53 protein-coding genes and 1 tRNA gene (2 of these 54 only partly in view) are annotated in these 56,186 nt (G+C 59.6%); 25 read left to right on the top strand and 29 right to left on the bottom strand.

Annotation, left to right across the window (positions count from 1 at the left end; genetic code table 11):
- Positions 1-515, top strand: partial view of a TIGR02302 family protein gene (locus ISN39_RS17375; protein ID WP_194728330.1) — the end only. The gene continues 2,149 nt to the left of window position 1, outside the view; 515 of the gene's 2,664 nt are visible here — the last part of the coding sequence; the start codon falls outside the window, past its left edge; its stop codon occupies positions 513-515.
- Between the two features lie 150 nt (positions 516-665).
- Here the strand turns inward: ISN39_RS17375 and ISN39_RS17380 are convergent, their stop codons facing one another.
- The 3 genes from ISN39_RS17380 to ISN39_RS17390 all read right to left on the bottom strand — a co-directional run bounded on the left by ISN39_RS17380 (position 666) and on the right by ISN39_RS17390 (position 2,407).
- Positions 666-1,025, bottom strand: coding sequence for a response regulator (locus ISN39_RS17380; protein ID WP_028740102.1), 360 nt, complete (start codon positions 1,023-1,025; stop codon positions 666-668).
- Between the two features lie 120 nt (positions 1,026-1,145).
- Complete coding sequence (gene hpt / locus ISN39_RS17385; RefSeq protein ID WP_022718085.1) at positions 1,146-1,688, bottom strand: hypoxanthine phosphoribosyltransferase; 543 nt, start codon at positions 1,686-1,688, stop codon at positions 1,146-1,148.
- Between the two features lie 59 nt (positions 1,689-1,747).
- Positions 1,748-2,407, bottom strand: coding sequence for a hypothetical protein (locus tag ISN39_RS17390; RefSeq protein ID WP_194728331.1), 660 nt, complete (start codon positions 2,405-2,407; stop codon positions 1,748-1,750).
- Positions 2,408-2,613: 206 nt separating this feature from the next.
- On the opposite strand from ISN39_RS17390, the gene ftsE reads away from it, so the two are divergent.
- The 4 genes from ftsE to ISN39_RS17410 all read left to right on the top strand — a co-directional run bounded on the left by ftsE (position 2,614) and on the right by ISN39_RS17410 (position 5,947).
- Complete coding sequence (gene ftsE / locus ISN39_RS17395; RefSeq protein ID WP_022718083.1) at positions 2,614-3,273, top strand: cell division ATP-binding protein FtsE; 660 nt, start codon at positions 2,614-2,616, stop codon at positions 3,271-3,273.
- Positions 3,266-4,279 carry an ABC transporter permease gene (locus tag ISN39_RS17400; protein WP_022718082.1) on the top strand — a complete coding sequence of 338 codons (1,014 nt, stop codon included), beginning with the start codon at positions 3,266-3,268 and terminating at the stop codon, positions 4,277-4,279. The genes ftsE and ISN39_RS17400 overlap by 8 nt, the downstream gene beginning before the upstream one ends.
- 66 nt (positions 4,280-4,345) lie before the next feature.
- Positions 4,346-5,062: a YdcF family protein gene (locus ISN39_RS17405; protein WP_194728332.1), complete on the top strand. Its 717-nt coding sequence runs from the start codon at positions 4,346-4,348 to the stop codon at positions 5,060-5,062.
- A gap of 87 nt (positions 5,063-5,149) precedes the next feature.
- On the top strand, positions 5,150-5,947 hold the full coding sequence (locus tag ISN39_RS17410; protein WP_194728333.1) for a 1-acyl-sn-glycerol-3-phosphate acyltransferase: 798 nt from the start codon (positions 5,150-5,152) through the stop codon (positions 5,945-5,947).
- Here ISN39_RS17410 and ISN39_RS17415 read toward each other — a convergent pair.
- Positions 5,944-6,474: a gamma-glutamylcyclotransferase gene (locus tag ISN39_RS17415; RefSeq protein ID WP_194728334.1), complete on the bottom strand. Its 531-nt coding sequence runs from the start codon at positions 6,472-6,474 to the stop codon at positions 5,944-5,946. The genes ISN39_RS17410 and ISN39_RS17415 overlap by 4 nt on opposite strands.
- Before the next feature lie 52 nt (positions 6,475-6,526).
- Here ISN39_RS17415 and ISN39_RS17420 point away from each other — a divergent pair, with 52 nt between their 5' ends.
- Positions 6,527-7,528: a DUF2125 domain-containing protein gene (locus ISN39_RS17420; protein WP_194728335.1), complete on the top strand. Its 1,002-nt coding sequence runs from the start codon at positions 6,527-6,529 to the stop codon at positions 7,526-7,528.
- Positions 7,529-7,531: 3 nt separating this feature from the next.
- On the opposite strand, the gene ISN39_RS17425 is transcribed toward ISN39_RS17420, so the two are convergent.
- The 3 genes from ISN39_RS17425 to ISN39_RS17435 form a co-directional block, all read right to left on the bottom strand.
- Positions 7,532-8,464 (bottom strand): prephenate/arogenate dehydrogenase family protein, encoded by a 933-nt coding sequence (locus ISN39_RS17425; protein ID WP_074069847.1) that lies wholly within the window; start codon positions 8,462-8,464, stop codon positions 7,532-7,534.
- The gene (gene hisC / locus ISN39_RS17430) at positions 8,461-9,570 is read right to left on the bottom strand and encodes a histidinol-phosphate transaminase (protein ID WP_194728336.1); all 1,110 of its coding nucleotides are present in this window, start codon (positions 9,568-9,570) and stop codon (positions 8,461-8,463) included. Before hisC ends, ISN39_RS17425 begins: the two co-directional genes overlap by 4 nt.
- 86 nt (positions 9,571-9,656) lie before the next feature.
- Positions 9,657-10,433: a class I SAM-dependent methyltransferase gene (locus ISN39_RS17435; protein WP_039847020.1), complete on the bottom strand. Its 777-nt coding sequence runs from the start codon at positions 10,431-10,433 to the stop codon at positions 9,657-9,659.
- A gap of 53 nt (positions 10,434-10,486) precedes the next feature.
- Here ISN39_RS17435 and gloB point away from each other — a divergent pair, with 53 nt between their 5' ends.
- Entirely contained in the window at positions 10,487-11,257 is a 771-nt protein-coding gene (gloB, locus tag ISN39_RS17440; RefSeq protein WP_194728337.1) for a hydroxyacylglutathione hydrolase, read from the top strand.
- Positions 11,257-11,679 carry a cupin domain-containing protein gene (locus tag ISN39_RS17445; protein WP_074069850.1) on the top strand — a complete coding sequence of 141 codons (423 nt, stop codon included), beginning with the start codon at positions 11,257-11,259 and terminating at the stop codon, positions 11,677-11,679. The genes gloB and ISN39_RS17445 overlap by 1 nt, the downstream gene beginning before the upstream one ends.
- Positions 11,680-11,682: 3 nt before the next feature.
- Here ISN39_RS17445 and ISN39_RS17450 read toward each other — a convergent pair whose 3' ends face one another.
- Together ISN39_RS17450 and ISN39_RS17455 are read right to left on the bottom strand one after the other, a co-directional pair.
- Positions 11,683-12,579, bottom strand: a complete 897-nt coding sequence (locus ISN39_RS17450; RefSeq protein ID WP_194730245.1) for an EamA family transporter — start codon at positions 12,577-12,579, stop codon at positions 11,683-11,685.
- Positions 12,580-12,607: 28 nt separating this feature from the next.
- Positions 12,608-13,384 carry a DUF3108 domain-containing protein gene (locus tag ISN39_RS17455; RefSeq protein WP_074069852.1) on the bottom strand — a complete coding sequence of 259 codons (777 nt, stop codon included), beginning with the start codon at positions 13,382-13,384 and terminating at the stop codon, positions 12,608-12,610.
- A gap of 240 nt (positions 13,385-13,624) precedes the next feature.
- Here ISN39_RS17455 and rpmB point away from each other — a divergent pair, with 240 nt between their 5' ends.
- Positions 13,625-13,915 (top strand): 50S ribosomal protein L28, encoded by a 291-nt coding sequence (rpmB, locus tag ISN39_RS17460; RefSeq protein ID WP_194728338.1) that lies wholly within the window; start codon positions 13,625-13,627, stop codon positions 13,913-13,915.
- A gap of 112 nt (positions 13,916-14,027) precedes the next feature.
- Positions 14,028-14,663 carry a queuosine precursor transporter gene (locus tag ISN39_RS17465; protein ID WP_074069853.1) on the top strand — a complete coding sequence of 212 codons (636 nt, stop codon included), beginning with the start codon at positions 14,028-14,030 and terminating at the stop codon, positions 14,661-14,663.
- A gap of 30 nt (positions 14,664-14,693) precedes the next feature.
- On the opposite strand, the gene ISN39_RS17470 is transcribed toward ISN39_RS17465, so the two are convergent.
- From ISN39_RS17470 to ISN39_RS17485, 4 genes are all read right to left on the bottom strand, one after another.
- Positions 14,694-15,686 carry an esterase-like activity of phytase family protein gene (locus tag ISN39_RS17470; RefSeq protein WP_194728339.1) on the bottom strand — a complete coding sequence of 331 codons (993 nt, stop codon included), beginning with the start codon at positions 15,684-15,686 and terminating at the stop codon, positions 14,694-14,696.
- Between the two features lie 22 nt (positions 15,687-15,708).
- A complete protein-coding gene (cobT, locus tag ISN39_RS17475) occupies positions 15,709-17,610 on the bottom strand; it encodes a cobaltochelatase subunit CobT (RefSeq protein ID WP_194728340.1) in 1,902 nt (633 codons plus the stop codon).
- A 12-nt stretch (positions 17,611-17,622) separates the two neighbouring features.
- Positions 17,623-18,615: a cobaltochelatase subunit CobS gene (gene cobS / locus ISN39_RS17480; protein ID WP_022718065.1), complete on the bottom strand. Its 993-nt coding sequence runs from the start codon at positions 18,613-18,615 to the stop codon at positions 17,623-17,625.
- A 311-nt stretch (positions 18,616-18,926) separates the two neighbouring features.
- Complete coding sequence (locus ISN39_RS17485) at positions 18,927-19,541, bottom strand: J domain-containing protein (protein ID WP_074069857.1); 615 nt, start codon at positions 19,539-19,541, stop codon at positions 18,927-18,929.
- A 104-nt stretch (positions 19,542-19,645) separates the two neighbouring features.
- On the opposite strand from ISN39_RS17485, the gene ISN39_RS17490 reads away from it, so the two are divergent.
- A complete protein-coding gene (locus ISN39_RS17490; protein ID WP_028740097.1) occupies positions 19,646-19,930 on the top strand; it encodes a BolA family protein in 285 nt (94 codons plus the stop codon).
- Positions 19,931-19,984: 54 nt separating this feature from the next.
- A complete protein-coding gene (locus tag ISN39_RS17495; protein WP_194728341.1) occupies positions 19,985-20,308 on the top strand; it encodes a hypothetical protein in 324 nt (107 codons plus the stop codon).
- A 3-nt stretch (positions 20,309-20,311) separates the two neighbouring features.
- Here ISN39_RS17495 and ISN39_RS17500 read toward each other — a convergent pair whose 3' ends face one another.
- The 3 genes from ISN39_RS17500 to ISN39_RS17510 are packed head-to-tail and all read right to left on the bottom strand — an operon-like array spanning position 20,312 to position 23,336.
- Entirely contained in the window at positions 20,312-21,622 is a 1,311-nt protein-coding gene (locus ISN39_RS17500; protein ID WP_074069859.1) for an HlyC/CorC family transporter, read from the bottom strand.
- Entirely contained in the window at positions 21,619-22,749 is a 1,131-nt protein-coding gene (gene aroB / locus ISN39_RS17505; RefSeq protein WP_194728342.1) for a 3-dehydroquinate synthase, read from the bottom strand. Before aroB ends, ISN39_RS17500 begins: the two co-directional genes overlap by 4 nt.
- A complete protein-coding gene (locus ISN39_RS17510) occupies positions 22,746-23,336 on the bottom strand; it encodes a shikimate kinase (RefSeq protein WP_194730246.1) in 591 nt (196 codons plus the stop codon). Before ISN39_RS17510 ends, aroB begins: the two co-directional genes overlap by 4 nt.
- Positions 23,337-23,482: 146 nt before the next feature.
- Between ISN39_RS17510 and ISN39_RS17515 the strand changes: the two genes are divergently transcribed.
- From ISN39_RS17515 to ISN39_RS17535, 5 genes are all read left to right on the top strand, one after another.
- Positions 23,483-23,659 carry a hypothetical protein gene (locus tag ISN39_RS17515; protein ID WP_022718059.1) on the top strand — a complete coding sequence of 59 codons (177 nt, stop codon included), beginning with the start codon at positions 23,483-23,485 and terminating at the stop codon, positions 23,657-23,659.
- Positions 23,660-23,663: 4 nt separating this feature from the next.
- On the top strand, positions 23,664-24,617 hold the full coding sequence (gene xerD / locus ISN39_RS17520; protein ID WP_194728343.1) for a site-specific tyrosine recombinase XerD: 954 nt from the start codon (positions 23,664-23,666) through the stop codon (positions 24,615-24,617).
- Positions 24,618-24,679: 62 nt separating this feature from the next.
- Positions 24,680-25,636, top strand: coding sequence for an acetyl-CoA carboxylase carboxyltransferase subunit alpha (locus tag ISN39_RS17525; protein ID WP_074069863.1), 957 nt, complete (start codon positions 24,680-24,682; stop codon positions 25,634-25,636).
- A gap of 197 nt (positions 25,637-25,833) precedes the next feature.
- Positions 25,834-27,072: a murein L,D-transpeptidase family protein gene (locus tag ISN39_RS17530; RefSeq protein ID WP_194728344.1), complete on the top strand. Its 1,239-nt coding sequence runs from the start codon at positions 25,834-25,836 to the stop codon at positions 27,070-27,072.
- Between the two features lie 5 nt (positions 27,073-27,077).
- A complete protein-coding gene (locus tag ISN39_RS17535; RefSeq protein ID WP_039846307.1) occupies positions 27,078-27,302 on the top strand; it encodes a sulfurtransferase TusA family protein in 225 nt (74 codons plus the stop codon).
- A 2-nt stretch (positions 27,303-27,304) separates the two neighbouring features.
- On the opposite strand, the gene ISN39_RS17540 is transcribed toward ISN39_RS17535, so the two are convergent.
- Together ISN39_RS17540 and ISN39_RS17545 are read right to left on the bottom strand one after the other, a co-directional pair.
- The gene (locus ISN39_RS17540; RefSeq protein ID WP_194728345.1) at positions 27,305-28,444 is read right to left on the bottom strand and encodes a GTP-binding protein; all 1,140 of its coding nucleotides are present in this window, start codon (positions 28,442-28,444) and stop codon (positions 27,305-27,307) included.
- A gap of 10 nt (positions 28,445-28,454) precedes the next feature.
- Positions 28,455-29,537 carry a D-alanyl-D-alanine carboxypeptidase family protein gene (locus tag ISN39_RS17545; protein WP_246763347.1) on the bottom strand — a complete coding sequence of 361 codons (1,083 nt, stop codon included), beginning with the start codon at positions 29,535-29,537 and terminating at the stop codon, positions 28,455-28,457.
- A 172-nt stretch (positions 29,538-29,709) separates the two neighbouring features.
- Between ISN39_RS17545 and ISN39_RS17550 the strand changes: the two genes are divergently transcribed.
- Both ISN39_RS17550 and ISN39_RS17555 read left to right on the top strand, forming a co-directional pair.
- Complete coding sequence (locus ISN39_RS17550; protein ID WP_194728347.1) at positions 29,710-30,873, top strand: M20 aminoacylase family protein; 1,164 nt, start codon at positions 29,710-29,712, stop codon at positions 30,871-30,873.
- Between the two features lie 72 nt (positions 30,874-30,945).
- Positions 30,946-31,022: transfer RNA gene (locus ISN39_RS17555), tRNA-Arg, on the top strand.
- A gap of 36 nt (positions 31,023-31,058) precedes the next feature.
- Here ISN39_RS17555 and ISN39_RS17560 read toward each other — a convergent pair.
- From ISN39_RS17560 to ISN39_RS17575, 4 genes are all read right to left on the bottom strand, one after another.
- Positions 31,059-32,609 (bottom strand): SpoVR family protein, encoded by a 1,551-nt coding sequence (locus ISN39_RS17560; RefSeq protein ID WP_194728348.1) that lies wholly within the window; start codon positions 32,607-32,609, stop codon positions 31,059-31,061.
- Positions 32,606-33,883, bottom strand: a complete 1,278-nt coding sequence (locus ISN39_RS17565) for a YeaH/YhbH family protein (RefSeq protein ID WP_039846312.1) — start codon at positions 33,881-33,883, stop codon at positions 32,606-32,608. The genes ISN39_RS17560 and ISN39_RS17565 overlap by 4 nt, the downstream gene beginning before the upstream one ends.
- A gap of 19 nt (positions 33,884-33,902) precedes the next feature.
- Positions 33,903-35,846, bottom strand: coding sequence for a PrkA family serine protein kinase (locus ISN39_RS17570; protein WP_074069869.1), 1,944 nt, complete (start codon positions 35,844-35,846; stop codon positions 33,903-33,905).
- A 480-nt stretch (positions 35,847-36,326) separates the two neighbouring features.
- Positions 36,327-36,866 carry a DUF992 domain-containing protein gene (locus ISN39_RS17575; protein ID WP_194730247.1) on the bottom strand — a complete coding sequence of 180 codons (540 nt, stop codon included), beginning with the start codon at positions 36,864-36,866 and terminating at the stop codon, positions 36,327-36,329.
- Positions 36,867-37,201: 335 nt separating this feature from the next.
- On the opposite strand from ISN39_RS17575, the gene ISN39_RS17580 reads away from it, so the two are divergent.
- The gene (locus ISN39_RS17580) at positions 37,202-37,366 is read left to right on the top strand and encodes a hypothetical protein (protein WP_194728349.1); all 165 of its coding nucleotides are present in this window, start codon (positions 37,202-37,204) and stop codon (positions 37,364-37,366) included.
- Positions 37,367-37,456: 90 nt separating this feature from the next.
- Here ISN39_RS17580 and ISN39_RS17585 read toward each other — a convergent pair whose 3' ends face one another.
- On the bottom strand, positions 37,457-37,723 hold the full coding sequence (locus tag ISN39_RS17585; protein WP_074069871.1) for a BON domain-containing protein: 267 nt from the start codon (positions 37,721-37,723) through the stop codon (positions 37,457-37,459).
- Between the two features lie 76 nt (positions 37,724-37,799).
- Positions 37,800-38,447 (bottom strand): hypothetical protein, encoded by a 648-nt coding sequence (locus tag ISN39_RS17590; protein WP_074069872.1) that lies wholly within the window; start codon positions 38,445-38,447, stop codon positions 37,800-37,802.
- A gap of 311 nt (positions 38,448-38,758) precedes the next feature.
- Between ISN39_RS17590 and dxr the strand changes: the two genes are divergently transcribed.
- Entirely contained in the window at positions 38,759-39,952 is a 1,194-nt protein-coding gene (gene dxr, locus ISN39_RS17595; protein WP_194728350.1) for a 1-deoxy-D-xylulose-5-phosphate reductoisomerase, read from the top strand.
- A 291-nt stretch (positions 39,953-40,243) separates the two neighbouring features.
- Here dxr and hemA read toward each other — a convergent pair whose 3' ends face one another.
- The 4 genes from hemA to ISN39_RS17615 all read right to left on the bottom strand — a co-directional run bounded on the left by hemA (position 40,244) and on the right by ISN39_RS17615 (position 45,388).
- On the bottom strand, positions 40,244-41,458 hold the full coding sequence (gene hemA / locus ISN39_RS17600; RefSeq protein WP_074069874.1) for a 5-aminolevulinate synthase: 1,215 nt from the start codon (positions 41,456-41,458) through the stop codon (positions 40,244-40,246).
- Positions 41,459-41,656: 198 nt separating this feature from the next.
- Positions 41,657-42,454 (bottom strand): xanthine dehydrogenase family protein subunit M, encoded by a 798-nt coding sequence (locus ISN39_RS17605; protein ID WP_194728351.1) that lies wholly within the window; start codon positions 42,452-42,454, stop codon positions 41,657-41,659.
- A 12-nt stretch (positions 42,455-42,466) separates the two neighbouring features.
- The gene (locus ISN39_RS17610) at positions 42,467-44,812 is read right to left on the bottom strand and encodes a xanthine dehydrogenase family protein molybdopterin-binding subunit (RefSeq protein WP_194728352.1); all 2,346 of its coding nucleotides are present in this window, start codon (positions 44,810-44,812) and stop codon (positions 42,467-42,469) included.
- Between the two features lie 84 nt (positions 44,813-44,896).
- Positions 44,897-45,388 carry a (2Fe-2S)-binding protein gene (locus ISN39_RS17615; RefSeq protein WP_074069877.1) on the bottom strand — a complete coding sequence of 164 codons (492 nt, stop codon included), beginning with the start codon at positions 45,386-45,388 and terminating at the stop codon, positions 44,897-44,899.
- Between the two features lie 271 nt (positions 45,389-45,659).
- On the opposite strand from ISN39_RS17615, the gene ISN39_RS17620 reads away from it, so the two are divergent.
- From ISN39_RS17620 to ISN39_RS17630, 3 genes are all read left to right on the top strand, one after another.
- Positions 45,660-45,914 (top strand): YMGG-like glycine zipper-containing protein, encoded by a 255-nt coding sequence (locus ISN39_RS17620; protein ID WP_074069878.1) that lies wholly within the window; start codon positions 45,660-45,662, stop codon positions 45,912-45,914.
- Between the two features lie 155 nt (positions 45,915-46,069).
- Positions 46,070-47,992 carry an autotransporter assembly complex family protein gene (locus tag ISN39_RS17625; protein WP_194728353.1) on the top strand — a complete coding sequence of 641 codons (1,923 nt, stop codon included), beginning with the start codon at positions 46,070-46,072 and terminating at the stop codon, positions 47,990-47,992.
- Between the two features lie 62 nt (positions 47,993-48,054).
- A complete protein-coding gene (locus ISN39_RS17630) occupies positions 48,055-55,122 on the top strand; it encodes a translocation/assembly module TamB domain-containing protein (protein WP_194728354.1) in 7,068 nt (2,355 codons plus the stop codon).
- Here the strand turns inward: ISN39_RS17630 and ISN39_RS17635 are convergent.
- Complete coding sequence (locus ISN39_RS17635; RefSeq protein WP_194728355.1) at positions 55,119-55,547, bottom strand: Lrp/AsnC family transcriptional regulator; 429 nt, start codon at positions 55,545-55,547, stop codon at positions 55,119-55,121. The genes ISN39_RS17630 and ISN39_RS17635 overlap by 4 nt on opposite strands.
- Before the next feature lie 132 nt (positions 55,548-55,679).
- Here ISN39_RS17635 and rocF point away from each other — a divergent pair, with 132 nt between their 5' ends.
- Positions 55,680-56,186, top strand: the 5' portion of a protein-coding gene (rocF, locus tag ISN39_RS17640; RefSeq protein WP_194728356.1) for an arginase. The gene runs 429 nt beyond the window's last position; the window shows 507 of its 936 coding nt (coding positions 1-507); its start codon is at positions 55,680-55,682; its stop codon lies off the right edge, out of view.

The raw sequence follows: 56,186 nt of genomic DNA on the forward strand, positions 1-56,186 counted from the left end.
AGATGACTGAGGAGCAATTGCGCGACGCGTTGAAACAGCTCCGAGCACAGCAGGATGCGCTTGGCAAGCAGCTCGGCGAACTGCAGAAGGGCCTTGGCGAGATGGGTATGAAGCCCGGCCCGGCCTTTGGTCAGGCACAGCGCGAAATGGAAGGTGCCGGGCGCGAACTCGGCCAGGGCCGCGGCGAACCGGCCCTCCAGGGCCAGGGCCGCGCGCTGGAAGCGTTGCGCCAGGGCGCCCGGGACATGATGAACCAGATGATGCAGGCGCAACAGGGCCAGCAAGGCCAAGGGCCACAAGGTCAGGTTGGCCAGGGCAACCAGAACGGCCGCGATCCGCTCGGTCGTCCGCGTCGCGCAGAGGGTCCCGATTTCGGCGAGCAAGTGAAGGTACCCGACGAAATCGACGTGCAGCGCGCACGCGAAATTCTCGATGCGATCCGCGAAAAGCTCGGCAACAACCCGCCGCAGGAGATGGAGCGGCGCTATCTGGAACGGCTGCTGGATATTCAGTAGCTGAACTTGGATCGCGATGCGCCATCCAACTCCTTGGGTGCAGACGATTCTCTTTCAAACGATGATTCGCTCACGGCGCTGACGCAGCGTGGCGGGATTCCTGTCACAAGGACAGGAATGGGGAGCAGGGGAAGGTGCCGCCAACCCGCCTCACGCAGCCAGCGCCCGGGCAACCGCTTTTCGGATGTCTGGAAGTGCAAACGGCTTCGACACGACGTCGACGATCTTTTCTGCAAGGTCATCGGCCCGTTCGCGCTGCTCGGCATAGCCCGTCATCAGCAGGATTTTGAGCGCCGGAAAGGCGGATTTCGCCTGATGCGCAAGCTCGATGCCGTCCATGACCGGCATGCGGATATCCGAAAGCAGTAGATCGTAGATCCCGTCCTTCAGCTTCTCCAGTCCCTCGGCGCCATCGGCGGCTTCGTCGGTCTCATGACCGTCAAGGCGCAAGGCCCGGGCGACGAAAGAGCGAAGCGAATCTTCGTCTTCCGTGATCAGAATTTTTGCCATGATGTGCATCGCTCCGTCTTCATGCCCCGGAACGGAAATTGCACGGCGTTCCTTTTCGATCGGTAAACGAAAGAAGGCGATGGAAGGGATGGTTAACAACCCGTCTTATCCTCGATGAGATCAGGCGTCGCCGGTAACCACGCCGACGTAGGGCAGCTCACGGAAGGCATAGGCGACGTCCATGCCGTAGCCGACGACGAAATAATCCGGGCATTCGAAGCCGACATAGTCTGCCTCGAGCTTTTCTTTGCGCTTGACGCTCTTGTCGAGCAGCACGGCGATGCTGACGTTGCGCGCGCCGCGTTCGTAGAGCAGTTCCTTGGCGAAAAGCAGCGTGCGGCCGGATTCGAGGATGTCGTCGATCAGCAACACGTCGCGATCTTTCACGTCGCTGTCGATATCCTTGACGATGCGGACGCCCTGAGAAACCGTTCCCGTGCCGTAGCTGGAAAGCGTGATGAATTCGACTTCAGGCGCAAGCCCGCTGTCGTGTAGCGCGCGGATGAGGTCTGCGGCGAAAATGAACGACCCCTTTAACACGGCAATGACGAGCAGGTCCTTTGTCGGACCCGCAGCAATGTGCTTTGCCATCGCGTGATTGCGTTCGGCAATCTGCTCGGCAGTGAAAAGCGGTTCGATAATTTTTCCGCGCACGACAGGCATACGGCTAGCTCCATGAAACGAAGGGTAAGCCGTTAGCACATTAGAAGGGCAGAAACACCCTAAGGCATGAACGAAAGCCGGACTTCCGGCATTTTTCCGCCAGAGTGCTGCACGCGTGCCGAAAAGCCGCGGCTCTCGCCACCATAGATGACGTCTGCTGGCGGATTGATGACCATGCTGGTCACCAGCCGCTCGCCGCTCATCAGATCGGCGCGGATCGGCCGCACGGTCTGTGTGGTACCACTGCCGTTTTCGATGATGCCGTTGATAACCAGGATGCGCATACCATTTGCCTCGCGCGGCGCCACCGTGACATGCGTGAAGTGAAGCGGCGAGGTCAAGGCAGCAGTATCGCTCCCCGCCAGGCCGGAGAAACCGCCCGTCAGGCCGAAAACGAGAACGAAAAGCATGAAGACCAGGGCTATAAAGCTCTTGAGCGACGCCTGCTGCAGCCATTCTTCTGCGATCGCGAGAAACATAGTCGCCTTCGAGAAAGCCGCAGGCGTCGCAGGCAACTTGGCAGCGGCAGCGGCGCGCTTACGATTGTCATTGAAACTTTTGGCGTTGAAGCCTTGGCTCCGGTTGCCGATAACGACGAATTCGGCATCGGCGACATCAGTCGGACGGCCAGGATAGCGGGGCTGACGCGCGGCAGGCTCCGGCGGCAAGAAATCGTAGGCGTTGCTCGGCGCGCGGCGCCTGAAGGCGGATGCTTCCATGTTGACGGTCTCTCCCATCTCCACATGGTTTCAGTGCACGGTTAAAATCCGGCATTGAAACGAATCCTGCACAGTCGTAAATTTTAATGGTTAATGCTTCGCTAAGCTTGCCTTCAAACAGGCATGTTTCCGACGAAATTCACTGATTGTTAACGGTGTTGGTTAACAAGTCGATGGCGTGAAACCATGAAAGACTGGGCTGCCCGTTGATCCATTTCGAGAATGTCGGTTTGCGTTACGGCATGGGGCCGGAGATTCTCCGGGACCTCACCTTCGATATTCCGAAAAAGTCCTTTCAGTTCCTGACCGGCCCCTCTGGCGCCGGCAAGACGACGCTTCTACGCCTGCTTTTTATGTCGCTGCAGCCGACGCGCGGCTTGATCCGCATGTTCGGACGCGACATTTCCGACATCCCGCGGCCGGAGCTGCCGCTGCTTCGCCGCCGCGTGGGTATCGTCTTCCAGGATTTCCGCCTGCTCGATCATCTCACGACCTATGAGAATGTCGCACTGCCGCTTCGTGTACGCGGCAAGGACGAGAGCTCTTATAAGACAGACGTGCTCGAACTGCTGAAATGGGTGGGGCTCGGCGAGCGTATCAATGTGCTTCCGCCGGTGCTTTCCGGCGGCGAGAAACAGCGCGCGGCGATCGCCCGCGCGCTGATCGACCGGCCCGAGGTTCTGCTTGCCGACGAGCCGACCGGCAACGTCGATCCGCCGATGGCACGCCGCCTGTTGAACCTCTTTCTCGAACTCAACCGCCTTGGTACAGCTGTCGTGATCGCAACTCACGATCTGACATTGATGGACCAGGTGGAAGCCCGCCGCATGATCCTTTCGGAAGGGCATCTTGACGTCTATGATTGAGCCCGCATCAAAGAACCGCGCGCAAAGCGCCGCCCAAGCACAGCAGAAGCGGGCGGAGATGCGCGTGCGGCCAACGGCGCCGATCCTTCCGCCCTCGAATATCCAGGGCAACGCACTGACGGTGGTCATCGCCATCATGGCCTTCCTCGCCTGCCTGACGCTTGGCGGCGTCAGCATGGTGCGTTCGACAGCGGCCAGCTGGGAGAGCCAGATTTCCCGCGAGATCACCATCCAGATCAAGCCGGACGACGGCCTCGATATGGAAAAGGCGCTAACGCAGGCACGCGATATCGCCATGACCTTTGTCGGCACCAAAAGCGGCCAGATCGTCGATGAGGCGGCAACGGCCCGTCTGCTGGAGCCATGGCTCGGCAGCGGCCTAGACATCAAGGAGCTTCCCGTCCCCCGCCTCGTGATTATAACCATCGACGAGACGAACCCGCCCGATTTTGACGCGATGCGCTCACTTTTGAAGGAGAGCATCCCTCAGGCGTCGCTGGACGATCACCGCACATGGGTCGATCGCCTCGTTTCAATGGCGCATACAACGGTGATGCTCGGCACCGGCGTGCTGCTGCTCGTCTTCATCGCCATGGTGCTGACGGTCGTCTTTGCGACACGTGGCGCGCTTTCCGGCAACCGCCATATCGTCGAGGTCTTGCATTTCGTGGGCGCCGAAAGTTCCTTCGTCGCGACTGAATTCCAGAAGCATTTCCTGAAGATCAGTCTCAAGGGATCGGCAATCGGCAGCGCTTTGGCAGCTCTCTTTTTCTTAGCGGCAGGCTTCCTGCAGAGCCGCACGATTGCGACGCCGCAGACCGATCAAGCCACGGCTCTCTTCGGCACCTTCTCGGTCGGAGCCCTTGGCTACCTCGGCATTTTTGCGACGATGATCGTCATTGCATTGCTGACGACGCTCACAGCGCGGCTGACCGTGATGCGCACGATCTATGAAATCGATACGCTGCGCTCCGACCCGACCCGAAGCGATGGCATCGCGAATTGAACGGCTCAGTCTTTTTTGCCACGAAAGTGTCTGTTCCCTGCCGCAATCTGCATATATTCACGATTTATGACCATGGGCCATACTAGACGCACTCCGATTCGTCCCGACCCGGCGCTAGCCAGCTACGGTGTCGAAACCCTGCGTCGTGGTCCCCTACGCCGGATGTTGCGATGGGGCGGATTCGCCTTCGTCCTGGCGACCGCGCTGCTTTTCGTCGGCTTCCTGCGGTTCGCCGATTCCGTAACCACCTTGAAACCTCCGGCCGAACCGAGGGCCGACGCCATCGTCGTTTTGACAGGCGGCTATCAGCGCATCGATCAGGCCGTCGAACTGCTGGAGAAAGGCGCGGGCAAGCGGCTGCTCATATCGGGCGTTCATCCGTCGACAACGCCGGGGCAGATACGCAAAACCACATCGGCGTCTGCTGATCTTTTCGATTGCTGCGTCGACATCGGCTATGACGCAATCGACACGATCGGCAATGCGCAGGAAGCCGCAAACTGGATCCATGCTAAAGGCTACAAGAGCGTTCTGGTCGTCACCAACAACTACCACATGCCACGCAGTCTCGCGGAACTCGCCTACGTCGATGCCGATACGCAGTTCATCCCCTACCCGGTCGTCAATTCCGACCTGAAGACCAGGGCCTGGTTCACCGATCCAAATGCGCTTCGCGTCATGCTCGCCGAATATGCCAAGGTGCTTCTGGCAGGCGCGCGCAACATCACCGGCTTCGGGCGCCATCCGGGCCTTCGCTCGGCAAGCATCACCGGTCCGAGCTGATTTCCATCGAGCGCTTTTTATGAGAGCCATTATCGTGTAGGCAGGGCCAGCCCGCCGTTTGCGCGGATACTGGCTTTGGAAAATTTCATGATCGCCCTGCGTTCCGTTCTCTTCAACACGATCTTCTACGCCAACCTCATCATCCGGATGATCGTGCTTTCGCCCTATTATTTCGTCGTGCCTCGCAAGACCGCCTATGCGATCCCCAAGAACTGGGCGCTTTCGAACCATTGGCTGATGGAAAAGATCGTCGGGACGACCTTCGAGATCGATGGCATAGAGAACCTGCCGGACGGCAGCTACATCCTCGCCCCTAAGCACCAGTCCTTCTGGGACACCTATGCACTGCTGCCCTGGTTGAAAGACCCGGTTTACATCCTCAAGCGCGAATTGATGTGGATCCCGCTTTTCGGCTGGTATGCGAAAAAACAGCGGATGATCCCGGTCGATCGCGGCGCACGCGGCAAGGTCATGGTCGAGGTGCTGAAGCGCACAAAGGAAGAGCTTGCGACAGGCCGTCAGCTGATCATCTATCCGGAAGGGACGCGCCGGCCTCCGGGCGCAGAACCGCTCTACAAATACGGCATTGCCCGCATGTATCGGGATCTCGGCATTCCGGTCGTGCCGGTGGCCATGCATCCCGGCCTTTTCTGGCCGCGCCGCAGCGCCGTGCGCCGTCCGGGCCATTTCAAGGTTCGCATCCTGCCTGCCATTCCGCCGGGCATGGATCCGGATGCGTTCTTCGAGCACCTAATCGATGTGACCGAGAAGGCGAGCGACGAACTGCTGGTCGATACGGTGGCGCGCAATCCGCACTTGCCACTGCCGCCGACCGCCGTCGAGAGACTGGCGCAATTGCGGAAGGCAACGGCAGCTTCTGCCTAAGCGGCCCGCAGCCGCTCGACCTCGCCGGCGACCCGTTCCAGCCAATGGTCGCGAATGCCCATCTCCTTAAGATGCGAGAGCGTATTGAAAACATAGGCGTCGTTCGAACCTGACTGACCCTTTGCCGCGTGCACCGTGCGCGCAGCTACAGAGGCATCAAGTGCGCCGGCATACTGGGCGTGGTCGCGATCAACGATGTAGGCAATTGCCTTGATGTTGCGTCGGCCGGGAAGCGATAGCGGCACATGCCGCTCGAGATAGACGTTGGTGACGAGCTCGCGGGCGCGCAGATAGTCCATCACCTCGCCGCGCCTTTCCAAGGCCACGCGAAACGCTATGCCGCGGCAGGAGCCGCCGCGATCGAGGCCTAGCACGAGACCTGGGTTTTGCTGCGTGCCGCGGTGAACCCAGGAATGGACGCATAGTGATCGCCGGTAGCCGTAAACGAGAGCCTGAGAGCGCTCAAGAAACTCGAAGCCCGGATTCCACATCAGCGATCCGTAGCCAAATACCCAAAATTCGTCCATATCGCAGGCCAGACCGAAATTCCCATTCGCGATTCACCATTGGAGAACCATCATGGCAGCGTCAAGCCAATCCGGCAGCGGCAGAAAATTCTGGTTGCTCGGCTTGGGCATCGTTCTGGTGATCGCGGTCTATACCGGCGGCTGGTTTTACGCAGCCGCCCACCTCAAGGAGACCGTGCTCAAGGTTATTGCGCCGCGCAGCACGGCGGGCGTCAGCGGCGAATGCGCCGATATCGACTTTCGCGGCTATCCGTTCCGCATTGGCCTCTATTGCTCGAAAGTGGGTGTGGATGACAACACGAACGGCGTCTCCGCTTCCTTTGGCGAACTTCGTTCCGCAGCCCAGGTTTACGCGCCGGGCCATATCGTCTGGGAACTCGATTCGCCGGCTGAAATCCGCACGGCAAACGGCCTTTCGATCTCGGCGCAGTGGGCAAACCTGCAATCCAGCCTGGTGACGAGGCTGAGGGGCATCGATCGCACCTCCATGATCATCGACGGCCTGAAGGCGACCGCTGTTTCCTCCTATACCGGGCAAACGGTCAATGTCGATGCAGGACGCACGGAAGTCCATCTCCGCCAGAATGCAGGCGATCTCGACGGTGCCTTCTCACTCCAGGATGCAAATGCCGTCATCAAGGACTGGCCGCAGGTCTTCCCGAAATTCTCGGCGAGCGCCGATATCACCCTTGCAGGCAAAGGCGGAATGATCGACGGAAGCGATCCGCAAGGGCTTTATGGGGCAAGCGGAGAGCTGCGCAAGGCCGTCGCCGATATCGGCGACGGCAAGGTGATGAGTTTGACGGGCCCCTTCTCCTTCGATGAGCAAGGCTTTTTGTCCGGAAAGTTCAAGCTGGAGATCGAGCAACTCGGCCCCTGGCGCGACAGCCTGAAAAAGGCCCTCCCGGAAATCGCCAAGACCGTCGATACCGCCGCCAAGCTTCTAAAGGCGCTCGCGGTCGGCGGCGACAGGGTTTCGGTCGACCTCGTCGTCCAGCACGGCAATGCCACCGTAGGCGGCTTCATCCCGCTCGGCACGATTCCGCCGATCTGAGGCTCAGTTCGTCTTCGTGTCCTGCGCATGTGGGCGGCCAAAGTCTGGCGTATCCACATCCTGTCCCGCCTGGACGATCGAGCGGCGGATTGCGCGAGTGCGGCTGAAGAGCTCGAAAAGCTTGTCGCCCTCGCCCCAGCGGATCGCGCGCTGCAGATAGGCAAGATCTTCCGAAAAGCGCGCCAGCATTTCAAGGATCGCATCCTTGTTGTGCAGGCAGACGTCGCGCCACATCGTCGGATCGGAGGCCGCAAGGCGCGTAAAGTCGCGAAAGCCGGAGGCGGAGTATTTGATGACTTCCGATTCCGTCACGGTTTCCAGATCGTCGGCCGTGCCGACAATATTGTAGGCAATGATGTGCGGCAGGTGCGAGACGATGGCGAGCACCTTGTCGTGGTGGTCGGCGTCCATCTCATCGACCTTGGAGCCAAGGCTTTCCCAGAATTTACGAAGCTTCTTGAGCGCACCCTCATCCGTGCCTGCAATCGGCGTGAAGATGCACCAGCGGCCTTCGAAAAGGCCTGGGAAGCCGGCGTCGGGACCGGATTTTTCCGTACCGGCCAGCGGATGGCCGGGGATGAAGTGCACATGCGGTGGCATATGCGGCTGCATCTGCGCGATGACCGACGCCTTGGTAGATCCGACGTCGGTGACGATCGCCCCCGGCTTCACGCTTCCTGCGATTTCCTTGGCAACACTTTCCGAGGCGCCGACCGGCACGGACACGATGACGAGATCGGCATTCTCGGCGGCCTCGGCCGACGAAGTCGTATAACGGCTTCCGAGCTGCAATTCCTCGGCACGCTTCAGCGTTTCGGCACTGCGCGTTGCCACGACGACTTCGTTGGCGAGCCCCAGTCGCTTGATGTCGTGGGCGATCGAGGAGCCGATCAGCCCGATGCCGATCAGCGCGATGCGATCAAACTGCGCTGTCATGCCGGGCGTCCCATGAATTCGCCGAGCGCTTCGATGACGCCGCGATTGGCTTCTTCGGGGCCAATGCTCATGCGGAGTGAATTGGGGAAGCCGTAGCTACGAACCGCCCGCAGGACATAGCCACGGCTCGTCAGAAAATCGTCGGCATCGGCAGCGCGCTTGCCGTCGACATCCGGAAAATGGATGAGGACGAAGTTGGTCACCGACGGCGTAACCTTGAGACCGATCGTTTCGAGCGCTCCGGTAACCTTCTCGATCCACATTTGGTTGAAGGAGGTCGCCTCTTGAACGAAGGCCTGATCGCGGATCGCCGCGGCGCCGGCCGCGATCGCCGGCGTATTCATGTTGAACGGGCCGCGCACGCGGTTCAGCGCATCGATGATCTCGGCAGGCGCATACATCCAGCCGACGCGGAGCGCGGCAAGCCCATAGACCTTCGAGAAGGTGCGGGTCATGACGACGTTCGCGTTCGAGGAGACGACCTCGATGCCGGATTCATAGTCGTTGCGCCGGACATATTCGGCATAGGCCGCATCGAGCACCAGGACGACATGCTTCGGCAGACCGGCCTGCAGGCGGCGGACTTCGCTGACCGGGATATAGGTACCGGTTGGATTGCCAGGATTGGCGATGAAGACGATCTTCGTCTTGTCTGTCACGGCGGCAAGGATCGCGTCGACATCGACGGTATGATCCGTCTCCTTCACCACGACAGGCGCTGCGCCCGCGCCCATGATCTGAATCTTGTAAACGAGGAAGCCGTGCTCGGTGATGATGCCTTCGTCACCGGGGCTGAGATAAACGTGGCAGAGCAAGCCGAGTAGTTCGTCCGAGCCGTTGCCACACATGATGTTAGCCGGATTCAGGCCATGAACCGCAGCGATCGCCTCGCGCAATTCGATCGCCTGCCCGTCCGGATAGCGCTCGAGATGGCCGGCGGCCGAACGGAAGGCTTCTATGGCCTTCGGGCTCGCACCAAGCGGCGTTTCGTTGGAGGAGAGCTTGTAGACGCGGGCGACGCCTGGTGCATGTTCCTTGCCCGGCACATAGGCTGCAATATCGAGGATACCGGGACGCGGAACAGGCTTGCTCATCTCAACGCTCATGGGATCGACCTTGAAAAAACGCCGGAAATTCCGGCCGGAATTGCCCTGTGGCAATAAAGCGGAAAGCGGCCTTTGTCGAGTGAGACTTAACGGCTGCGTGTCGTCGGAACACCATGCGGCGCAAGAACCGGCACGAAGACGCGGCGCGAAGCCCGTGCGGCTACCGGCAGGCCCTGATAGAGCCGCTTCTGTGCCTCGACGATGATGACGCCTGAAAAGGCCGGCCAGAGTGTGCGGCCAATGCGTTCGAAGGCGCGGCGAAGGCTGAGAACCGTGCGAAGCTTCGACGGCGGGAAGAACAGCGCCTCGGCGGTCGCGCCGGGCGTGAAATTCGTCTCGCGCAGCAGATGCGTGAGTTGACCCCGCGAATAGGGGCGCCCGGAGCCGAAAGGCGTATGTTCCATGCGCGCCCAGACGCCGCGCCGGTTCGGCACCACGATGACGAGGCGTCCGCCGGGCGCAAGCACGCGCCAGAGCTCCTTCAAGGTCTCCCGCGGGCTTTCGGCGAATTCCAGCGAATGGACCATCAGCACACGATCAATGGACGAATCGGGAAGCGGCAGTTCTTCGTCGAAGATCAGTGCTGTCGACGACAACGACCCCACCGGCCAGTTCACGGCGCCCTGCCCGGCTGGCATGAAGGCGAAGGTGCGCTCGGTATCGGCGCTGAACCGGTCGAGGAAGGGAACGGCATAGCCGATGCCGACGAGCCGCTCCTGCGGCAGGCGCACCCAAAGCGACGACAGCGCCATGGCAATCGAGTGCTCGGCAAGGCGGCCGAGCTCGGAGTGATAGAACTGGCGCAGATCGACAATATCCGTGTGCATCGCAATAAATGTTATCAGCGGGCGATTGGACTTCAAGGCCGGAGCCTCTACATTCCGGACATGTTCGTGGGAAAGAGGCCGCTTGGACAATGAAACCTTTGGAATTAGAAGTTTTTCTTTGCCGATCCGATAATTTCGGCGTTCTCGTGCATGATCCGGAGTCCGGGCTGACGGCATCGATCGACGCGCCGGAAGAGGCGGCCGTGGCAGCGGCTGCTAAACGGCGCGGCTGGAAGATTTCGCACATCTTCGCCACGCATCACCACACCGACCACGTGGAAGGCAATCTGGCGTTGAAGGAGCAATTCGGCTGCGAGATCATCGGTCCGGTCAACGAAGCCGTGGCAATTCCCGGCCTCGACAAATCGATGGCCGATGGCGATAGCTTTCCCTTCGGCGACCATATGGTCAACGTCATCGAAACGCCGGGCCATACCGTCGGCCATATCTGTTACCATTTCGCTGACGACAAGCTGCTTTTTGCCGCCGATACGCTCTTTGCACTGGGCTGCGGCCGCCTCTTGGAGCGCCCGGCCGCGGATATGTGGCATTCGCTGCAGAAGCTGGCCGTGCTGCCAGACGAGACGGCGATCTATTTCGGCCATGAATATACGCTTTCGAACGCTCGTTTCGCTTTGACGATCGATCCGGACAACGAGCGGCTGAAGACGCGTGCTGCGGAGATCGAGGCTCTGCGCGCCGAAGGCAGGTTCACGATCCCGACGACGCTGGGCCTGGAAAAGGAAACCAACCCTTTTCTTCGCGCTGCCGATCCCGCCATCCGCCGCAATCTCCTGATGGAAAGCAAGACGAACGAGGAAGTCTTTGCGGAGATCCGCAGGCGCAAGGACAATTTCTGATGTCTCCCGACGATATTATAGAAGCGCTTTCGATGCAGCCGCATCCGGAAGGCGGCTGGTACGTGCAGACGTTTCGCGATGGCAATGGCAAGGATCGAGGGCACTCGACGGCAATCTACTATCTGCTGAAAGCCGGGCAACGTTCGCACTGGCATCGCGTTCACGATGCGGCGGAGGTCTGGCATTATTACGCCGGTGCGCCCTTGGCACTCCACAGGTCCGCAGACGGCGCGGAAAGCGAAACCTTGATGCTCGGCATCGACCTGGCAAATGGTGAGCGTCCGCAAGCAATCATTCCGGCAAACTGGTGGCAATCGGCAGAAACGCTTGGCGAATACACGCTCGTTGGCTGTACGGTGGCGCCGGGCTTCGAGTTCTCGAAATTCGAAATGGCACCGATGGATTGGAAACCGGGCGGCTGAGACCTATTCAGCCGCCGCCGCAACCTGTTTTGCGACGCTTTTACGGCGGAACATTTCCTGAGCCGCAAGCACTGCACCGCCGGTGACCAGCAGGCAGGCAAGCGCAATGCGCCAGCTTGGCTCGGCAAAGCCGAATATCGTCAGGATGAGCGTCGAAAGCAACGGCGCTGCATAACTTGCCGCGCCGAGGATCTGGATGTCGCCGTTCTTGACGCCGTAATCCCAGGCATAGAACGCAGCGCCGACCGGGAAGAGACCGAGACCGGCAACGGCGATCCATTCGAAAGCCGTTTCCGGCCAAAGGGTTGTTTCCAACCCGAGATGGCAGAAGAACGACAGAATGGATGTCGCAAGGCAGAAGCCGGTAACGACATCGGTCGAGACCGCATCGAAGCGCCGCGTCAGGAGCGAATAGCCGGACCAGGTGAAGGCGCAAAGGAAGGCAGCGCCGTAGCCGATCGCATAGGCACCGTCGAAATCGATGCCGTTGCGGCCGACGATTAGGAAAGTGCCGCAGAGCCCGGCGAGCGCGCCTGCCACATGATACCAGCGCAACCGCTCAGCCGGCAGCAGCGCCGAGCCGACGACAATCAGCAGCGGCCAGAGATAGGCAATCAAGCCGGCCTCCACGGCCGGCGCGTTCCGAAGCGCGGTGAAATAGAGGAAGTGATAGCCGAAGAGGCCGGCGATGCCGATGATCCAGACCTTTGCCGGCTGCCTCAGGAGCGCCACGCGAGACGGGTTGAGGATCAAAACGGCAATGCCCGGGATGCTGCCGATCGCAAAGCAGATCGCCGAAAGCTGGAACGGCGGCATCTTGCCGGATGCAGCGGTGAAGAGCGCCAGAAACGACCACATCAGAATGGCCGTGAACCCGATCAATGTCGCCCGAAGCTTCACCTGTCCCCCTTCACGCAGACCAGCTCCGTCAGTTTGCACGGTATTTCACCGCGGTAATCGTCACCGTTCCGTACTGCGTCGGAATGCGAACATAGACCGGAGCATATACGTTGGCCGTATCCGCCTTTGCAAACCAGATTTCCATGTTGCCGCTTCTGCTCAGATAATCGATATCCTTGCGGCCTTTCCTGTAGCCAGACCTGGGCACGAAACGCACGCCGCAGACCGTTGCCTTGCCGGAAAACCCATCCGTCTTGAAATCCTGGGATCCCTTTGGCGAAAGCACAAGGTCCATGCGCATCTCGCCGTCATAGATCGGCAGGCGCTGCGAGCAGAGTTTCGTATCCGCCGGGAAGATCAACCCGGAGATGGGATCAAGCACGGAGCGCATATCGCCCGGCTTGACATCGACCCAGTTGCGTGGCTGGCGCCGTTCCGGCTTCACGGTCGTGGAGACGATATCGCCGTTTCTGTAGCGGACTTCGTAGGTACGCGCGCGTTTGCCACTCTTGTAATAGAGGTAGTAGCGCTGCGCTTGCAGTCGGTCGTTGCGCAGGACACCGGTGACGTTGGTTTTCGCAGCAATGTTCGTCACAAGATCGGCAAGGCCCGCCGAACTGATATTGCCTGAAACCTGGTAGCGCTGATCATCGTCGATCTGGGTAACGAAGGCGGCGCGCGCAATTGGCAGGATTCCGAGAGCAACTCTATATTCCGTACGATGACGGATCTCGCTTGCGCCGGCCGGGATGGACATCAGCGCTGCAATTGACGATAGGAAAATCCGCCTGCCCAGATGAGCCATGAAGAGAGCCTTTTTCAAGGGCAGACAATGCCCTGCACAAGCGGTCTATACTCCTGCCGCGCATAGAAGCAAACACGAGCTTTTTGACAGAATTGCGGGAAAGGCCAAGGTTTGGCTTGACGCCGGCGGCCGGTCTGACTATAGAACCGCAACTTTCCAATTATGGCCTGTTGGATTGCAGACCCGCGTTTGCCGGGGCATGGTAATTCGATGGCCTAGAAAAACAAGAATAGGTGTTCAATGTCCCGCGTGTGCGAATTGACCGGCAAGACCGTCCTGACTGGTAACAATGTCAGCCATGCCAACAACAAGACCAAGCGCCGGTTCCTGCCGAACCTGTGCCAGGTTACGCTGATCTCCGACGCTCTCGGCCAGCGCTACCGTCTGCGTGTTTCAGCTGCTGCGCTGCGCTCCGTCGAGCATCGCGGTGGCCTCGATGCCTTCCTGATCAAGGCAAGCGAAAACGAACTGTCGATGCGCGCCCGTCTTCTGCGCCGACAGATTGTCAAGAAGACCGCCGAAGCCGCATAAGCTTCGACACCTTCTTCCATACGGCTTCAAAGGCTTGCACGGCTAATACCGGACAAGCCTTTTGCTTTGCCGGCCCGATAACCCAACTGGTGGCATCACCCAGGATAAAAAAATGCTGAAGACCCGCTATACCCTCCTCTACATCGCTCTGATGACGCTCGTCGTCGTGGCTTCCAACTTCCTCGTCCAGTTTCCCGTGAACGCGGAAGTCGCCGGCATCAACCTCGCCGATATCCTGACCTGGGGTGCGTTCAGCTATCCGGTCGCTTTCCTGATCACCGATCTCACGAATCGCCAGTTCGGTCCTCAGGTAGCGCGAAAGGTCGTGTTCGCCGGCTTTGTCGTCGGCATCGGGCTTTCCTTCTTCACATCAGTGCCGCGCATCGCGATCGCCTCCGGTTCTGCTTACCTCGCCGGCCAGCTGCTCGATATCGCTGTCTTCAATCGCCTTCGCCGCCAGACCTGGTGGCGTGCCCCGCTCGTCGGCTCGCTGATCGGCTCGGCGCTCGACACGGCGATCTTCTTCTCCTTCGCCTTTGCCGCCTTCTTCGTCTTCCTCGGCCCGAACGATCCGTTTGCGTTGGAGCAGGCCCCGATCCTCGGTGCAATGGCCGCTCAGGCGCCGCGCTGGATTTCCTGGGCGATCAGCGATTTCTCGGTGAAGATGATCATGGGCCTCGTCATGCTGCTGCCCTACGGTGCACTCATGAACGTGCTGCGGCCGATGCAGCCGGCCCGCGCAAGCTGATCGGCAGTGGGCGGCCTTCGAAAAGGCCATTTACTCAGTGAGACGAAATTCCAGCATGAGGTTCCGCTCCAAAATGGAGTGATTGTCATCGGAAACGATGATCACATGCGTGCTGCCATCCGGCGCCTGAAAACTGTCCAGGCCTTCCATGTTGTCGATCTGGTAACCGAAATCGGCCGTCAACAAAATGTCGCCATCGGCGACGGCGTCCGGCCTGATCTCTGCCGCAGCGATGCGCCGGATCCGCATAGCGATGCCGTTGGCGATGTTGAAACGACGCTCCAGAAGCAAAAGATCGCCGTCCGGCAGAAACGCTCCATCGGTCGGATCGAAATCACCGTTGCGCGTGACCGCGAAGCGGCCCTTGAGCGGCCCGGATAGGATTGCGCCGTAGATATTCCCCTTCTGATCCCGGCTCTCTTCCGAAATGATGACGGCAGCGCCCTTCAAAGCGCTCTCGGGCGGAGCCACCGCTAGCGTCTCGAAGCCGCGGCCGCTTCGCAACGACCGTATCGGCACGAGAATGGGGATCGAGCCAGCCGATGACGAGGTCTCGAACCCAGGATCGGGGTAGGCTTCGACCCGATGGTCTTGTTCGAAGGAAACCAGAACCTGGTCGCCCTTGAGGGCAAGACCCTCGGCATCCATGCGCCCCTTCCCCTCGAAAGTGGCCCCGCTCCGGTTTTTCATAGGCGTGATTTCAACACCGGACAAACCGGAAAGCCTTCCCTGCTGGTCGCGCTCGATGCTGCCGGTCAGCCAGTGGCCGGTATCAAGCACACCAACGAAATGCCTCCGGCCCGGCACGAAACGGATCGCCGACCAAGACCCAAAAAGCCGGTTGCCGGACACCATTTCCAGCCCGCCAAGGAATTCCAGCGGCCCGAATCTCGTCTCGCTGGAACCAATCTTGAAGGTCGAGATGACGCGGCTGCTGATATCCACGCTCTCGCGCGCAACCGCGATCGAAGCATCCCCAGCGAGACAAAGAACAAGCAAAGCCGAGCGGGACAGACGGATCATTAAGCGCCGGTTCCTTTCGCCATCAGCTTGCGCGTCGCAAACGGCCGCCACGCGGCTGCGCTGCCTGATCTTCGAAGAGCGAGGCAAGCTGCTCGGTCATCGCGCCCGCAAGCTCATCCGCGTCGACGATGGTCACGGCGCGGCGATAATAACGCGTCACGTCGTGGCCGATGCCGATCGCAAGCAGTTCGACCGGCGACCGGGTCTCGATCTGCTCGATCACGGCGCGCAGATGACGCTCGAGGTAATTGCCGGGATTGACCGAAAGCGTGGAGTCGTCGACCGGCGCACCGTCGGAGATCATCATCAGGATGCGGCGCTGTTCGCGGCGAGCAAGAAGACGATTATGCGCCCAGATCAGCGCCTCGCCGTCGATATTTTCCTTCAGCAGCCCTTCGCGCATCATCAGGCCGAGATTGGTGCGCGCACGGCGCCACGGCGCGTCTGCGGACTTGTAGATGATGTGACGCAGGTCGTTGAGGCGGCCGGGCGTCTGCGGCTTGCCGCCGGCAAGCCAGCTCTCGCGCGCCTGCCCGCCCTTCCAGGCCTTGGTCGTGAAGCCAAGGATCTCGACCTTGACGCCGCAACGCTCCAGCGTGCGGGCCAGAATATCGGCGCAGGTGGCAGCAACGGTGATCGGGCGCCCGCGCATGGAGCCAGAATTGTCGATCAGCAGCGTCACGACCGTGTCGCGGAACTGCGTGTCCCGCTCCATCTTGAAGGAAAGCGGCTGCATCGGATCGATGATGATGCGCTGCAGGCGGGCGGTATCGAGATAGCCCTCTTCCAGATCGAAGTCCCAGGAGCGGTTCTGTTGCGCCATCAGGCGACGCTGCAATCGATTTGCGAGCCGGCCGACAGCGCCCTGCAGGTGCGCGAGCTGCTTGTCGAGGAAGGCGCGCAGGCGCTCCAGCTCGGCAGCGTCGCAAAGCTCCTCGGCGGTGATGATCTCGTCGAACTCTTCGGTAAAGACGTGATAGTCGACCTTCTCGTTGAAATCGGCAAAGGGCGTGTTTGGACGACGGGTTTCGCCCGGTGTTTCCGAATCGTCCTCGCCCTCTTCCATCATGTCGTCGTCGGAGATCTCGGCGCCTTCGGTCTCGCCGTCCTCCATCTGCTCGTCGGCAACTTCGCTATCTTCGACCGGCGCGGCATCGGTGCCCGCGTCATCATCGACCTCGTCCTGATTTGACTCGTCGCCGTTCGGCTGGTCTTCCTGATCCTGCTCGTTGTCCTCATCGGGTTCGCTGTCGTCGTCGCCGTATTCTTCCGCCATTTCCATAGCGGAGAGCATGTGGCGGATCACCTTCGAGAAAGCCTGCTGGTCGTTGATGACGCTTGTAAGGTCATCGAGTTCGGAACCCGCCTTCTCCTCTATGAAGGACCGCCAGAGATCGAGAACCTTTCCCGCGGAGGCGGGCGGCTTCTGGCCGGTCAGCTTCTCACGCACCATCATGGCGACGGCCTCGCCGATCGGCGCATCCTCCTGCCGCTCGATGCCGGTGAAATTCGCCTTGGAGTACTTCTCCTCGGTCATCGAACGCAGGTTCGAAGCCACCCCCTCCATGCGCAGCGTGCCGATCGATTCGACGCGAGCCTGCTCGACGGCATCAAAGATCGCACGCGCGTCCGAGCCCTGCGGCGCCATCGTCGCGTGCACTTTTTCATCGTGGCAGGCAAGCCGAAGCGCCATGGAGTCGCCTAGACCGCGCGTCACCGCCAGCTCATGCGCCGTTGGCCGCTTGGAAAGCTCGGGTAGCCGAATACGCTCAGCCGTCATGCCGGGGCGCTCGTTGGCAAAAGTCACCTCGACCTCGCCGTCGCCTGCAATCGCGCGCACGCAGCCGGTTATCGCGCGCCGCAAGGGCTCGACGTCAACCGGGCCGTTTGGTCTTGCTTTCGAATTGTCACCACGTGATGCCATGATCGACGGGCCTTAAGCCTCCAGCACGATGTTGGCTGCGCTCTCCTTGAGCTCGACACCAAAGGCGCGCTGATAGTGCTCGGCGACCAGCGGACGCTCCAGCTCGTCGCACTTGTTGAGGAAGGTGACGCGGAAGGCGAAGGCGAGGTCGCCGAAGATATCGGCGTTTTCAGCCCAGGTGATGACCGTACGCGGGCTCATGACAGTCGACAGATCGCCGTTCATGAAGGAAGCGCGCGTCAGATCGGCGACACGGACCATCTTAGAAACGGTATCGCGGCCGTTCTTGTCCTTCTGGAAGCTTTTCACCTTGGCGGTGACGATGTTCACTTCATGGTCGTGCGGCAGGTAGTTCAACGTGGTGACGATCGACCAGCGGTCCATCTGCGCCTGGTTGATCTGCTGCGTGCCATGATAGAGGCCGGTGGTATCGCCGAGGCCGATGGTGTTTGCCGTCGCAAAGAGGCGGAAGGCCGGATGCGGACGAATGACTCGGCTCTGATCGAGCAGCGTCAGGCGGCCTGAAGATTCCAGCACGCGCTGGATGACGAACATGACGTCCGGACGGCCGGCGTCATATTCATCGAAGACGAGCGCGACATTGTGCTGATAGGCCCAGGGCAGGATGCCGTCCTTGAATTCCGTGACCTGAAGGCCGTCCTTGACGACGATCGCGTCCTTGCCGACGAGATCGATACGGCTGACGTGGCTGTCGAGGTTGATGCGCACGCAGGGCCAATTGAGGCGGGCAGCGACCTGCTCGATGTGAGAGGATTTACCGGTGCCGTGGTAGCCGGAGATCATGACGCGGCGGTTGTGGGCAAAACCTGCAAGAATGGCGAGCGTCGTCTCGCGGTCGAAGAGATAGTCGTTATCCAGGTCCGGAACGTAGGCATCGCCCTTGCTGTAAGCCGGAACGCGGATATCGGAATCGATCCCGAAGACCTCCCTGACCGAAACGGTAGTGTCTGGAAGCTCGGAAATATCAAGGTCAATCTTGCTCATCATGTCTCCAAGGCGGGTGCTTCCACCCGGCCATACTATCTCAGGCCATTTCGCAACCATGACGCCGCAGCTTTGTTCTGCGCCCGTTCAAGGTGGGAACGTCGGCGATACCTCTCCGGGACTGAAGCGAAACCTCGGCGGGATAATGACCGCTTGCGAGCATTCTGGAACAAAGTCCCGGACAAGAAACGCCGCGTCCGGAAGGTTGGCAAAGGCGGCGTTGGCAAAACGCACAGATGCATGCCGCGGTTGCCTGCGGCCTCAGCCGATTTGGACCATACCCGATTGAAGACGGAGAGCAAGGACAGGAATTAACAAAAACCGTTCTGCTTCAACAATTGATAGGCCTGGATGACGGCGCGGAAGCGCTCTTCGGAACCGCGGTCGCCGCCGTTGGCATCGGGATGATGCTTCTTGACCAATTCCTTGTAGCGGGTCTTGATCTCGGCAGAGGTGGCACTTGCCTGCAGCCCCATCGTATCGAAGGCCTTGGCCTCCAGGCTCTTCAACTTGCGTTGCTCGGGAAAACGCGGACCGCTGCCCTTGGCGCCGCTGACGAAACCGAAGGGATCGCGCACACGGCTATAGGCGCCGGAGCGGATGTCCGAATGCAGCGGGCTGTCCTTCGCCGCCTTGTTGACGCCGACGGTCCAGGTCGGACGATGCCCGGTGACCGCCTCCTTCTGGTAGCGGGCGATTTCGCCGTCCGAGAGGCCGGAAAAATAATTGTAGCCCTTGTTGTATTCCTTGACGTGCTCGAAGCAGAAAAGAAAGAACTGCCCTTCGGCATTGCGTCCGACAGGAGCGCGATGCACGCCTTTTTTATCACAGCCGTCCCACTGGCAGGTCGGAGGAGCCTGCTCGGTTTCCTGCTCGCGTTTGCGGCGGGTGCGGATGCGATCGAAATATTTGGAATCGAGTCTCATGACGGCGCTAATTATGGGCCTGCCGCGAAGCGACGACAAGAATTGACAAACACGAATGTTGCTGGCTTGGTGGGAACCCCCTTTTTGCGAAGCAACTGGACGAAATCGTGACCCTTGAGACCCGCATCGAAGAAAAACTGACCGAAGCTTTTGCGCCCGAGCGGCTGAGCGTCATCAACGAAAGCCGCCTGCATGCCGGCCATCAGCCGGGTTTCACCGGCACCGGTGAAACGCACATGCGCGTGCGCATCGTCTCAGCCAAGTTTGCAGGAATGACGAGGCTCGCCCGCCACCGCGCCGTCACCGAACTGCTGAAGCCGGAACTTGACGCAGGGCTGCATGCGCTCGCCGTAGAGCTCGCCGCACCCGGCGAAGCAACCAGCTGGTAGGAACACGTCCCTCAAATAAGCGTTTGCCCTCCTTTCACCAAGGAGGAAACAGGGATGACGAAGCCGACGATTGCCCGCATCTGGCGCGGACGTACGCCAAGAGCCAAGGCTGACGAGTACGAAGCCTATAACTACGAAGCGGGCATCAAGCCGCTGATTGAGAAAGCACTTGGCGTCCAGACTTTTCGCGAAAACCGCGACACGGAAAGCGAATTCGTGACGATATCTTATTGGGAGAATATCGAGGCGATGAGCACCTTTGCCGGCACCGATCCCACGAAGATCCATCACCTCGAACGCGACAGCGAATTTTTGATCGAACTGCCGAAAGAAGTGCAAATCCTGCGTCTGCTCACCAGCCACGGAGCGACCGGATAAGATTCAGAGCGGTTTGGTCTCGTTCTCCGCAGCAGGACGGATGCGTAGCCTGGTGATGCGGTTCTTCTCGCGCTTCATGACGATGAAGCGCTTGCCGTAAAAAGTGAAGGCCTGCCGCTCTTCCGGGATCGTCATCGATTCATGGATGACGAGGCCGGCGATCGTCGTCGCCTCTTCGTCGGGCAACTGCCAATCGAGCGCGCGGTTCAGGTCCCGGATCGGCACACTGCCATCGACAACGATCGAGCCGTCGGATTCCTGGCGCACGCCCTGCATATCGATGTCGTGCTCATCGGAAATATCGCCGACGATCTCTTCCAGGATGTCCTCGAGCGTCACGATGCCCTGCACCTCACCATACTCATCGACGACGACGGCGAAGTGCTGCTTGCGGCGCAGGAACGCATTGAGCTGATCTTCGAGATTTGTGCTGTCCGGCACGAACCACGGTTTCTGGGCAATCTTGACGATATCGAGATTCTCCGGCTCCACGTTCGGCTCGGCCAGCGCGCGCAGCAAGTCTTTTGCGTGGACGACGCCGATGATGTTGTCGATCGTGCCGCGCCACAGCGGCATCCGGGTATAGGGGCTCTCGAGGATCGTGCGAACCACTACCTCAGGCGCGTCATCTGCATTGATCGCCCGCATCGCCGTGCGGTGGACCATGATGTCGGAGAGTTCGAGCTGGCTAAGATCGAGTATTCCGCCAAGACGATCCCGGTCAGCCTTCACCACCGCCCCCTCGCGATGCAACAGATCGACGGTACCGCGCAGTTCCTCGTGCGCCGTCAGCATCGGGATTTCACGCGATAGTGTGATGCCGAAGCTCCCCAGGATCCGGCGGACGACGGCATTGACGAGAGATGAGATCGGGCCGACGACAGCGACAAAGAGCTTGATTGGCAATGCCGCGCTCAATGCAAAACGGTCAGGCGACGAGATCGCCCAGCTCTTCGGCAAAACTTCCGCGAAAATGACGAGGATCACAGTCATCGCAAGCGTTGCAAGCGCCACGCCCGAGCTGCCGAAGAGACTGAGAAACAAGCTAGTCGCCAGAGACGAAGACAGGATGTTTGCAAGGTTGTTGCCGATCAGCAGCGCCCCGATCAGCCGGTCGCGCCGCTCGATCAGCTGGCGCACAAGACCGGCGCGCATCTCGCCGTTGGCTTCGAGCGTATGCATGCGGCTGCGAGAGACCGCCGTCAGTGCAGTCTCCGAACCAACGAAGAAGGCTGATACCAGCACGAGGGCCACGATGGAAACGATTTCCGGCCAGTAAACCGCAAGAAATGCCAGCGTGCCTTCGAGTGTCATTGCGGCTGCTTTTGCTTGAGGAAGCCCAACACTTCGGAAGCCGGCACGTCATCGGCGATGAACGACCGGCCAATGCCGTGCGTCAGGATGAAGGTGAACTTGCCGTTTTTCACTTTCTTGTCCTGCGCCATCGCGTCGAGCAGCGTTTCAGCCGGCGGAAGAACGCCCGGAATATCGGACATGCGCGTCGGCAGGCCGACCTCTTTCAGATGTTTCTCAACCCGCTTCGCGTCATCAGGGCTTGCGAGATTCATGCGCGCGGAAAATTCATGCGCGAGGACCATGCCGATCGAAACGCCTTCACCGTGCACCAGGCGTGCACTCTCATAGGCGGTGGCCGCCTCCAGAGCGTGCCCAAAAGTATGGCCGAGATTGAGAAGCGCCCGCGGACCGTTCTCGCGCTCGTCAGCGACCACGACATCGGATTTCGCCTGACAGCTTGTGGCAATCGCCTCGATACGCGCAGAGCCGCCGGCAAAGACGGCGCTCCAGTTTGTTTCAAGCCAAGCGAAAAAATCCGGCTTGTCGATAAGCCCGTATTTCGCGACTTCTGCATAGCCGGCACGGAATTCGCGCTCGCTGAGAGAGTTAAGAACATCCGTATCGGCAAGGACCAGATCCGGCTGATGGAAGACGCCGATAAGGTTCTTGCCGTGTCGGCTGTTGATGCCCGTCTTGCCGCCGACGGAAGAATCCACCTGCGAAAGCAGCGACGTCGGCACCTGCACGAAGCGCACGCCGCGACGCACGATGCCGGCGGCAAAGCCGGCAAGATCGCCAATAACGCCGCCGCCAAGCGCAATGACGTAATCATTCCGCTCGACGCGCGCCTCCAGGATCTTGTCGCAGACGGTCATGAGATGCTCGAAGCTCTTCGTCTTCTCGCCGGCGGGCAGCACAAGCTGCGCGCACATGATACCCGAGCCTTCGAGGCTTTTTGCGAGAGCTTCGAGATAGAGTGGCGCCACATGCTCATCCGTGATGATCGCAGCTTTGCGACCCTTCAGCCGGGACGCTATTTCCGCTCCAGCACGCGCGATCAGGCCCGGCCCGATCAATATATCGTAGGCGCGCTCACCGAGCGGTACGTGAACCTTTCGTTCGGCGGAGGAGGTGATCGCATTCATGGTTCGGTACTTTCGGTTTGGGCTTCGATCACGGCTTTCAACACTTCGTCAGCCATGACTTCCTTACGCACATCGCGCGACAACACGGTGATGTCGGCTTCGGCATAGATCGGGTATCGCGCGTTCATCAGGTTTTCGAGCGTCTGCTTTGGATTCTCGGTCTTCAGGAGCGGGCGCGTGTCGCGCTTGCTGACCCGCTCCCACAGCACGTCGAGATCGGCCTTCAGCCAGACGGAAAGGCCGCTCTTCTTGATGTGCTTGCGCGTCCGATCATTGATGAAAGCGCCACCTCCGGTAGATACCACGCGCGGCCCATTTTTCAGCAACCGCTTCATCACGCGTGTTTCCAGCGCACGGAACTCATCTTCGCCATAAGCTGCGAAAAGCTCCGAGATGGTCATTCGGGAGACGCGCTCGATCTCTACGTCGCTGTCGATGAAAGGAATACCCAGCTGATGGGCGACGATACGGCCGACGGAGGATTTGCCGGCCCCCATGAGGCCGACGAGGATCAGATTGCGGGACCCGAGCGTGGCGCGAGCTCTGTCTTTCAGGCTGTCTCCCACTTTCAGAACTGGGTCACTCATCGGTCCATTCACACTTTGTTTGCAAACGGTATCGACAAATGCGGGTGTAGCGTCAAGTCGCGGACCAGGGAAACATGGTTCAAAAGCCGCTTCTTGCACGCAAACCCGCTTCTTCATAAAAGAGGCAGAGCTCATGGAGTTGCGAAATGCCGACCCTCTTGCGTCTATTGGCTGTCCTGGCGATGATCGCTGGGGCGATTTATGGCGGGATGGTGGCGCTCGTGACCTTCGTGGAGCCACAGCCGCGCGACGTGACGATCCGCATCCCGTCGGAACGGATCAACCCGCCGGCAACTGGCACGATCAAACCGGCGAAGAAGTGATCCGATGAAGGATCTGAGCCGCGTCCACGTGGAAGCCTTTCTCGAGATGATGAGTGCAGAGCGAGGTGCTGCCGTGAACACGCTGCAGTCCTACGAGCGCGATCTGGACGACCTCCATGCATTCCTGAACGGCAAAAGCGTGCGGCTGACCGAAGCGGCCTCCGGCGATCTCGCTGCCTACCTCTCCTCGCTCTCGAAACGGGGCTTCAAGTCCTCGTCCCAGGCCCGCCGGCTGGCAGCCATGCGGCAATTCTACAAGTTCCTTTATGCCGAAGGCCTGCGGGTAGATGACCCGACGGGCGTTCTCGACGCGCCGAAGAAGGCGCGAGCTCTGCCAAAGACAATGGGCGTCGAGGAGGTGACGCGACTACTGACACAGGCCGAAACCGAAGCCAACAATCCCGCGGACGGCCAATTGCAGCGCCGGCGGATGTTGGCGCTTCTGGAGCTGCTTTACGCGACAGGAATGCGCGTCAGCGAGCTCGTTTCGCTGCCGGCACGCGTTCTCGACCAAGAAGGGCGTTTCCTGATCATTCGCGGTAAAGGCAACAAGGAGCGGCTCGTACCTCTATCTCAATCGGCAATCGCTGCACTCAAGGCCTATGGCCGGTCGCTCGCAGAAGAGAACGCCAAGACGAAGGATCCGGTTGATAGTCCATGGCTTTTTCCGGCAGCCTCCAAGGAAGGCTATCTGCCCCGCCAGGTTTTTGCCCGGGAGCTGAAAAACCTCGCGATCCGTGCCGGATTGACGCCATCAATGATCTCGCCGCACGTCATGCGTCACGCCTTTGCAAGCCATCTTCTTGCTAACGGTGCCGACCTTCGCGTAGTTCAAGAACTCCTCGGACATTCCGACATTTCGACGACACAGATCTATACGCATGTCCTTGAAGAAAGGCTGCAGCAACTGGTTCAGACGCATCACCCCCTTGCCAAACAGGCGAAAAAGCACGAATAGGACCGGCGACATGGGGCAAGGCCAGCAAGATGCCCCGGGCACAAGGAACGGAAACGCACCTCATGCACAACTATCTCGACTTCGAAAAGCCGATCTCCGACCTCGAAGGCAAGATCATCGAACTGAAGAAGCTCGCTTCCGAAGACGAGAGCATCGATACGTCCGATGAGGTCGGCAGGCTGGAGGTTCGCGTTCGCGAAGCGATGGTCGATATCTATTCCAAGCTCAACGCCTGGCAAAAGACGCAGGTTGCTCGCCATCCGCAGCGCCCGCACTTCGTCGATTATGCAAAAATTCTCTTCCAGGAGTTCACGCCGCTCGCCGGCGACCGCAAGTTCTCCGAGGACGCGGCGATCCAGGCAGGCCTTGCACGCTTTCGCGGCCAGCCGATTGCCGTCATAGGCCAGGAAAAGGGCAGCGATACCAAGAGCCGACTGAAGCACAATTTCGGCAGCGCCCGCCCTGAAGGCTATCGCAAGGCGATCCGCATTCTTGAAATGGCTGACCGTTTCGGCCTTCCGGTCGTCACCCTCGTCGATACCGCTGGCGCTTATCCAGGCGTGGGCGCTGAAGAGCGCGGCCAGGCTGAAGCAATCGCGCGCTCGACGGAAATGTGCCTTGGCGTGAAAGTGCCGATCATCTCCGTCATCATCGGCGAAGGGGGCTCCGGCGGCGCAATTGCGATCGCGACCGGAAACAAGGTCTATATGCTCGAGCATTCGATCTACAGCGTGATCTCACCGGAAGGCGCGGCCTCCATTCTATGGCGAGATTCGACCCGCGCCAGGGAAGCAGCCACCAACATGAAGATCACCGCCGAGGACCTGAAGTCGCTTAGCATCATCGACGGCATCATTCCCGAACCGCTCGGCGGCGCGCATCGCGATCCGGGAAGCGTCATCGCCGCCACCGGCGATGTCATCGCCAGCGCCCTTGCCGAACTTTCGCCGCGTTCCGGCGAACAGCTGCGCAACGACCGCCGCCAGAAATTCCTCGCCATGGGCCGGAATCTCGCATAACTCCCAGCATACGTGACCGGATTGCGGCCAAACCTTGGCCACAATAATGTTATCTGTAACAGTCGCGCTTGCGGGATATCCTTGGGCAAGTCATAGGCTGGTAAGAAATTGTGAAGTATAAGCCGCCTATGATTCTGGGATCGCCCGGACTCATGGACGCGGATCGGGTCGTATCGATTTAATGGGCTTGTTGGGAAATGCGCATTCGTCATTTTGCCTATGTTTCGCTGATGGCGCTGGCTCTTGCCGGCTGCAACGACGCTTTGGACGTCACCCATACTGATCTGTCGAAGGTCAAGAACAAGGTTGAGCAACCTCTGCCGGCACGTATCCTCGCCGATATGAGAACGAAAGGCATGGACCGCAATTCCCCGATCATGATCCGTATCTTCAAGGAAGAAGGCGCTCTCGAAGTTTGGAAGGCAAAGACGGACAACCGCTTCGACAAGATCGCGGATTACAAGATCTGCGCGTGGTCCGGCCGGCTGGGCCCGAAGGTCAAGACTGGCGACCGGCAGGCGCCGGAGGGCTTCTACAACCTGACACGGGCGAACCTGAACCCGAACTCCAAATATTATCTGGCGATCAACACCGGCTTTCCGAACCGATACGACGTCATCAACGGCCGCACAGGCTCCGACTTGATGATCCACGGCGCATGTTCGTCTTCCGGCTGCTATTCGATGACCGACGAGCAGGTTCTGGAAATCTACGCTTTCGCGCGTGATGCCTTCAAAGGCGGCCAGGCAACCGTTCAGCTGCAGGCTTTTCCCTTCCGCATGACGGCGGAAAACATGTTCAAGCATCGCCTGAACCAGAACTATGACTTCTGGAAGATGCTGAAGGTCGGCTACGACAATTTCGAGGTCACCAAGCGTCCGCCGGAAGTGAATGTCTGCGAGAAGAAATATGTCTTCAACCAGCAGTTAGCGCAGGGCAGCGCCGCCTTCAATCCGGCAGGCCAGTGCCCAGCGATGTCCACGCCTCCAGCGCTAGCGTCAGCACTTGCTGCCTATAACAAAACATACGCGACCGACTTCGCCAGGGCCGAAAGGAAATTCGACGGTATGGCTTGGTACGACCCAACCGAAGCCGAGCGTAAAGCCGTCGTCGCCAAGCAGCGCAAGGGCCGTGAACTCGCTTATGCTCCGACCGGCACGTCGCTGGAGGCAGGCCGCATGGTCAAGGTAGCCGAACTTGAGGAAATGATGTCGAAGCCCGCTGCACCCGCGGCAAATGCGACGGCGACCGCCGCTGCAACACCGGCACCGGCAGCAGCACCTGCTCAGAACAATGCGACGGCTGTTGCAGCGGTTGTACCTGCCAATGTCCCCGTTCCGACGCAGAATCCTCTGGCCTTTGCGCCGGAACCGCCTCCGCAGGAAACGGCAGAAGCCACCAAGAAGCCGTTCTGGAAATTCTGGGCCAGGAACTGAGCGGCTTGGACGCCTTTTCCTATGACCTGCGCGGCCTGAAATGCCCCCTACCCGTGCTGAAGACCCGCCGCAAGCTTTCTTCCATGACAAGCGGCGCGCTGATTCGGGTAGAAACGACCGACCCGCTGGCTGGGATCGACATCCCTCATTTCTGTAAGGAAGACGGCCACGCGTTACTGGAAACGGTGAAAACCGAAACCGGTCACCGTTTCCTGATCCGCAAGCGATAATCTCAGATCTTCAAGCCAGGAATGGCGAGCGGATTGTCGTTGAGAGCCGCGCGATCGGGCGTGTCGATCCGCGGCTTCCCGAGGAATGCATCGAAGAGGTTCTTCACGAAATCCTCCGGCAGATCCTTGGTGATCAGTACCATGCGCGTGCGCCGGTCGACCGGATCCGGCCAGGCCGGGAGGCGCACCGGCGGGTGAAAGATATTCTGCACGCCATGCAGGACCAGAGGCCTCTCCGGCCTGTCCGAAACGGCAACGATGGCCTTCATGCGCAGCAGCTTTTCGCCATGCGCGGAGCGCAACAGGTCGATGAACATCTCGAGCGCCATCGGCTCGATCGGCTTGTCTTCGACAATCGAGAAGGACCGGATCGACGCATCGTGACGGTTCACATCATGGGGATCTTGGTGGTCATGACCATGATGGTGGTGGTGATCGTGGCCATGATGGTGATGGTCATCATGCTCGTCTTCGTCGCGAAGCCAGCGGCTGACGTCGGCGATCTTCGTTGCCGGGTTGTATAGACCGTTTACGAAAATCTCCGCGCTACCGGCGGGCGCGCTGTCAGCATCCATCGGCACCGCGCGCGGATTGAGGTGACGCAGCCGCGCCTCCAGCACCGGCAACAGCTCGGCGGATGCCATCGCCTGCTTCGACACGATGAGGCGATCGGCGACTGCGACTTGCCGGCGCGCCTCCTCATGATTGGTGAGCGTCTGAAGACCATTGACTGCGTCAACGACCGTGACAACGCCGTCGAGCTCAAAATTGGTGGCGATAATCGGGTTGCCCATGATCGCCTGCATGACCGGCGCCGGATCGGCAAGGCCGGTAGTCTCGATCACGACACGTTTCACGGGCTTGACCCGGCCGGTCTGCACCGCATCCATGAGGTTTGCCAGCGTATCGACGAGCTCGCCGCGCACTGTGCAGCAAAGGCAGCCGTCAGAAAGCTCGATGATCGCATCGCCCGAGCTTTCGACGAGCAGATGGTCGATGCCGACATCGCCGAATTCGTTGATGATAACTGCGGCATCCTTCATCGCCGGATCCTTGAGGATGCGGTTCAGCAAGGTTGACTTACCGGCGCCAAGAAAGCCGGTCAGGATCGTGACCGGGATTGTGTCGTGATGACTGCTCATTTTCTTTGCCTTAGAAGGACGTCGGGCGCGGCAGCGGTACCGGCACATTGGCAAGGTCGCCGATTGCCTCGGCCTTTGCCATCTTGTCCGGCTGGACTTCCTGTCCTGGAATGAGGCCGGCAAAGACGTAACGCGGCTCGTGATCCATTTCCTGGATATAGGGCGACTGCACTTTCATGCGGCCGACCTCGTCGCGCGTTTCGCTGCGCACCTTGGCACCCTTTGCGCTGCAGATATCGGCGCTCACGTCGGTGACCTGATCCTGCCCCAGTCCGTAGGGTTTCAACGAACCCAAGGTATCGACTGCGGGAAACTGTGCCGTAAAGCCCTTCTGCAACAGGTTCGCCGTCGCATCCGCACGCGCCGCGAGGCTGTCTGTGCCCAGAACGACTGAAATGATGGTGCGGCCGTTACGGGTCGCCGAACCGATCTGGTTGAAGCCCGACGCGCAGATGAAACCGGTCTTCATGCCGTCCGCACCGGCGAAACGGCCGATCAGCAGATTGATATTCGGCGTGTTGGTCTTGCCGTTGGTAAAGCCTTCAAGAGCGAAATAGCCCGCATATTGCGGGAAGTCACGCCGTAGCGCGACCGTCAGGACTGCGAGATCGCGCGCCGTCGTATATTGGCCCCTGCCTGGCAGGCCGTTCGGATTGACAAAATGCGAATCCGACATGCCGAGCTTTGCTGCATCGGAATTCATGCGCAGGACAAAGGCATCCTGGGTACCAGCGACGGCCTCTGCCACGGCAACCGCGACGTCATTCGCCGACTTGATCATGAGGATCTTCAACGCGCTGTCGAGCGTCAGCTTCTGCCCCGGCTTGTAATACATTTTCGCAGCCGGCTGGGCAGCCGCCTGCTTGCTGATGACGATCGGCGTTTCGAGGCTGATCTCGCCGGCGCGGATTGCATTGAACACCGTATAGGCCGTCATCAGCTTCGTCAGCGATGCCGGGTACCATTTGCGAAAGGCTTCCTCATGCTCCAGCACGCGGCCACTTTGGACATCGACGAGGATATGCGGATTGGCCTGCGCCAGCGGAACCGAGAAGAAAAAAGCGGCGGTAGCGGTGGCTGCGAGTGAAATCAAACGTTTCTGGCGCGTTGACACGGTTCGTCCCTAAGATGTCCGGAAATCTCGAAAGCTTCACCTATTTAGCTTATATGGCCATGACATGGCAAAGGTCATTGAATAAGTTATTTCCGCGGCGCAGCATTGCGCAAGCCGCCGGACAACCCGATTTCGCGACAGGAAGCTACGTATGCCGATTTTGAACAGAGCCGCTGAAATGCAAGCCGAAGTGGCCGAATGGCGCCGCTATATCCACGCCCGGCCGGAGCTTCTTTTCGCGGTCGAAAACACGGCGGCCTTCGTTGCCGGCAAGCTCAGGGAGTTCGGCGTTGACGAAATTGTGACCGGCATCGGCCGCACCGGCGTGGTCGGCCTGATCAAGGGCAAGGGAGAGGGCAGCCGTACGATCGGCCTCCGCGCCGACATGGACGCCCTGCCGCTGACGGAGATCACCGGCAAGCCCTGGGCCTCGACGACGCCCGGAAAGATGCATGCCTGCGGACATGACGGCCACACGGCAATGCTGCTCGGCGCCGCGAAATATCTTGCCGAGACCCGCAACTTCAACGGCAACATCGCCGTAATCTTCCAGCCGGCCGAAGAGGGCGGCGGTGGCGGCAACCTGATGGTCCAGGACGGCATGATGGAGCGCTTCAGTATCGAGGAGGTCTACGGGATGCATAATCTGCCGGGCCTTCCCGTCGGGCAGTTCGCCATCCGCCAAGGCGCGATCATGGCGGCAACGGACGAGTTCACGGTGACGATCAAGGGCCTCGGCGGTCATGCCGCCCAGCCGCACCGGACGATCGACCCGATTGCGATCGGTGCGCAGATCGTCACCAACCTGCAGATGATCGCTTCGCGCAGCGCCGATCCACTGCGTTCTGTCGTCGTCTCGGTTACCAAGTTCAATGCGGGTTTCGCCCACAACGTCATTCCGAATGATGCGCAGATCGCCGGCACGATCCGCACGCTCGACGCCGAAGTCCGTGATCTGGCGGAAACACGCCTGAAGCAGATCATCAACGGCCTAGCCGCTGCCCATGGCGCGCAGGCCGATATCAGTTTCCACCGCAACTATCCCGTCACCGTCAACCATGCCACGGAGACCACCCATGCGATTGCCATCGCCAGCGACATAGCGGGCGCGGCAAACGTCAATTCTGAAATCGATCCGATGATGGGAGGCGAGGATTTCTCCTACATGCTCAACGCCCGTCCCGGCGCTTTCATCTTCATCGGCAACGGCGACGGCGCAGGCCTTCATAATCCGGCCTATGATTTTAACGACGAAGTCATTGCCCACGGCATCTCTTATTGGGTCCGCCTTGCCGAACAGCGTTTGGGCGCGTGAAAATCTATACTCGATAAGAGGCTCAAAAAAGCTTGGCTTCCCGCCAAGCCTTTTGTATGCATGGCACAGAGTGGTCCCGTAGCTCAGCAGGATAGAGCATCAGATTCCTAATCTGGGGGTCGCGCGTTCGAATCGCGCCGGGATCACCAAAACATTCCGAGGAAGCCCTCAATGCGGATAGTGCCTCACTGAAGGGGCTTGCGAGGGCTGGCGGTGTGTTCCTTCACCACTTCATTTGAACTATCGATTTCCTGAAGCAAGACCTCATAGCCCCAAAGATTGGCGAGATGCTGCAGGACGAGCTTCGTATCGGCCTCCTGAAGAAACCAATCGTTCGTGACATTGTGGCGCAAGAGAAGGCGGCGGTCACCGGCAAGATCTACATCGACGATGTCTATTCCCGGGTCGATCCAGCCGATGTCGTATTCGCGGGAAAGCTGACGGCGGATGCGCCGATAGCCGCGTTCGTCGTGGATTGCCGAAACCAGAATTCCTTCTTCCTGCTCAGGGTCGTCGTAAAGATGGAAAAGGCGCAACTGGCGGATCAGGTTGGGGCTCAGGAACTGATTGATGAAACTCTCGTCCCGATAATCGGCCCAGATGTCACGCAGCACGGACATTGCATCGCCTTTTCCGGCAATGTCCGGGAACCACGCCCTGTCCTCTTCCGTCGGTGCCGTCACGATCCGCTCGATATCCTGCATCATTGCAAAACCCAGCGCATAGGGATTGAAGCCCGAGAAACGACGATCGTCGTAGTTGGGCTGGAACACGACATTGGCATGTGATTTCAGGAATTCGAGGAAGTTTCCGTCGCTGATCTGCCCGCGCTCATGAAGCCTGTTCATGATCCGGTAGTGGACGTAGGTGGCCGTTCCCTCGTTCATCACCTTGGTCTGGCGCTGCGGGTGAAAATACTGCGCGACATGGCGGACGATGCGCAAAATCTCACGCTGCCATGGCTGCAGCAATGGCGCTGATTTTTCGAGGAAGTAGAGGATGTTGTCCTGAGGAAGGCCAAGGGCGAGGCGCCGCTTCTCCAGGCCGACATCGGCTGCCGTGCGCTTCTTGCCGGCGGGAACAGTGCGCCAAAGATCGTTGAACACCTGCTCTTCGTGGACGCGGCGCTCCTGCTCCCGCCGCTCCTCGTCACGAAGGTCGACCTTCGTCTTGCCGGCGTGCCGATGCACGCCATGCGACATCAGCGCGTGCGCGGCATCGAGCGTACGCTCGACCTCGACTTCGCCGTAGCGCTCCTCGCAGCGGGCGATGTAGCTCTTGGCGAAATTGAGGTAGTCGAGGATGCCATCGGCATCCGTCCAGAGCTGGAAGAGATAGTTGTTCTTGAAGAAGTGATTATGTCCGAAAGCGGCGTGCGCGATGACCAAGGTCTGCATCGTCGCCGAGTTTTCCTCCATCAGATAGGAGATGCAGGGCGAACTGTTGATGACGATTTCATAGGCAAGGTCGCGCATGCCGCGACGGTAGAAAGCCTCGTGATGGGCGAAATGCTTGCCGAAGGACCAATGGCGATAGAAGAGCGGCATGCCGGTCGATGAGTAGGCATCCAGCATCTGTTCCGAAGTGATGACCTCGATCTGATTTGGGTAGACATCCAGGCCGAGTTCGCCGAGCGCGATCTCCTCGCAGGCGTCGTGAACGCGCTGGAGCGTTGGAAAATCCCAGTCGGCGCCGTTAAACAGCAACCGCTCCTTTGACATCGACGTGGTCGTCATGGCGCAACCTTCGACTGTGCATCGCGTTTCTGGAAGAGATCGTGGAAGACCGGGAATATTTCGTTGCGCCGGCACACCTTGCGCATGGACAGGGGCACCTGTTCGGCACGGATCCCTTCGTAAAGCGTCCAGAGCGGTGAACGGGACACGGAGGAATCGCTGTCTTCCTCGCCGACCTCGATATAGGCGAAATACTGGCAAAGCGGCAAAATCTCATGACGCAGCAGTTGCCCTGTCATGGTGCCGTCCGAATAGGAGTTGTCACCATCGGAAGCCTGGGCGGCATAGATGTTCCACTCTGCCGGATCGAAACGCGCCGCGACAATCGTGCGCATCGCCGCAAGTGCGCTTGATACCAGCGTCCCGCCCGTCGCCGGACCATAGAAGAAGGTTTCCTCGTCGACTTCTTCGGCTTTGTCCGTATGGCGGATGAAGACGATCTCGACCTTCTTGTAGCGCTGCGACAGGAAAAGGTAGAGCAGCAGGTAGAACCGCTTCGCAAGATCCTTCATATGCTCCGACATAGAGCCGGAGACGTCCATCAGGCAGAACATGACGGCCTTCGCCACTGGTTTCGGCTCGCTTTCGAAGCGGCGATAACGCACATCGAGCGGATCGATATAAGGAATGCGCCGGCTTTTTTCCGTCAACGCTTTGAGTTTAGCCTCAAGAGCCAGGCGCTTCTCGTCGTCTTCGCATTCCCCGATCTCGCGCCGAAGTGCCTCCATCTCCTGGATGCGCGGGCGGCGAAGCGCGATCCGTCGCATCATCGCCATCCGCGTCGTGCGGCCGACAGCAATGTTGGACGGTGAACCGGATACCGAATAACCGGCCCGCACAGGGCTTTCTTCCTCGGTTTCCGTCAGCCGCCGCTTGGCGAGATCGGGCAGTTCGAGATCATCAAGAAAGACGTCGAGGAACTCCTCGCGCGTCAGCACGAAGCGGAAACCATCCTCGCCGTCGCCTTCACCTGCCTCCTTCGGCCTGCCACCGCTCCTGCCAGGCGGCCGCGGGATGATGTCCCCCTCAACGAAGGCTCTGTTTCCCGGCAGAATTTGATCGCTGATGCCGCCCTCGCCCCGGCGGAAACCCGGCTCTGTCAGGCCGTCAATCGGCAGGGTGATTTCGCCACCGTCGAGCACGTCCCGAATATTACGGCTTTGCAGAGAACGTTTCACCGCCTGCTGCACGGCGCTTTTCGCGCGCCGAAGAAACCGTTGACGATTTTCCAAGCTTTTACCGCGCGGATTCAGCCGGCGGTCGACAATGTGCATGATAGCTCCCGCGTGAGCGTTAACTTGCCTGCTTAACGCGCATGTACCATTCCACTAGGCGCCGAACCTGTCTTTCGGTGTAGCCGCGCGTGGTCATGCGCGAAACGAATTCACTGTGTTTCTTTTCGGCTTCGCCGTCCTTCTTCGTGCCGAACGAAATAACTGGCAGCAGGTCCTCGACTTGCGAGAACATGCGTTTCTCGATCACCTCCCTGATCTTTTCATAGCTCGTCCAGGACGGGTTTTTCCCGCTGTTGTTTGCCCGCGACCTCAAGCAGAACTTGACGATTTCGTTGCGGAAGTCCTTCGGGTTGGCGATACCCGCCGGCTTTTCAATCTTCGTCAGCTCCTGATTGAGCAGTTCCCGGTCGAGAAGCTGGCCGGTATCCGGATCCTTGAAGTCCACATCCTCGATCCAGGCATCGGCATAGTCCACGTAGCGATCGAAAAGATTCTGTCCGTAATCGGCATAGGATTCCAGATAGGCTTTCTGAATCTCGTTGCCGATGAACTCCGCATAGCGCGGCGCGAGTTCGGCCTTGATGAACTCCATGTAGCGTTTCTCGGTCTCGTCAGGAAACTGCTCGCGGCGGATCGCCTGTTCCAGAACGTACATCAGATGAACCGGATCGGCCCCCACTTCGCTCGTGTGATGATTAAAGGTCGAAGCGAGCACTTTGAAGGCGAAACGTGTCGATATTCCGTCCATTCCCTCGTCAACGCCGCCCGCATCCCGATATTCCTGGACACTACGGGCGCGCGGATCGGTCTCCTTGAGGCTTTCGCCGTCATAGGTGCGCATCTTGGAAAAATATGTCGAGTTTTCATGCTTTCGCAAGCGCGAAAGCACCGAAAAGCGCGCCAGCATTTTAAGCGTCCCCGGTGCACAAGGAGCATCCGCGAGTTCCGACCCTTCGATCAGTTTCTCGTAGATCTTCTGCTCCTCGGTGACCCGGAGGCAATACGGCACCTTGATGACGCAGATGCGGTCGATGAAAGCTTCATTGTTCTTGTTCGCCTTGAAACTCTGCCATTCGGCCTCGTTGGAATGCGCAAGAACAATGCCCGAAAAAGGAATGGCGCCGATATTTTCGGTACCAATGTAATTTCCCTCCTGCGTCGCTGTCAGCAGCGGATGCAGCATCTTGATCGGCGCCTTGAACATCTCGACGAATTCCAGCAGGCCCTGGTTGGCGCGGTTGAGCGCGCCGGAATAGCTGTAGGCGTCCGGATCGTTCTGGGAATAGGTCTCAAGCTTGCGGATATCGACCTTGCCCGCCAGCGAAGAAATATCCTGATTGTTCTCGTCGCCCGGCTCGGTCTTGGCGATCGCGATCTGGCGCAACCGCGAAGGCTGCATTCTGACGACGCGGAATTGGGAAATATCGCCACCGAACTCGTCAAGCCGCTTCAGGCACCAAGGGCTCATTAGCCCGGTCAGCCGCCGCGTCGGAATGCCGTATTCCTCAAGGAGCAGCGACCCCATTGTGGCTGGATCAAAGAGGCTGAGCGGACTTTCAAAGACCGGACTGACCTCCTCGCCCGCCTTTAGCACAAAGATCGGATGGACTTCCATCAACTGCTTTAATCGTTCAGCTAGCGACGACTTGCCGCCGCCGACCGGACCGAGCAGATAAAGAATCTGCTTACGCTCCTCGAGCCCCTGGGCGGCATGTGTGAAGAAGGAAACGATACGCTCGATCGTCTCCTCCATGCCGTAAAAGCCAGCGAAGGCCGGGTAGGTCCGGATCGTCCTGTTCATGAAGACCCGGCCGAGGCGCAGATCCTTGGCGGTGTCCAATACCTCCGGTTCGCCTATCGCCGCAAGGAGACGCTCCGTCGCGTTGGCATAGGCAAGCGGCTCCTGCTTGCAGAGCGACAAGTATTCTGTGATGGACATCTCAGTTTCGCGTCGCGTTTCATAGTTACGCGTAAACGCATCGAACACGGATTCATTCAGCATGGGCCCTCCATTCAAGGTTTATGCCACAGGCTCCCGAAATAGCCGTACCACCGCAATGGAAACAACATTTCGTTGAGAATCAATATGTTTCGTGAATTGATTGGACACCTGTCGGCCGTCTATAGCAATGCACAAAAATGTGCATCCACCGGTCGTTTTGGCTCCAATCAAACTAACTATACTATATCCTAATTCGTAAGGCGCCAGTGCGATATCAGCACATTTGAGGACGTGACATGAAGCCGCAAAGGGCTTCTAATGCCGCTGCTGCTGATTCCCGCGCGCGGAAAATCGAAAGATTCCACGCTTGGCCAGTTGCGCTTACGATTTTGATTTTCCCACGAGCCGGCATAAACAGCGCGGGACCGCGAGCCTTACATGCTCCAGCGGACGCTTTTGCTATATTTGCCGAACCAAACATCAAACTCCTCATCCGAGCTTGGCGCCCCTTCCGACATGACGAAAGGGGCGCGCAACTTGTCAGGCCGGGGTGAGCGTCATCGACGCGCCGGCCGCTGCAATATTGAGACCGAGCTGGCCTGTTACGCTGAGAGGCTGGAGATGGATCGACCCCGCGGTACCACCGACCAAGACATTCGCACCGACACCGGCGCCAAGCGTGGCTTCAGCCACGGCGCCGACATAAAGGCCACCGAGCGACCCGCGATGATAGCCGGCAGTCGGCGCGAAGACGGCCCAAATGAGGCGGCTGCGCGTCGTGAAGCCGAGATCCACACCGAGTTTCCTGATATCACCGGTATAGTGATCGGAAATCTCCTGACCAACACTCGAAGAAAAAACGCAGTCGGCCTCCTTCGCTGAACCCAGCACGTAGCCGAGGCCTCCACCGACATCGCATGTCAGAAGGCCAATCTTGACCCCACCGCGTACGTCCGGCTCCTGGTAGCCGCGTGCGTCTGGCTCTTGGTAGCGCCGGATCGTGTCTGCTGCGTTTGCAGCCGTCACGCAGGCTTGAGCCAGTGACGCTGCGGCAACTATCATCGCAATGGACTTTTTCATCATGGTCTCCTTACTCAAATTATGGTGATGGCATTGGGTTCAGCCGGCGAAGAACAAACTCTGAAACACATAACGTGCGTCATCGAAGAATGATCCAAGCTGTCTCCACCTATCTGCATGTCATGGCGCCGTGCCTTGGTTGCATGTTGCGGACAGCCAACACTGCTCACATCGCAAACGGACATTTCGAAGGCGCAGCCTAAATCGGCCCGGGTCGGCGTCCTTTTCTCCCAACAAGTGGCGGAAAAGCGACAGCGAGCAAATGGCTCCCGATATCGTCATGGGGAACTTTGAAATAGGGCTGGCGTTGAAGGCGAAACAGGGAGTGTTTCGTCATGCGTACAAAGATGACCATTCTGGCGATTGCTTACGTCGCGATCAGTGGCCTGTTGCTCGCAATCGCTTATCAGTCGTCCGGCCCAGTCACCACAGAAAAGACCGACCGCGCTGGCGGCGCAGACGATGGCTCGGTATTCCTTAGCGAGCGCTTTGCCGGCTGAATCAGCTAAAAGCAATGTGGGCCCCGCTTTCCAGCAGTCCAACTGCGGAGTGCCAATCTTTCGTCTTGGTTTATGGTGCTGCGTGTGCATTCAACCAATCAGGATCCGGTTCCGAACAGAACCTACGCCCTGAACGTCTCGCGCGACGGCCGTCGCGCGTTCGATTTCATCGACAGTACCAACCGAGCCGGTGAGTACGATGTCGTCGCCTTCGGCCGTTACTTCGACGTCCGAAGCGTCGATGCCGCCAGCTGTCGCAAGCGCGCCAGCCACTGCCCTTTCAAGCGATGCATGAGCGACCGACACCGCTTCGATTCCAGGCTGCTTCCCGTGGAATGTAGCCTTCTTGAAAACCATGATCGTTCCTCCTTGTTGGATTGCGGAGAAACGCAAAGGCAACCGGCTTTGTTGCAGCCGTCGATCTCGTGATCGCCTACCAGCTTACCCGGTAGTTGACATTGACGCTGGCTGAACGTCCCGATGAAAGCGGATCGGTGACCGAAGCATTGAGATTGAGGTTCGGAAGAACAGTCTGGCTGACGCCGACTGAACTCGAAAAATCCTTGCCGAAATCCGTCACGCTGCTTCCTGCCGAAATTGACGTTCCAGTCCACGGATAGATCAGTTTCAGCGCCTGGGTTGCCGTCACCGACGTCTGACGTGTTTCGACGGCAGCGTAGCCGACGCTGACAGCCCGGCTTGTCTGCAGGTCGAGCGAGTCAGAGAGAATAAAACTGCGCGAGCGGCTCAGCATCAGCGAACCACTGCCGCGCAACGTATCGATCCGGAGGCTTGCATCCTGTTGCGCTTTGCCTGCCGGGGTGACGCTCGCCTTTGTGATCTTTCCCCAAAACGTCGCCTGTTCGGAGCCGGGCTGGATGGCCTCGCCATCGGTCGACGCGAGCGCCAGGTCGGCGCCGGCGCTCGTTTCCCATTCGAAAGGAAGGCGAAACCCCATCGTCGCCTTGTAGGACTTTTCGGAAACCCGCACTGGTGCCCAGATCAAAAGATTGTCCGCCTTGGCCGGAAGGGCCCCCAGAAGGCATACGCCCGACAATAGTATTTTCTTCAACGTCGTCATCAAATCCAATCGCACTCAGCGCGCACCGCGCAAAAACCCGCTGATGCGCTTCCACGCATCCTTTCAACTCCTCCCAATTTGTGAACTGGCCCGGCATCTGATGCCGTTTGCCATGCAGCGCGACATCAGTCGTCGGCGACTGCAGAACAACTGCGGAGTTAAAATCCCGCAGGAATTGTTATAAGGATCACATCCCAAGCTCATCGTGTAAACCACTCAACGGTAGAAAAGTGCTGCACTGCACACTTGCCGCCCATTTCAAAGCCTTGTAGAGCCAGAGGCTAATGGGAAATCTTCGGCAAAAAACCCGCATGACGACCGGCACAAACGCGCCGCGGCGCCTCAGCATCTTTGGTTCAACGGGCTCGATCGGACAAAATACGCTCGATGTCATCCAGCAGCTGGGCGGCCGTGAGAGCTATGAAATTTCCGTGGTGACCGGAAATGAAAATATTGAGCTTCTTGCGCAGCAGGCAAGATCGACCGGCGCCCGGCTCGCAGTCACCGCAAGCGACAGCAAATACAGATCGCTGAAGGCCGAGCTCTCGGGCAGCGGTATCGCGGTCGCAGCCGGTGCTCAAGGACTGGCGGAAGCCGCCGACATCGAAGCGGACTGGGTCATGGCCGCCATCGTCGGCACGGCGGGGCTGGTGCCGACACTGGCGGCAGCGCGCAAGGGTGCGGCGATCGCGCTGGCAAACAAGGAGTGCCTTGTTTCAGCAGGCGATCTCTTTGTCGAAGCGGTGCTGAAGGGCGGCGGGCTGTTGATCCCCGTCGATAGCGAGCATAGCGCCATCTTCCAGTCGCTTGACGAAAATCAGCGGCACGCCGTCGAACGGATCATCCTGACGGCATCAGGCGGCCCATTCCGCACCTGGTCGCGCGCCGAGATGGCGAATGTGACTGCGGCAACCGCACGCGCCCATCCGAATTGGTCGATGGGCTTGAAAATCTCCATCGGCAGTGCCTCGATGTTCAACAAGGCACTGGAGATGATCGAGGCTAAGCACCTCTTCAGCGTCCGCCCGGACCAGATCGAGGTGGTCGTGCATCCGCAATCTATCGTCCATTCCATGGTCGGTTATACCGATGGATCCATCATCGCCCAACTCGGCAGCCCGGATATGCGAACGGCGATCGGCTATGCGTTGGAGTATCCGCGCCGGCCGAAGCTGAATGTCGAGCGCCTGGATTTCGCAAAGCTCTCTCGTCTGGACTTCGAAGCGCCGGACGAAATGCGTTTCCCCGCTCTCAGACTTGCGCGCACGGCATTGGAGCGAGGCGGCTTGCAGGGGGCGATCATGAATGCTGCTGAGGAGGTGGCCTTTCATGCCTTCGTCGACGAACGGATCGGCTTCCTGCAAATGGCCGATATTGTCGAAGCCGTTATGGACAGGATGGCCGGCACGGACGGCGCGCACACGATGGATGACGTTTTTGCGGCCGACGCTGAAGCCCGCAGGCTTGCTGCCGAACTGGTTGCGCTCAACGAAAAAGCCGCCTGACGGCAGGCCGCCGATTGGCGGTCCTTTCTTCCCGACCAGCGCGACCGCAGGTGCACAATCGCAACGACGAGCGCAGCGACTGCAATGGCACCATGTCGGAAGCGCTGCTGGCCGAATTCGAAACGGCTGTCAATTACGTATGCCGATAGCGGTCATCCGCTATCCGTAACGCCGGAGGCAGCAAGGTCAGCAAAGGCGAAACGGAGCGGCCCGTTGCGGTCGGCGTTCCTATCCCACGGCCGGACGGCGACCTCGCGTTGTTCTTCCCGATGACCACGAAGCCAATCGACTTTACGCGACCTGCCTTGCGAGCGCGCAGCGCGACCAGAGGGAATGGAGTGCTGCGACCAGCTGTTCGATGTCGGCATCGGAATGCAGCGGCGTCGGGGTGATGCGCAGCCGTTCAGTTTTCTTCGGCACCGTCGGATAGTTGATCGGCTGGACATAGACGCCGAAATTGTCGAGCAGCAGATCCGAGATCCATTTGCACTTCGCCGCATCGCCGACCAAGACCGGCACGATGTGGCTCGGGTTCGGCATATGCGGGATGCCGCGCTGGTCAAGCAGTGATCTCAGTTTGCGCACCCGGTCCTGATGGCGGGCGCGCTCGAACTGGCTGACTTTCAGGTGCTGGATCGAGGCCACCGCACCGGCAGCAAGTGCCGGCGGCAGCGCCGTCGTGAAGATGAAGCCGGAGGCAAACGAACGGATGAAATCGCACAGCGCCGTTGAGGCGGCGATATAGCCGCCCATGACGCCGAAGGCCTTGCCGAGCGTGCCTTCGATGATGGTCAGCCGGTCCATCAGGCCCTCGCGCTCGGCAATGCCGCCGCCGCGCGGACCATACATGCCGACGGCATGCACTTCGTCGAGATAGGTCATCGCGCCATATTTGTCGGCGAGATCGCAGATCTCCTTGATCGGCGCGATATCGCCATCCATCGAATAGACGGATTCGAAGGCGATCAGCTTCGGCGCCTTCGGATCGGCGGCTGCAAGCTTGGCTTCGAGATCGGCGACGTCGTTGTGCTTCCAGATCACCTTGCCGCATTTCGCATGGCGGATGCCTTCGATCATCGAGGCATGGTTCAGCGCGTCGGAGAAGATGATCAACCCGGGGATCCTGGCGCCGAGCGTGCCGAGCGACGCCCAGTTGGAGACATAGCCGGAGGTGAAGATCAGCGCTGCTTCCTTGCCGTGCAGGTCGGCCAGCTCGCGCTCGAGCAGCACGTGGTAGTGGTTGGTGCCAGAGATATTCCGGGTGCCTCCCGCACCCGCGCCACAGTGGTCGATGGCGTTCTTCATCGCCTCGATCACCTTCGGGTTCTGGCCCATGCCGAGATAGTCGTTGGAGCACCAGACGGTGACGTCCTTCTGACCGTCCGCCGTGTGGCGCGTGGCGCGTGGAAAGCTGCCGCGATGACGCTCGAGATCGGCGAAAACCCGATAGCGACCTTCCTTGTGAAGCCCGTCCAGCTCGCTCCTAAAAAATCCTTCGAAATCCATGCATGTGCTCCAGTATCGCGCGACGGTTTTGCTGAGCGGACGATCGCGCGTCAACCCTTACTTGACGCTTTAGCATCAACTGCGGCAAATGGCCCATATTTTTGAATGATTCCAGATAAAAAATTGCGCGAACCTCGCTGATCCGGAGCGCGTTCTTGCACAATTGATGGAGCCGGCAAGCCGGCTCCGCTCGATATGTTAGCCCGCTGCGGCAACGGCGCGCTTCGCCATCACCTTCACCAGATTGGCGCGATATTCCGCGCTGGCATGCAGGTCCGACATCAACGCGGCCGGATCGACATTGACGCTCGTGACCGCATCCGGCGACCAGTTGGCGCCCAGCGCCTGCTCCATCGCAGATTGGCGAAAAACACCGCTGGAGCCCGCACCGGTGACGGCGACGCGCACGCCGCCGGATCCCTTCGCAACGAAGACGCCGGTCATGGCATAGCGAGAAGCCGGATTCGGAAACTTGGCGTAGCCGGCCCTCTCCGGCGCCTCGAAGCTGATCGCTGCGATCAGTTCACCCTCCTCAAGCGCCGTTTCGAAAAGACCGGTGAAGAAATCGTCGGCTGCGACCTCGCGTTTATTCGTGACGATACGGGCATTCAGTGCCAGCATCGCAGCCGGATAATCGGCAGCAGGATCGTTATTGGCGATTGAACCGCCGATGGTACCCATATGCCGCACATGCGGATCGCCGATCCGTCCGGCGAGTTCGCACAAGGCGGGGCAGATTGCGCCGATTGCGGCAGAAGACGCCACTTCCGCATGTGTCAATGCCGCGCCGATCCGCACCTTGCGGCCTTCGACCTGGATACCTTTCATCGACTCAATGTGGCGTAGATCCACCAGATCGCTTGGCGCGGCAAGCCGTTGCTTCATCGTTGCGATCAAAGTCATGCCCCCGGAGACATATTTGCCCTCCGATGCGCCCGTGATCATGCTCACGGCCTCATCGACTGTCGAGGCGCGGTGATAATTCGTCTGATACATGGCCGTTCCTCCTCAGTGGGTTGCTTGCGCAGCCGTCCACACCTTCTGCGGCGTGGCGGGCATCGTCAGCATGTTGTTGCCGATCGCATCCGTGATCGCGTTCATCAGCGCCGGCGGCGAGCCGATCGCGCCCGCCTCGCCGCAGCCCTTGACGCCCAGCGGGTTGCTCGGACACGGGGTGTTTTGATGCGACAGATCGAAGGATGGCAGGTCGTCGGCACGCGGCATGGCGTAATCCATATAGCTCGCGGTCAAAAGCTGGCCACTCTCGTCGTAGTGAACGCCTTCAAGCAGCGCCTGGCCGATGCCTTGGGCAAGGCCACCGTGGACCTGGCCTTCGACAATCATCGGGTTGATGATATTGCCGAAGTCGTCGGCAGCGACGAACTGCACGATCTTCGTCGTGCCCGTTTCGGGATCGACTTCGACCTCGCAGATGTAGCAGCCTGCCGGGAACGTGAAGTTCGACGGATCATAGAAGGCCGTCTCCTTCAGCCCCGGCTCCATCCCGGCAGGCAGATTGTGGGCGGTGTAGGCGGCAAGCGCTACCTGGAACCACGGCAGCGTCTTGTCCGTGCCCGCCACCTTCAGCTCGCCGTTTTCGATCACAATATCGCTCTCATCCGCCTCCATGAGGTGCGCGGCAATCTTTTTCGCCTTGGCCTCGACCTTGTCGAGCGCCTTGGCGACGGCCGACATGCCAACGGCACCAGAGCGCGAACCATAGGTACCCATGCCCATCTGCACCTTGTCGGTATCGCCGTGAACGATGGAAATGCTATCGATCGGCACGCCGAGCCGGCCCGCAACGAGCTGTGCGAACGTCGTTTCATGTCCCTGCCCGTGGCTGTGCGACCCGGTCAGGACCTCCACGGTACCGACGGCATTGACCCGCACCTCGGCGGACTCCCAAAGGCCAACACCGGCGCCGAGGGAGCCGACCGCCTGCGACGGAGCAAGCCCGCATGCCTCTATATAGCAACTCATGCCGATGCCGCGCTTCATGCCACGCCGACTAGCCTCCTCCTTGCGCGCGGCAAAGCCGTTCCAATCGGCCGCCTGCATCGCCGCATTGAGCGAAGCTTCATAATCGCCTGCGTCGTAGTTCAAAATGACCGGCGTCTGGTGGGGGAACGAGCGGATGAAATTCTTCCGCCTGAGTTCAGCAGGCGAGATGCCGAGCTCGCGCGCCGCCGTTTCCATGGTCCTCTCGAGGAGATAGGTCGCCTCCGGCCGCCCCGCGCCGCGATAGGCGTCGACAGGCGCGGTGTTGGTATAGACCGTACGCACATTGGCGTGGATTGCCGGTATATCGTACTGGCCGGAAAGCAGCGTCGCGTAGAGGTAGGTCGGCACGCAGGACGAAAACAGCGACATGTAGGCGCCGAGATTGGCGATCGTGTCGACCTTCAGTGCCGTGATGCGATTGTCTGCATCGAAGGCCATCCTGACCTTGGAGACATGATCGCGGCCGTGCGCATCCGTGAGAAAGGCCTCCGTGCGGTCTGCAGTCCATTTCACCGGCACGCCGGTCTTCTTGGATGCCCAGAGACAGACGATCTCCTCCGGATAGATGTAGATCTTGGAGCCGAAGCCGCCGCCGACATCCGGCGCGATGACCCGCAGCTTGTTTTCCGGAGCCACGTTGTAGAAAGCGCTCATGACCAGCCGCGCCAGATGCGGATTCTGGCTGGTGGTGTAGCAGGTATAATGGTCGTCGCCCGCATCGTAGATGCCGAGCGCGGCGCGCGGCTCCATCGCATTGGGGGAGAGACGGTTATTGACGATATCGACCTCGATCACATGTGCTGCTTGCGCAATTGCCTGGTCGGCAGCGGCAGCGTCGCCGATCTCCCAGTCGAAAATCAGATTATTGGCCGCTTCCGGATGGATTTGCGGCGCACCGGGTTCCAGAGCATCGACCGCCTCGATCACAGCCGGCAGTTCCTCGTAGTCGACAACGACCGCTTCTGCCGCGTCGCGCGCTTCGTCGAGCGAGTCCGCTATGACGATCGCAACAGCATCGCCCACATAGCGCACCGTCTCCACCGCCAACGGGCGCCACGCGCCCATTTTCATCGCCGAACCGTCCTTCGAATGGATCATCCAGCCGCAGATGAGGTTGCCGATGCCGTCAGCGAGCAATTGCTTGCCGTCCAGCGCGTCGATGACGCCAGGCATGGCTTTCGCAGCGGAAATATCGATGCTCTTGATTTTGGCATGCGCATGCGGACTGCGAACGAAATAGCCGTATTTCATGCCGGGCACGACCATATCGTCCGTATAGCGGCCCTTGCCGGTTAAGAACCGCTTGTCTTCCTTGCGTGCGACGCGTGCACCAACTCCTTCGACACCCATGATGTCCTCCCAATGGGGTTTTGGCCTGGCCCTCCGCCAAAGAGCATCGTGTGCGGCAGTCAGCCAGACAATTCCGGAAAGATGTTACTCGGCAGCCTGCTTGGCGCCGCCATGCATCTCCGCATTGGCGGAAAGCACGGCCTTGACGATGTTGTGATAACCGGTGCAGCGACAGATGTTGCCTTCGAGCTCCTGGCGAACCGTCTGTTCATCCAGTTGCCCGCCGTGACGATTGATCATGTCGACCGCGGTCATCACCATGCCGGGCGTGCAGAATCCGCACTGGAGCCCGTGATGCTCCTTGAAGGCGGCCTGAACCGGATGAAGTTCGCCATTTGCGGCCAGGCCTTCAATCGTCGTGACCGACGAGCCCGATGCCTGAACGGCGAGGATCGTGCAGCTCTTGACCGACTTGCCGTCCATATGAACGACGCAGGTGCCGCACTGCGTCGTATCGCAGCCGACATGAGTTCCCGTCAGGCCTAGTTTTTCGCGAATGAAATGGACGAGAAGCGTGCGCTCTTCACAGTCGCCGCTCACCGCCCGGCCGTTCACCGTCAGTTTCACCTTCGCCATGATTTTCTCCTCGTGCCTCCTCCAGGCACAGGAACATCATTTGACTTTTTCGCTTGGGGATCAACCGCTACTTTGGGGAGTTCTGCCAAATTTGCTCTACGGACGACTGCATGACTCCTCATGACATCTGAATCGGATTGAAAACAACCGTGATCACAAAAATTTCAGCTGCAAACTGGACGCCATCCTCTTGCGACATAGTTTTAATTGTCAAAAAGACACCGTGAAGGGACAGCGGCTGCCAAGCGGCAGTCAACCTCGGAGAGAAAAAATGAAGAAAGCAATTGCGTTTGCTCTGATCGGCCTCTCGATCGCGAGCTGCACGCCGACGGAGCGGGGTGCCGGGATCGGTGCGGCATCTGGCGCGGTCATCGGCGGGGTCGCCACAGGCAATGTTCGCGGAGCCGCAGTCGGCGCTGCGATCGGCGGCGTCACAGGTGCCGTCATTGGCAGAGTCTCGGAACAGCCCGGGCAATGCTACTATCGCGACCGCTATGGTCGCCGCTACATCGACGATTGCCCCTGAGACGGAGTGCCAAGGTCCTAAAATCCCGGCTGCAAACCGGGATTTTTCATCTTTCGTGCTAAATTAGCTCGAAAATAGCTTAAATCGGTACACCTCGTGCATTTTTGCCGCTAAGCTGTTAATTGCTGGGCAACGCATGTAATTAAAAGCGGCGGATGCATATCAGAGGGAAGACACCGAAATCGGGTTTTGCGTATCGGCGGGCAGGCACCATGATGGTGATCGCGGCGACGGCTGCGTTTTCACCGGTTCTGACTGGCGAGGCCCATGCATTCAAGCTTTTCGGAATTACCATTTTTGGCGAAGACGAGAATGACAGCGAGCAGGTGCCTGATCCTGTGCGCTACGACGCCAATCTTACAACGAATACCGCCGATCCTGATCTCAAAGAGGCTTTGGAGAATAGTTCGCGTCTGATCGGCGACGAGGAACGCCCCGTTTCCGGCGATCTCGGCATTGTCGTCAAGGCACGCGACGACCGCGACCGCCTGATCGCGGCGCTCTATGAAAATGCGCGCTACGGCGGCGTCGTGACGATCACGATCGACGGAAAGAACATCGACGACCTGCCTCCCAACCCGACCTTCGACCGGTCCAGGTCCGTTCCCGTTCAAGTCGCCATCGAGCCGGGACCGGTCTTCCGGGTCAAGGAAGTGCAGTTCGGCGGCGATGCTGCAAGCCGCAATCCCGCCGATTACGACCTGGCGCCTGGCGAAGTGGCCGGATCGCTGACGATCATCAAGGCCGGGGACAAGATCGTCGAACAGCTGAAGAGCGAGGGCCGACCGCTTGCGAAGCTGACCACACGCCAAGTGGTGGCCGATCACCGCACCAAGACGGTCGATATCGTCATCGCGACGGAAGGCGGTCCGGTAGCCCCGATCGGCAATATCGGCGTCACCGGGCAGAAAGCCGTCAAACCTGGGTTCATCCAGCGTTATTCGCGCCTTGAAAAAGGGGGAGCCTATTCTCCCGAGGCACTCAAGAAGGCTGGCGAACGGTTGCGCGCGCTCGGCGTTTTTTCGAGCGTCACCATTCACGAAGCCGATAGCCTCGCCGCCGATGGTACGTTGCCGATGACGATCGAAGTCTCGGAAGGCAAGCAGCGCTATTTCGGTGTCGGCGCCAATTATTCGACGATAGACGGCATGGGGGTCCAAGGTTATTGGGGACACCGCAACCTTTTCGGCGAAGCGGAATCCCTTCGAATCGAGGGCACCGTTGGCCGCCTCGGCGAAAACGACATCGGAAATCTCGACTACTCGACAGGTATTCTCTTCACCAAACCCGGCGCCTTTTTCCCTGCCGCAACGCTGAAGGCCGGCATTCTCGCAAAGACCGAAAATCCCGATGCCTACAACGCATCCCTGATCACCGCGTCGCTCGGCCTGTCTTACGAGCTGACGGATCAGGATACCGCCTCGGCGAGCACTGAAATCAGCTACGAGAAGGACGATGACGCCTTCGGCGACAATGAATATCTGACTTTCGCCCTGCCGCTTACCTACGAGCGCGATGCGCGCGACAACAAACTCAACCCCACGGAAGGGTACCGTGCAACGCTTGCAGCGACGCCGAGCTATGAGATGTTCGGCAGCACGATCTTCTCGTCCTTCGAGGGTTCGATAACCGGCTACCAGTCGATCGGCGCGGAAGACAATGTTGTCTTCGCTGGCAAGGTGGCGGCCGGCCTGCTGATTGGCGGAGAATTGCCGGACATTCCCGCAACGCGACGTTTTTTTGCCGGCGGTGGCGGCTCGGTTCGGGGGTATGGCTATCAGGAGATTTCCCCCTACAACGCTGAGGATGAAGCGACGGGCGGCAAATCCTATGTCACCGCCTCGCTGGAAGCGCGCGTCAGGATCACCGAGACCATCGGCATCGTTCCTTTCATCGACGTCGGAACAGTGGGGAGCGAGGAGTTTCCCGATTTTTCCGACATCCGGGCCGGTGCCGGCATCGGAATACGTTACGCCACGCCTTTTGGGCCCCTGCGGCTTGATTTTGCCGTACCGTTGAACAAGTACGAGAATGGCACGAGTTACGGCATCTATGCCGGGATCGGCCAGTCATTCTAGAATGCGATGTTCGCGGATTTCAAACCCGCGAACAATGACGAGAACAGGGTAGTTCCGCCTTCATGCAAGCGCTGACGAAATTCGTGAGTTGGACCATCCGTGTGATCGGCTTTGCGACCGGTGCTGCACTGATCCTTGCCGCGATAGCCATTGCGATCCTCGGCTTCACCTCGTTCGGCTCGCGCATTGTCACGGAGGAAGTCGCGGAAGCCCTTTCGAACCGCGACATGAAAATTGCGGTCCGCGAGCCAAGCGGCCTGCTGACCGGCGGATTACGCGCTGCGGAGATAACGATCTCAGATACGCGCGGGGTATTCGCGCAGATAACCGGTCTCTCGATAGACTGGAACCCGCTGGCGCTGCTCCGCGGCGCATTCCACGCAAGCGAACTCTCCCTCGGCTCGGTCAATATTATCCGAAAGCCGGTGCGTACCATTCCCTCACCACCAGCAAGCGGTGAGGACGAGGGATTCAGCCTGCCGATCAAGATCGATGTCGACAGGATCGCCATCTCGGACATCAATCTGAGCGAGAAATTCGCGGGACGCGCGTTTACTTTAACGGCGCGCGGCAATCTGCAGGCCGACCAGAATGGCGGGAATGCCGTAATCAATATCAGCCGTCACGATGTGCCGGACGCCAAGCTCTCGGCTGATTTGGCGTTCATGCCCGATCAGAACCAGTTGCGGCTGAAGGCGCAGCTATCTGAACCGAAGGGGGGGCTGGTTGCAGCTTTCCTATCGCTGCCGGGCGACCCTTCAGTCGATATCGTCGTCGATGGCGAAGGGCCGGTTTCGGATTGGAACGGCAGGCTTCAAGCCGCCCTGGACGGTCAGCAACGCGCTTCAATCAAAGGACATCATGCGCTCACACAGGACGGCCTGCACCATCTTGATCTCAAGGGCGGCGGCGATCTGAGCACCCTTCTGCCGCCGGCCTTCCGGCCATTGTTTTCCGGCCAGACGAACATCGATGTCTCCGCCACCTTCAACAATAGAGGCAAACTCGATATCCAGACCGGCAACATAGCAACCGGCAGCGTCGTCATTGCGGCATCCGGCGCCCTGGATCGGGCGGGAAACAACAGCCTGAACGTCAACGTGCTCGGTACGTCAGGCCCCGTCGATTTTCGTTGGCCGCTTGCCGATGGCGAAGCCCGTTTCATGGTGACCGGTCTAAACCTCGCCCTCACGGGCGATGCGCAATCGGCACGGCTGAACGCCAGTGCTTCGCTCGATGCCGCAACATTGCCTCAGGTGACGATCGGCAACGTAAAGCTGACGGCAAAGAGCGACGCTTTCAACCTGGCCAAGCGTTCCGGTGCCGTTCAATTGCGCATGGTTGCCGGTGATACGACGTTCCTGAACCCGGATGTCAATCGGGCAGTACGAGGTCCTGTAACGCTTGCCGCGCCGCTCCAAATCTCCGCCGATGGCGTAGGCTTCAACGGGACGACATTTGAAAGCGCCAATGCAAGCGGCACCGTCAACGGCACCTACAAGCTTACCGACAACACGCTGACGGGAAATGCGAAGCTTACAGTTCAACCCGCGGCACTGCCGCCTGCTATCGCGTCGCGCTTCGATACGCCGATCTCGATCGATACACAGATCGCCGGAACCATTCCGTCCAAGATCAACCTCTCGGATCTCGTCGTCAAATCCGGAACGATCGAAACTGCCGGCTCCGTGGTGCTTGACGGCGAAAGCCTCACCGCCAGCCTTTCCGGGCGGCTGCCGGATGTAAGGAAGCTTCTGGAAACTGCCGAAGGCGAGGCGAGCTATACGGTCAATGCTAGCGGCCCGCTGACAGCCCTGGCGATAAAGGCAAATCTGAAGGCCGCAACTCTTCGCACCGCTGGCCGCACGCTTGGTGATCTGGACGTCAACATTTCCGGCGCGGCTGATCCTGACGCACCGCAAGGTACCATCAATGCCAAGGTCACGATCGACGGCCAACCGATTTCCATCGTTGCCGACGCGCAGTCCAAAGGCGGTGTCATCAACGTTCCGTCTTTCAGTGCGGACGTCGGCAGCAACCGGCTGCGAGGCAATGTCCAACTGTCCTCACGCTTCGAGCCGACCGGAGCGCTCACCTTCGATTTTCCGGATATCGGCCTGCTAGCCGCACTCGGCGGGCAGAGAGCCCAAGGCGATCTCAAGGGTGCGCTCGACATCGCCAACGACAATGGCAAGATCGCGCTAAAGGTGACGGCCGCAGGAAATGGCTTGCAGCGCGACACGTTTTCGATCGTGAGACCGGACATCGCTATCACCGTCACCGATCTCAAAGCCCTTTCCGCCAACGGCATCGTCAAGGCCGGCGAGATGTCGGCAGGCGCCAACAAGCTCACTGAACCGGTGCTGAACTTCGTGCAGCAACAGAACCGCACGAAGTTCGATCTTAACGCTGCCTACGACGATAATCCGGTGCTTGCCGAAGGCGATCTTGAAACAAAAGCAGGCGCGACGACGATCCGGCTCGATCGATTTTCAGGCAAACCACGCAACATTCCGGTTGAGCTCTCCCAACCCGCCGAAATCGCGATTGCGAACGGCCAGGCCGCGTTGAGCGGCCTCACGGTCAAGACCGGAAGCGGTTCCGTGGCGGTGACCGGCTCGGCGGGCGAGACGCTCGACATCAATGCGGTCATCAGCGACCTGCCCGCAAGCCTCGCCAACGGTTTCGTTCCCAAGCTGAATGCCGAAGGTGCCATCTCCGGCACAGTATCGGTCAAGGGAACGCCGGCGACGCCGATTGCGGATTTCAAGCTCGACTGGAAGAATGCCGCAACTAGCCACACCAAGAGCGCGCATCTTGCGCCGTTCGGCGTCGTCGCGACCGGAAAATTCGCCGATAACAAGCTCGACTTCGACGCAAGTGTCGATGGTTCCGAGGGACTGTCCTTGAAATCCCGCGGAAATGTTGTTGTGGCCGGAACGGACGGACAAAGCCTGAAAATCGATGCCGATGTCGTCAACCTTCCGGCGCGCATCGCCAACGGCTTCGTTCCGGATCTTGCAGCCGAAGGCGCGATAACCGGGACCGTATCCGCTTCTGGAAGGCTCTCCGCACCGGCCGTTGATTTCGATCTTGATTGGAAGGACGCAGCCACAAGCCAGACCAAGGGTGCCGGATTGAAAGCGCTCGGCCTGAGCGCCACCGGCAAACTCGCAGATAACAAGCTTGACTTCGATGCAGATCTGACCGGGGCAGCCAACACGGGACTGAGCGCGGACGGGAGCATTGTTATCGCCGGCACGGCGGTCCAAAGTCTCGACGTGAATGCCAATCTCAACAATGTCCCGGCAAGCATTGCAAACAGCTTCGTGCCCGCACTTGCCGCGGAGGGCACGATCTCCGGAACTGCCAAGGCATCGGGAACACTTGCTGCGCCGGCCGTCGATTTCGACCTCGACTGGAAAGACGCAGCCACGAGCCAGACGAAACAGGCAAAGCTTGCTCCGTTCGGCCTGAGCGCCACCGGCAAACTCGCAGATAACAAGCTCGACTTCGATGCAGATCTGACCGGGGCAGCCAACACGGGACTGAGCGCGGACGGGAGCATTGTTATCGCCGGCACGGCGGTCCAAAGTCTCGACGTGAATGCCAATCTCAACAATGTCCCGGCAAGCATTGCAAACAGCTTCGTGCCCGCACTTGCCGCGGAGGGCACGATCTCCGGAACTGCCAAGGCATCGGGAACACTTGCTGCGCCGGCCGTCGATTTCGATCTTGATTGGAAGGACGCAGCCACAAGCCAGACCAAGGGTGCCGGATTGAAAGCGCTCGGGCTGAGCGCCACTGGCAAATTTGCCGATAACAAGCTCGACTTCGATGCGAACCTATCGGGCCCAGCCGAAATGGGTCTCAAGGCAAACGGCAATGTCGTGATTGCCGGCACGGCGGTCCAAAACCTCGACGTGAATGCCAATCTCAACAATGTCCCGGCAAGCATTGCAAACAGCTTCGTGCCCGCACTTGCCGCCGAAGGAACGATCTCTGGAACTGCCAAGGCATCGGGAACACTTGCTGCGCCGGCCGTCGATTTCGACCTCGACTGGAAAGACGCAGCCACGAGCCAGACGAAACAGGCAAAGCTTGCTCCGTTCGGCCTGAGCGCCACCGGCAAACTCGCAGATAACAAGCTTGACTTCGATGCAGATCTGACCGGGGCAGCCAACACGGGACTGAGCGCGGACGGGAGCATTGTTATCGCCGGCACGGCGGTCCAAAGTCTCGACGTGAATGCCAATCTCAACAATGTCCCGGCAAGCATTGCAAACAGCTTCGTGCCCGCACTTGCCGCGGAGGGCACGATCTCCGGAACTGCCAAGGCATCGGGAACACTTGCTGCGCCGGCCGTCGATTTCGACCTCGACTGGAAAGACGCAGCCACGAGCCAGACGAAACAGGCAAAGCTTGCTCCGTTCGGCCTGAGCGCCACCGGCAAACTCGCAGATAACAAGCTCGACTTCGATGCAGATCTGACCGGGGCAGCCAACACGGGACTGAGCGCGGACGGGAGCATTGTTATCGCCGGCACGGCGGTCCAAAGTCTCGACGTGAATGCCAATCTCAACAATGTCCCGGCAAGCATTGCAAACAGCTTCGTGCCCGCACTTGCCGCGGAGGGCACGATCTCCGGAACTGCCAAGGCATCGGGAACACTTGCTGCGCCGGCCGTCGATTTCGACCTCGACTGGAAAGACGCAGCCACAAGCCAGACCAAGGGTGCCGGATTGAAAGCGCTCGGGCTGAGCGCCACTGGCAAATTTGCCGATAACAGGCTCGACTTCGATACAAGTGCGAATGCCGCCGATGGCGTGGCTTTGAAAGCGGCGGGTAAGGTCGTTGTTGCTGAAAAGACTATTCAGAGCTTGGAGATTGACGCGAACGTCACCAACGTTCCAGCAAGCATCGCAAACGGCTTCGTCCCGGGCCTGGCTGCCGGGGGTACCGTTTCGGGAACGGTGACAGCCTCTGGGACGCTCTCCTCACCTGCCGTTGATTTCAGACTCGATTGGAAGGACTTGGCGACAAGTCAGACGAAGGGCGCCAAGCTGTCGTCGCTGAACCTCAGCGCGACCGGAAAGTTTGCCGACAACAAGCTCGATTTCGACGCGAATGCGAGCGGTGCTGACGGAGCTTCGTTGAAAGCTATCGGCAATGTCGCAATTGCCGGCAAGACAGTCGAGAGCCTGAAGGTGGACGCCGACATTGCCGATCTACCGGCAGGCATCGCCAACAATTTCGTGCCAGGCCTTGCGGCAGAAGGTGTCCTTTCTGGCACGGTTGTGGCTGAGGGAAGCCTTGCTTCCCCGACAGCCGATTTCAAACTCAACTGGAAGAACGCGGCAACCAGCCACACCAAGAAGGCAGGACTGTCCCAGCTCGCGGTGAACGCGACCGGCAAGCTTGCGAACAACAGGCTCGACTTCGATGCTAACATGAACGGCGCTGACAACGTCACGCTGAAAGCCGGCGGCAATGTCATGATAGAGGGCACAGTCGTCAAGAGCCTCAAGGTGGACGCCAATGTCTCCAATCTTCCGGCGAGCGTGGCAAACGGTTTCGTACCGGGCCTCGCCGCCGAAGGAACGATCTCCGGAACCGCATCGGTTTCGGGGCCGCTTTCCGCTCCGAAGGTTGATTTCAAGCTCAACTGGAAGAATGCGGCGACCAGCCAAACCAAAGGCGCCGGGCTCTCGCCTTTCGCAATCACCGCGAACGGCGAGCTCGCCGATAACACACTCACCATCGATACCGACCTTACCGGCGACAGCGGCCTTTCGATGAAGGGTGGCGGCACCGTTGCGATCACCGGCAGTCGGGCCCTCAACCTGCAATTCCGCGGCAACCTCCCCTTTGCCATCTTGGCTGCACAGTTGGCGCAACAGGGCTTTGTCGCGGACGGTACCGCCGACATAGACCTCCGTATCACCGGCACGGCCGCCGGCCCCGTCATCAACGGGTCTATCGCGACCAGCGGCGCCAAGCTGGTCGATGTCCGCAGGAACCTTGCGCTCGACAATGTCGTCGCCAACATCACCATGAATGGCGAGCAGGCCACCATTTCCCGCCTAAGCGGCAATTTCGCGAGCGGCGGCAGCGTTACGGCGAGCGGTACGGTCGGGATCCGGCCGGGCAGCGGCTATCCGGTAAACATCGAGGTTAGGCTGGACAAGGCAGTCTATGTTGACGGAACGCTTGTCGTCGCGACGGTCGATGGCAATCTCGGTCTGCGGGGTCCGCTTCTCACCAACCCGGTGCTGAGCGGCAGGTTGAACGTCGAAAAAGCATCGATCACCGTGCCGGACAAGCTGCCGACTTCACTGCGCGAAATCAACATTAAGCACGTGAATGCACCACCTGCGGTGCGTGCCCAGCTGCGCGACGAAAACGCGCAGAAGGCCGGCGAGAAATCAACGACGCTCGCGCTCGACCTGCAGATTAGCGCGCCGTCGAAAATCTTCGTCCGCGGCCGCGGCATCGATTCGGAACTTGGAGGCAGTGTCACGATCAGAGGAACGGCGGCAACGCCCGTCGTTTCCGGCGGCTTCACCATGCGTCGCGGACGCTTGACCATGCTTAATCGCCGCCTGAACTTCACCGACAAGAGCCGCATTACGTTTGCTGGCGACTTGACGCCGGCGCTCGATATGGAAGCGAGCTCCACTTCGGGAACGACGACGCTCACCGTCGATGTCACGGGACTTGCGACAGATCCCTCGATCACCTTCTCGTCCTCGCCGACCTTGCCGCAGGATGAAGTGCTGGCGCAGCTCATATTCGGCCAATCGATGTCGAAGCTCTCGCCGGTCCAGATCGCGCAGCTCGCCGATGCGGTGAGCCAGCTGGCGGGTGGACGTTCGACCTCGCTTTTCGAGGGGCTCCGCAACCAACTTGGTGTCGACGACCTCAACATCAGCACCGACGAGAAGGGGCAGACAAGTGTCAGCGTCGGCCGCTATCTGAACGAGCGCACCTATTTCGAGTTGCAGCAAGGCGGCGAAGCAGGCGCCAAGGCAGTCATCAATCTCGATGTCGGGCGTGGCGTGAAATTACGTGGTGCTGGGGGTGGAAATGGCGCCGGCGAAGCCGGCATCGTCTACGAACATGAATACTAGAATCCGGACTTCCGGGTTTTCAGCAGGATACTGGTTTCAGTCGAATTGATGCCGTTGATGAGCCGGATACGGCGGAGCGTCTCATCGAAGGAGACGAGATCGCGATCCTCAAGCTCCGCGACGAAATCCCATTTGCCGTTGGTGCTGTGCAGCGCGCGTACCTGCGGGAGACCGCGCAACTGATCGGCTACTCGGTCGGCGAGCTTGCCGAGTACCTCGATCATGACGATGGCACGAACGCCGGCGGCGCGCGTTTCATGGCCGGTCCGGATGGTAAAAGCGGCAATGGTGCCGCTTTCAACAAGCCGGTCGATACGGGCGGCAACGGTCGCGCGCGACGCGCCAGTCATCGCGGCGAGAGAGGATACCGGCGTTCTAGCATTATGGCGAAGCGCGCTTAGAAGTTCTTGATCAAGGTCGTCCATGGCGATCACTTTGTCGAAACACACTTAGCAAAGTGCATAATCGGATTTCATTTCTGACACTTTTCCATCTTTTTGCCGTCACGTCGATATCCGAATATGCGCTAATCCAATTTCGAATCCGGAGCGCCCAGAATGGAAGTTCAATCTCGATCAGTCACACTCATTGGTGTTCCGGTAGAGGAAGGCTCGGGCCGGCGCGGGGCGGCGATGGGGCCGGCAGCGCTACGCATTGCCGGTGTGGACCAGACACTGATAGACCTCGGCCACGATGTGCGCGATGAAGGCGACATCCACGTCGTTCCGGCACGTGACCTTCCGAACCATCCGAAGGCGCACAATCTGCGTCTCATTGGCGCCTATACGCGTGCGCTCGAAGCCAGCACCTACGAGGCCGCTGCGGCCGGACGCTTCCCGCTGATTCTCGGCGGCGACCACAGCCTGTCGATGGGCAGTGTCTCCGGCATGGCACGTTACGCGGCCGAAAAAGACCGCCCGCTCTTCGTGCTCTGGCTCGACGCCCATTCCGACTTCAATTCGCCGGCGACGTCGCCTTCCGGCAATATGCATGGCATGCCCGTCGCTTTCTTCAGCGGTCAGGCCGAGGTCGCCGAAATCCTGCCTAAGGACCGGCCCCTCGTT

Source organism: Rhizobium sp. 007, from assembly GCF_015353075.1.
In the GTDB taxonomy this organism is placed as follows: domain Bacteria; phylum Pseudomonadota; class Alphaproteobacteria; order Rhizobiales; family Rhizobiaceae; genus Rhizobium.

Excerpts from the sequence above, each read along its gene's own strand:
- ISN39_RS17380 (WP_028740102.1), bottom strand. The coding sequence starts at position 1,025 with ATGGCAAAAATTCTGATCACGGAAGACGAAGATTCGCTTCGCTCTTTC.
- hpt (WP_022718085.1), bottom strand. The coding sequence starts at position 1,688 with ATGCCTGTCGTGCGCGGAAAAATTATCGAACCGCTTTTCACTGCCGAG.
- ISN39_RS17390 (WP_194728331.1), bottom strand. The coding sequence starts at position 2,407 with ATGGAAGCATCCGCCTTCAGGCGCCGCGCGCCGAGCAACGCCTACGAT.
- ISN39_RS17400 (WP_022718082.1), top strand. The coding sequence starts at position 3,266 with ATGATTGAGCCCGCATCAAAGAACCGCGCGCAAAGCGCCGCCCAAGCA.
- ISN39_RS17405 (WP_194728332.1), top strand. The coding sequence starts at position 4,346 with ATGACCATGGGCCATACTAGACGCACTCCGATTCGTCCCGACCCGGCG.
- ISN39_RS17410 (WP_194728333.1), top strand. The coding sequence starts at position 5,150 with ATGATCGCCCTGCGTTCCGTTCTCTTCAACACGATCTTCTACGCCAAC.
- ISN39_RS17415 (WP_194728334.1), bottom strand. The coding sequence starts at position 6,474 with ATGGACGAATTTTGGGTATTTGGCTACGGATCGCTGATGTGGAATCCG.
- ISN39_RS17420 (WP_194728335.1), top strand. The coding sequence starts at position 6,527 with ATGGCAGCGTCAAGCCAATCCGGCAGCGGCAGAAAATTCTGGTTGCTC.
- ISN39_RS17425 (WP_074069847.1), bottom strand. The coding sequence starts at position 8,464 with ATGACAGCGCAGTTTGATCGCATCGCGCTGATCGGCATCGGGCTGATC.
- hisC (WP_194728336.1), bottom strand. The coding sequence starts at position 9,570 with ATGAGCGTTGAGATGAGCAAGCCTGTTCCGCGTCCCGGTATCCTCGAT.
- gloB (WP_194728337.1), top strand. The coding sequence starts at position 10,487 with ATGAAACCTTTGGAATTAGAAGTTTTTCTTTGCCGATCCGATAATTTC.
- ISN39_RS17445 (WP_074069850.1), top strand. The coding sequence starts at position 11,257 with ATGTCTCCCGACGATATTATAGAAGCGCTTTCGATGCAGCCGCATCCG.
- ISN39_RS17455 (WP_074069852.1), bottom strand. The coding sequence starts at position 13,384 with ATGGCTCATCTGGGCAGGCGGATTTTCCTATCGTCAATTGCAGCGCTG.
- rpmB (WP_194728338.1), top strand. The coding sequence starts at position 13,625 with ATGTCCCGCGTGTGCGAATTGACCGGCAAGACCGTCCTGACTGGTAAC.
- ISN39_RS17465 (WP_074069853.1), top strand. The coding sequence starts at position 14,028 with ATGCTGAAGACCCGCTATACCCTCCTCTACATCGCTCTGATGACGCTC.
- ISN39_RS17470 (WP_194728339.1), bottom strand. The coding sequence starts at position 15,686 with ATGATCCGTCTGTCCCGCTCGGCTTTGCTTGTTCTTTGTCTCGCTGGG.
- cobT (WP_194728340.1), bottom strand. The coding sequence starts at position 17,610 with ATGGCATCACGTGGTGACAATTCGAAAGCAAGACCAAACGGCCCGGTT.
- cobS (WP_022718065.1), bottom strand. The coding sequence starts at position 18,615 with ATGAGCAAGATTGACCTTGATATTTCCGAGCTTCCAGACACTACCGTT.
- ISN39_RS17485 (WP_074069857.1), bottom strand. The coding sequence starts at position 19,541 with ATGAGACTCGATTCCAAATATTTCGATCGCATCCGCACCCGCCGCAAA.
- ISN39_RS17495 (WP_194728341.1), top strand. The coding sequence starts at position 19,985 with ATGACGAAGCCGACGATTGCCCGCATCTGGCGCGGACGTACGCCAAGA.
- ISN39_RS17500 (WP_074069859.1), bottom strand. The coding sequence starts at position 21,622 with ATGACACTCGAAGGCACGCTGGCATTTCTTGCGGTTTACTGGCCGGAA.
- aroB (WP_194728342.1), bottom strand. The coding sequence starts at position 22,749 with ATGAATGCGATCACCTCCTCCGCCGAACGAAAGGTTCACGTACCGCTC.
- ISN39_RS17510 (WP_194730246.1), bottom strand. The coding sequence starts at position 23,336 with ATGAGTGACCCAGTTCTGAAAGTGGGAGACAGCCTGAAAGACAGAGCT.
- ISN39_RS17515 (WP_022718059.1), top strand. The coding sequence starts at position 23,483 with ATGCCGACCCTCTTGCGTCTATTGGCTGTCCTGGCGATGATCGCTGGG.
- xerD (WP_194728343.1), top strand. The coding sequence starts at position 23,664 with ATGAAGGATCTGAGCCGCGTCCACGTGGAAGCCTTTCTCGAGATGATG.
- ISN39_RS17525 (WP_074069863.1), top strand. The coding sequence starts at position 24,680 with ATGCACAACTATCTCGACTTCGAAAAGCCGATCTCCGACCTCGAAGGC.
- ISN39_RS17530 (WP_194728344.1), top strand. The coding sequence starts at position 25,834 with ATGCGCATTCGTCATTTTGCCTATGTTTCGCTGATGGCGCTGGCTCTT.
- ISN39_RS17540 (WP_194728345.1), bottom strand. The coding sequence starts at position 28,444 with ATGAGCAGTCATCACGACACAATCCCGGTCACGATCCTGACCGGCTTT.
- ISN39_RS17550 (WP_194728347.1), top strand. The coding sequence starts at position 29,710 with ATGCCGATTTTGAACAGAGCCGCTGAAATGCAAGCCGAAGTGGCCGAA.
- ISN39_RS17560 (WP_194728348.1), bottom strand. The coding sequence starts at position 32,609 with ATGACGACCACGTCGATGTCAAAGGAGCGGTTGCTGTTTAACGGCGCC.
- ISN39_RS17565 (WP_039846312.1), bottom strand. The coding sequence starts at position 33,883 with ATGCACATTGTCGACCGCCGGCTGAATCCGCGCGGTAAAAGCTTGGAA.
- ISN39_RS17570 (WP_074069869.1), bottom strand. The coding sequence starts at position 35,846 with ATGCTGAATGAATCCGTGTTCGATGCGTTTACGCGTAACTATGAAACG.
- ISN39_RS17575 (WP_194730247.1), bottom strand. The coding sequence starts at position 36,866 with ATGAAAAAGTCCATTGCGATGATAGTTGCCGCAGCGTCACTGGCTCAA.
- ISN39_RS17580 (WP_194728349.1), top strand. The coding sequence starts at position 37,202 with ATGCGTACAAAGATGACCATTCTGGCGATTGCTTACGTCGCGATCAGT.
- ISN39_RS17585 (WP_074069871.1), bottom strand. The coding sequence starts at position 37,723 with ATGGTTTTCAAGAAGGCTACATTCCACGGGAAGCAGCCTGGAATCGAA.
- ISN39_RS17590 (WP_074069872.1), bottom strand. The coding sequence starts at position 38,447 with ATGACGACGTTGAAGAAAATACTATTGTCGGGCGTATGCCTTCTGGGG.
- dxr (WP_194728350.1), top strand. The coding sequence starts at position 38,759 with ATGACGACCGGCACAAACGCGCCGCGGCGCCTCAGCATCTTTGGTTCA.
- hemA (WP_074069874.1), bottom strand. The coding sequence starts at position 41,458 with ATGGATTTCGAAGGATTTTTTAGGAGCGAGCTGGACGGGCTTCACAAG.
- ISN39_RS17605 (WP_194728351.1), bottom strand. The coding sequence starts at position 42,454 with ATGTATCAGACGAATTATCACCGCGCCTCGACAGTCGATGAGGCCGTG.
- ISN39_RS17610 (WP_194728352.1), bottom strand. The coding sequence starts at position 44,812 with ATGGGTGTCGAAGGAGTTGGTGCACGCGTCGCACGCAAGGAAGACAAG.
- ISN39_RS17615 (WP_074069877.1), bottom strand. The coding sequence starts at position 45,388 with ATGGCGAAGGTGAAACTGACGGTGAACGGCCGGGCGGTGAGCGGCGAC.
- ISN39_RS17620 (WP_074069878.1), top strand. The coding sequence starts at position 45,660 with ATGAAGAAAGCAATTGCGTTTGCTCTGATCGGCCTCTCGATCGCGAGC.
- ISN39_RS17625 (WP_194728353.1), top strand. The coding sequence starts at position 46,070 with ATGCATATCAGAGGGAAGACACCGAAATCGGGTTTTGCGTATCGGCGG.
- ISN39_RS17630 (WP_194728354.1), top strand. The coding sequence starts at position 48,055 with ATGCAAGCGCTGACGAAATTCGTGAGTTGGACCATCCGTGTGATCGGC.
- ISN39_RS17635 (WP_194728355.1), bottom strand. The coding sequence starts at position 55,547 with ATGGACGACCTTGATCAAGAACTTCTAAGCGCGCTTCGCCATAATGCT.